Genomic DNA, 49,777 nt, shown 5'->3' on the forward strand with positions numbered 1-49,777 from the left:
CCCAGTAATCTCTTCAGGCTTGAATTTTTAAATTTTATAACCATCAATTCTATTTAAAGACCTGCGGAATGTGGGTTTAATATCCGGGATTTTCAGGTTTTAGCTCAGCGTTATCCCGAACATGGTGGCATCATTTTGGCTGCTCAAAACAGTTGGACATTATCTAGTCTAATTGCTTCGCTCGATCGCCTGCTTTCAGAAACACAAGCTGCTGATTGGAAAGGGCAAGTCCGCTGGCTTAATCAGTGGCGAACCTAATCAGGACTTAAGCAAGCACACTATACATTTATCGACAGCACCCAATGGCGAAATAGTTCGACAATAATGCACCACTTGCCATCAATTTCCAAAACTACATCGTGACGTATCAAAGAGTTAAGTGCGGGCTGTAAATTTGTCTCGTTCATGCCAGTAATTTCAGGTAGCGTGTTGATATCGAGTCCTTCTGGGTGAGGTGCGATCGCTCTTAATATCTCTTGCTGTCCGGGAGCACCCCGCGCCGCCTGACCCCAAACACCATCGAAGTAGTAGCGTCCCCGCTGAAAGAATTCATGGTCATTAATGACTGCCGTCACATCTTCTACTGTAAAGACCGGATCGCGAGAATTTCCCATGTCAAAAACTTGCTCATTGTAGTGGCGAACTAGCTGAAATCCCACTAGCTGAACTAAATAAGGCTGTCCAGCAGTCCAAGCATAGATTACAGATAACGCTTCTGGCGCGTAGTCAAGAAGAAAATCTTCATGGGGATTAGCAAGAATCTGGCGGGTAGCTGCACTTTCCATGAAGCTAACGTTGATATTAATAAAGCTAGCGAAGAAAGGGTGGGAGTAATCCCCAGTCATCTCGTCTAAAGTATGCAAACCAGCCAACGCAAAAGCTATTTTAGGACTCATTTGTACCATCCCGCGCAGAACCTCCATAAAGTCACTGTCAATCTTTCCCTTCTCAATCAGTTTTTCAATCTTCTCAAACTCATCTAAAGCAATAATCAAACCCGTTTCACTCAGATTTGCCTCTACTTGTTTCAAATAGCGCTCAAAAGTACGATAGGGAAGATTCAGCAAATCCGCATCGGCAGGAGGTGGAAGGTTGACAGCATCAGAAATTTCATCGGTAATTGCCATCAGCACGTCTCCAACTCCTTGAGGACTATCTCCCAATCGCAATAGATTGACATAGGCTACTTTTACCTGTGAACCTAGGGAATTAGCCACGTTAAGCAGAATAGAAGTTTTGCCCATGCGTCGATGACCGTAGATAACCACAGACTGAAGTTGGTGACTCAATATCCACACTTCTTTGAGCTGTTTGAGTATATCCTCTCGTCCAACAAACAGGTTGCCCTCAACAGGGTCGCCAACTACGTAGGGATTACGCACTCGCTCAGTAATAGAAACGTTCCCAACCTCACTAGCTACATCTAATATCGCTTGCGACCAATTCCAGGCAATTTTTGTAACTATTGCTCGCTCTGGTTGAGGTACAGCATCAGGTTGATCCCGCAATTTTTTAAGTTCTCCTAAAGCATGGCTAAGAGCGAAGGCTCTGGCAGAACGAGACGAACTCTTTTGAATAACTCGAATATCCCTTATAATCTCATACAAACTAGCGATCGCTCTCCAAGTATCCCCACGCAGCGGTTCTTTAGGAAAAACATATATCGATAGCGCAGCAATATCATTCAACTTTAGAGTCTCCTGATAGATAGACATAATTACACTTATCATCAACATTTCTTCTCCATAAAGTAGAGACCGCACCGCATCAAATACTTCCATTGCAGCGCCTAGCGACTGCTCGTGCAAATGCAAGAAACCACGGGCAACAGCACGAGCATGAGGCTCAAATTTAATAAAGTTTGTATCCATAGAACCTGAAATCAAACGCACCAATTCCCATTTGTAAGGATGATCTGTTAAATGTGCTATACGATAGACAACTTGCTCTGGTTGCTCACCAAGAACTTGGTTTAAAGCTTGAATTACAGGAATGAACTGGAGAGTATAAGTATAAATTTCATAAGCATTATGTATTCCTGTCTCCCAATCTTGTCGCAGCCATTCTTTTAATTGCTCTGTGAGATAGGGATTAGGCAGGACAGTTACACGAGGAAACAGCAAGTCTAGATGATTTTTATAGGACTTACGCATTTCAAAGACATAATCATATGGCGATTCTTGAGACAGGGGAAGATGGGGAGATGAAGAAATCAGAAAATCAGAATATCCAGAATATCGGGAACAAAACTGATTACTCAAAACCCTTGGGCTGCTGTTTTCTTTAACTCTGTGCGTAAGTTTTATTTTAAATAATGTTTGGCTGATTGGTAATGTAAAAAACCAGTTATCTGGGCGCAGCAATCCGATAAATGAACCAATTACACAACTGAGAAAAAAAAGTGCGCGAACTAACAGGCTTTTTAGAAAGACAAAAAAATCTGTAACTTTGAACTCGATTGGCAGATACAAGCAAAGCATTAATGACATTAATAACACTCCACCAATAACTAATATAATAGCTAAGTCATTCACCTCTAAAATGGCTAGTGTCGCAATACCTCCTACACCCAACCACATACCGGCTAATATACCTAAAATCCAGATAACTCCAAGGTTAGTAGAGGCTTCTTTTATAGCACTGACAGTAAAAATTGCCAGATTACAATTCAAGCTTAAAAAAATGATTATTGTTAGATATTTGGCTGTTCTCAATTTAAAATCTGACAAGAATATATCTTTCTCAATTAGTACAGATGCCAACGTTATGAGACACAAAAAAATAGTCACGAAAAAGCTGACTGATATATATTCAGCATCTACTGAACAATTAATCAATGTAATAATTACACTCCAAGTCAATAGTGTAAGGAATATGACTACGATTACTTGTATAAGTAGCCCAGTTATTATGGGATTAAGAAATAATCCTGAATCTTTTTTATAATTTTTGTAGCGTTCTGAAATAGATACTCTACTGTAGACGTACCACCGCAAGGCTTGGGGAAAGAAAAACACCCAGTATAACAATCGCAAGTAATCGAGGGGTTTTGATAATGAAAGAGAACCCTTGATTTTAGGAGCTAAGTCTAAACGGGGAACGTCGGTGTTGCGCTCGCTCATTTTACATCCTCCATATATCGCGCATATTTTTGATAGCACAACTGCATCAGTCGTCGTGGATGACCGCCACTTTCTTGTACTAGCTGGCTGATTTCCTCTTCAGTAAAACGCACCGAAGTCCTAGTAAGACGAGCTTGAATAAAGGCACAGGCAATTGCTTCATCCCAAGGCTTGATATTCTCTTCTTGGCAAATACCCGCAAGGGGAGATGTGTTCCCTTCATCCTGACTGTCATTAAAGAGTTTATCGAGGGGTTTGCTAGCAGCTACAATCAGTTTTAAAGGTGCATTTTGTCCCTCTGCTAAACCCCGCAAGTTATCTCTCACTTCATGGGTAAAACCTTCCCGAGTCATCTTTCCTACATTATCTATAGCCAGCAGCACTCTATGCTTTTTCAAAGCACGATAGAGGCTATGTCCATCGCTTTTAGGGATGCCAACTTCTTCACATAAAGCTGTGTAGAAGTCATCTTCATCTCGGACTCCATTTAGGTCTAAGTAAATTGGCTGGCGTCGCGAGAATAGGAGATTTTCAGCCTGTTGACAAATAGCCGATAACAGAGAAGACTTCCCGATGCCTTCTTCTCCTATTAAAGCTACGCTGTCATTGCTGTTAAGAACCTCGAATACTCGCCTCATTTCCCGTTCTCTGCCGAAAAACAGTTGCGGGTCGTCAACTTTACCAGTCTGAGGAATAAAAGGGTTATCAGAAATAGTAGGGATGCGATCGCCTGTACTGAATGCACTCCCTTGACTTGATCGCCATTTTTCATACTGCGGTTTCAGCCAATCTCGAAATGCAGCATCTTTCACCGGACTACTTCTGTCGTTACAACCCAAAAAACCTTCCCCGTTTTCTTTTGGGCAGAAAAGCTTATATATCGTGCACATTTGCCGCTGAACAGTCTCAGGGTTGCTCGGAATGTTAGAATTTTCTTCTGCGAACGCTTCCTCTGCAACCTCTTTGTTACTCTTTACCGTATTTTCATCGGGAAACCTAGCCAGAAGAATAGCTTTGTGTGTCCGGCTCAAACCATAATCAGTAACTATCTTTAATATTAAAAAGCTTTGCCATAAGTTAACAGTCTCAGTCATGCCAACCCCTCTCAGAACTTGGTCTCCCTCTTGTTGAGTTTACCATCACTAGCGCATAATAGGAATATTTTTCCGGTTGAGCCAAACATCGGAAAAATTTTTCCGATTCTTTTTCATATACCGGAAATAATTTTCTGCGACATTTTTGAAAGTAGCTTATAAGCTGTTATTTAGTGGTAAGCATTCCACCGCAAACTTTGAAAAACTCAGGAGATAAATATGACACAACTAATTGAGTACATCCAGACAGCTAAAGAATTTGCTGATACTTATGGCATAGCACATCTAGAGCGGCTGCTGGCATTAGCTGAAACTGTCCCCAATTCTCCGAAAGCTCTACCATCGACTTTTACAGTTATGTCTAATACAATTTTGGAGGAAGTGGAAATGGCTGGATTTCATCTTAACCCTTGGCTAAAGACTTTGATTCTAAGTAACAATGTTGAAGTAGTTCGAGATGCGATCGCTGTAGTTGAGGAAAATCGCCGCCGGGGAATAGTGCGGAACGGCGAAGGGCTGTTAGTACAAGCTATCCGCAACCAATGGAAACCCCATATTTCAGCTTAAAAAAGTGCAAAAATTTGGGGAAAAACCCGGTTTCTTAGATTGTGCGATCGCCCAGAAACCGGGTTTTTGCCAGCATACTTCCTAACATTGCAAAGATTGAGGAAAAAACCCGGTTTCTTCGATCGTGCGAGTAGCGAGAAACCTCGGTTAGCCCGATAGTCCGCCAGGGGTTGAAACCCCTGTCTCATAGCAAAAGTCCTCTTAAAGAGGACTAAAGAGTTTTTCATTTTTATCTCGGATTTTCAGTCGGTTTCAACCGACTTTCGCTATTAGCCAGGGGTTTAAACCCCTGGCGGATGTGGCGACACCACTTTATTTTATACTTCTCGTAAAATGCGACTATTCAAACGCTCATATTCATCCTCTAGCAGCCACATTTTAGCCGCTTCGTAATTGTCACTAGAAAAAATAACTTTATAATTTTGTGCCGGGTTGTGAATGCAAAATTTTCCTGAAATTTCCTTGACTAACATCAGGATATAAGGAGGAGATATCAGAGTATCCGCCCAGATTTCCGCAAACTCCCACTCAGTCTCTTGCTCGGATTCTTGACTAATTTTAGTAGCTTGTGCGGGGTCTTGTGCGAGGTATGACATGGTATTTACCTGTAGTTTTTTTAATCTTTATTTCACCGTAATTTAGTGGTATCTGAGTCCCGTCTGCTTTTAGTATATAACCAATTGGTTCTGAAAAGTACAATCCATAGCGTTCATAATTGTCCTCTACATCGTCCTCTCCTGTGCGTTCTCCTCTTAGCTTAATTTCTGCGGCCACTCTTTCCATTGTTTCTCTATCATTAAAGAGATGGACGATTCCTTCGCTTTCAAATTCACTTTGGGCTTTTTGGGTTCCGGGGAGATGTTTATCAATGAGACTGGTTCGAGTTTCTAGAGTAATTTCACGGTCAATTCCACTCATAGCTCTGTTCTATCTTAATTATATACCATTCATCCATGAATTTAGTTTAGTCTTGGAACCACGGGTGGCCAGAAACCGGGTTTTTGGGACTGACTTGGTGACAGTGCAAAGATTTGGAAAAAAACCCGGTTTCTTTGATGGTGGGTGGGTGTACAAACCTAATTTTTCGCTAATTCCGGCGGCCGGCCCATTAAACCGGTCATCAAGCGCAAAGCTAAAAACCTCACTGGGGGAATTGTCCGCAAACACCACAATCCAAAGCGGCGAAATGCTACAATTGGCAGCCAAGTATTAGAAAATAATCTGTCTAGAAAATCGGTAAATCCTAACACGATTAAATTCTCTTTTTTGCGCCAGTTGTGATACCGTTTCAATACTCGCAAATCGCCGATGTCTTCGCCTTTTTGGTGCGCTTGCTGCAAGATTTGGGCGATCGCCCCTGCGTCTCGAATGCCCATATTTAATCCCTGGCCGCCCACGGGATGGCAGCAGTGGGCGGCGTCGCCAATTAGTGCTAATCTGGGCAAAACGTAGCGATCGCTCTGCATTAACTGCACTGGAAACAAAAAGCGATCGCTCTCCAATTCCAAACGCCCCAAAAGCCCGCCCGTGCGCTGTTCCAACAAAGTCAAAAACTCTGTTTCATCCATTTGTTGCAAAGCTTTTGCTTCCGCGTGGGGTGCTGTCCAAACTACTTGACAGCGGTTCCCAGGTAATGGTAAGACTCCCATCGGGCCGCTCGGCCAAAAGCGCTCAAAAGCGATATCATTGTGCGGTTTTTCTGCTTTAATGGTGATAGCAACGCAGGATTGCCAGTATTTCCAGCCGCGAGTGCTGATGTTGGCTTCGGTGCGGATGCGCGATCGCGAACCGTCGGCGGCGACTAATAATTTGGTGCGAATAGTCCGAGTTTCGCCGTTTTGTTTGACTTCTATTTCGGCGCAATCGGTTAAATATTTTACCTCGACTACTTCCGCCGGACAAACCCAACTAAAATTCGGGTTTTTTGCCAAACATTCTTGCAAAGCTGACAGCATGACTCGGTGCTCGCCAACGTAACCTAAAGCTGCTTTTGGTACGGGCAATTTGCCAGTATTTCCCAAATCTGGGCGGTGGAATTCCACGACGCCTGGATAGTCGCCGTCGCAGAGGCTAATTTGCTCGAAGGTGGTAATTTGCGGCAAGATTTGCTGCCACACGCCGATACCTTCTAAGATCATTCCTGATAGCAGGGTGATTGCATAGGCTTGTTTTTTGGCTGCGGCGGCGGCGGGAAGTTGGGTTTCAATTATAGCGATTTTTAAGCCGGAATCTTTTAAGGCGCTGGCTAAGGTGGCCCCGACTATGCCGCCTCCGACGATGGCTATGTCAAAGTCGAGTGTCTGTGTTTCGGTGGAGGCTGTGGTGGGAGAAAGTTGGTTTACAGGCATTTTCAAGGGATTTTGTCAAAGTTAATTGGATTGTTACTTTGTTATTGTAAAGAATTATTTCGATTTAGGGCGATCGAGCGACGGAGACGGGAGATGGGGAGACGGCGAGATGGGGAGACGTTGAGAAATTTATGATTAATGACAACCATCAACGATCAACTGCCCACTATCAACTGCCAACAGTCAACAGTCAACAGTCAACAGTCAACAGTCAACAGTCTAATGACTCATGACCATTTCCTTGGTGTTTTCGGTAGCCAGCGCTGATACTTCCTGGCAAAGGGGAATCTCGATGACAAACTCTGCACCTTCCCCAGGGGCAGAAATACACTGCAATTTGCCTCGGTGTTTTTCAACTATAATCTGATAGCTGATTGACAATCCCAAGCCTGTACCTTTCCCGACGGGTTTAGTAGTAAAAAATGGGTCGAATAACTTGCCAATAAATTCTTGATTGATTCCCATCCCGTTGTCGGCAATCCGAATTGTTACTGTTTCTGAGTTCGCACTGGTGCTAATCCGAATTAGGTTGTGGCGAGAAGATATTTCTTGTGAAGAATGAGTGCTGTTGTACTCTTCGAGGGCGTCGATCGCATTTACTAAAAGATTCATAAATACTTGATTGAGCTGACCTACATAGCACTCGACTTTTGGGAAATTGCCGTATTCTTTGATAATCTCAATAGCGGGACGAAGTACATTAGCTTTGATCCGGTGCTGCAAAATTAGCAAAGTGCTTTCGATTCCTTCGTGAATATCTACTCGCTTCATCTGCGATTCGTCCAGTCTGGAAAAGTTGCGTAAGGATACAACTAAGTCGCGGATGCGATCGGCTCCTACTTTCATTGATTCCAAAATCTTCGTAAAGTCTTCCATTAAGTAATCAACTTCAATATCTTCGGCTGCTTCTACAATTTCTGGGACGGGATTTGGGTATTTTTCCTGGTAAAGGTGGAGCAAACCGAGTAAGTCTGTGGCGTATTGGCTGGCGTGGGTGATGTTGCCGTAAATGAAGTTAATGGGATTGTTGATTTCGTGGGCGACGCCGGCGACTAGCTGCCCGAGAGAAGAGATTTTTTCGGTTTGGATGAGTTGAGTTTGAGCTTGGTGCAACTCGTGGACAGCTTTTTCGAGTTCGGCTGCTTGCGATCGATACTGTCCCTCGGACTGCTTGAGTGCTTCCAAAACTTGGACTCGATCGCTAATGTCGGTGTGAGTTCCCACCCACTCGCGAATACTGCCGTCGGCGGCCAAAAGGGGGACGCCCCGCACCCAGAAGTGTCTGTAGCTGCCGTCGGCGGCCCGCAACCGATGCTCGACTTCGTAGAGACTTTTTGTTTCTATGGCCCGCATCCAAGCTTGAATTGTGCGATCGCGGTCTTCTGGGTGCACTGCTTCTATCCAGTTGTCCTTCTCTTTCCAACTCATGCCCGTATAAGCTATCCAATCAGGCTGAGGCTTGTCGAAGATTCCGCTAGCGTTGGTCGTCCAAACCATCTGTGCGGTGGCCATTGCCAGCGATCGATATCTTTCCTCACTCAGACGCACAAATTCTTCGGCTTCTCGGCTGGCTGTCACGTCGCGCAAAATTGCTGTGAATATGATTTCGCCTGCCACTTCGAGTTTGGAAATAGAAGCTTCGGCGGGAAATTCCGTACCATCTCGGCGGCGGGCGAAAATTTCTTTGCGGTTGCCCATTGTTCGGGCTTGTTTAACGCCTCCGAAACTGCTGACGTGGTGACTGTGAGGGGTGGCAAAAGCTTCTGGCAACAGCAGGCTCAGGGATTGCCCGATCGCCTCAGCAGCCGTCCACCCAAAAATCCGTTCTGCACCTTGGTTGAACAGGATAATTTTTTGGTCAGCATCCACAGAAATAATCGCGTCCTCGGCAATTTCTAAAATGCCGGCGAAACGAGCTTGAGACAGTTGCAGCGCCTGTTCAGCTTGTTTGCGATCGCTGATGTCGCGGGCGATCGTCGAAATGTATGCGAGTTGGCCACCCGGTGCGGAGTGGGAGATGATGACTTGGCTGACGGGAAGTTCGAGTCCCGATCCTGACACGAAGGCTGTTTCTCCACTCCAAAAGCCCTCGGAAACAGCGGTGGCGATCGCTTGTTTCAAAGTGCTGCGGGCTGAAGCTGCCGTGAATTCTGCAACTTGTCGGTTGGATATATCTTCATTTTCGCCTATACCCACCATTTTTCTGCCTGCTTTGTTGATGTAAATGGCGCGTCCTTCGAGGTTGTAGATACCTACAAAATCCGGGGTCGCTTCCAGAATTGCTGCCAAACTTCTGTTGGCGATTTCGGCTTGTTTGCTCTCAGTAATATCCCGCGCGATGCTAACTATACCGCTGATCTTTCCTAACCCGTCCCGGTAAGCACTTTTTGTAGAAAGAAATATCCTCAAATTTCCTTTGACTGGCAGCTCTTCTTCGATAGCTTCCGTTGTTCCCGCTGCCATAATTGGGCGATCGGTTTTTATAATATTGCCCGCAATTTCCGGCGGAAATAACTCGCTGTCATCTCTGCCGATAATGTCGTCTACAGACTTGCCAATTATACTGGCTCCTGCAGCATTAAGCATTAGGTAACGTCCCTGAATATCTTTGACAAATAGGGCGGCGGGCGTACTGTTGATGACTGCCATCAACAGGTTATAGTTTTTTTGAAGCGCCTGCTTTGTTGTTTGAGAGTCAAAAATTTGCTCCTGCAATTGCTCATTGGCGAGTTGCAGTTGGAGAGTCCGTTTCTCAACTTGAGTTTCTAAGTCTAATTTAGCTTTCCTCAGTCCCAGTTCCGCTCGATAGCGCTTCCGGTCTGCGCTGCAGAGAGTTTTGGCATTCTGCCAAATCAGAACTGTAAAAATAATCACGTTCAATACGCTTAACAGCGATATCCCTACCTCCGGCGTGTAGGCTTGTAACCGATCTCCCAATAGGATGAAATAACCCACTAAAGGCGGGATAATGATTGCCCGTGGCAACAAGCGCCTCGCCATGATGCCGCCCGCGCGATCGCTCGTCATTACTGCTATCAATCCTCGCTCTGGACTGGCAAATAAAATGCCGAAGCTCAGCAACATAAATGCTGCAGACGTGTGCAAAGCCATCCCTGTATTATTGCCAATTTTGTAAAATAAAGCTTTGTCGTAGAGGTAGCCTATCAATCCCGTAAATGCAATTAAAAATGCACAACAGCTTAAGATTTGAATCCGCAGGTATTTAGGCCGACGTTCTGACAGCCGCAGCAGCGCTGTTCCCAGCAATAAAAAAGCACCAGCAGTATTCGGTGCCATGCGTCCTGGTGTTCCGGTGATTGTCAAGGTGTAACTTTCTTTAAATAGCAGTTGGTCGATGCCTAAGTCTAAATTAAAGCTATATTGAGCTAGGGTTAAGAGGCTAATTAATATAATTAAAAATGAGGATACTAAAATTAATTTTTTGTAATTTTTGTGAGACTTTCTTGCTGTTAATTTGGCGCGCCTGCTCTGTTGGATGAATAGAGCAAACCCGCCCAAAATAAAGCATACCGCAGTATTGGCTTTCATCGTCACGAGTCCGGGCAGAAGGCTTTTTAAGAGTTGCACATCGAATATCCAACCCAAAATGACTGTACAGCCGATCGCCATTACTGCAATACTCGCTTTTTTGGAAAAAGACTGGACTGCAGCCATTCGGGTTGAGGGCCTTTGCAGTTGTTGTGATCGTTCAAAAACTTCCAATTTCTCGATCCCTCTAATTATTTGTTTTCTACGTATTTAAGGTAACAATAAACACTCTAGTGATATTGTTGCCCGCTATACAAAGCTGCTTAAAATTTTCTCAAAGCTGCTAATCATAAAATATGAATTATTTTATCTAACTTTAGAGAGATAGTCAACTGAAGATTGAAGGCTCTTATGTAGAAGGCATTCGGCAGAATTAAATAATTTTTGTTGCTGGCAAAATTTAAAATAATTCCTTGTTCCTTGTTCCTTGTGCCTTCGATTTCGGAAATTGGGGCCCGATTCATCGGCAAGACGAAGTGTTGTTACTCAGTACATCGAGGGATAATGGTAGCGGATGAATCACTATGCAACAAGATCGCTCGCATTGTAAACCGGCTGCTGTGGCTGTGGGAAATGCGATCGGCACAACAGATAAGACTCGGCGGTTGAAACCGCTACTACACAAACTTTCGTCCCAGCAGAGAGGGACTAAAGAGGGGATATTAAAGTCGGATTTGGTAACGGTCAACTGACAACACTCAACTGACAACTGACAACACTCAACTAACTCCCAACTTTTGAAGTGCTTCCAAAGCTTCGGTTGCTGACGGGTAACGCTGGGGGAAAGCGTACAACACCATCTGGTCTAAAACGCGAGCAAACTCCGGGGTGACAGTTGCATTTTTCTGCCAGATGAGATTGCCTAAATTATCAACTCTGAGTTGTTTCGGGCGCATCCCTGTCAAGGCTTGAATCCCGATAATCCCGACAGCATAGATGTCGCTGCAAAATTTCGGTGAGCCGATGGCTTGTTCGGGAGGAATATAATCTTGCTGAGTACCGCCGCGCGATCGCGTTTGGCCAGTGCTATTGTGCGAGGTGTTGATTTCTTTAACTGCGCCAAAGTCAATTAATACAATTTTGCCATCTGATGTCCGCCTGATTAAGTTTTGAGGGTGAACGTCGCGGTGAATTACATCTTGTTTGTGAACGAATACCAGCACTTCCAAGATATCTTTCAACAAAGCAATAACCTGATGTTCTTCCCAGGGTTGACCTTCGATTAGTTCTTGATACAAGGGTTGCCCTTCGATGAATTGATAGACTAAATAAAAATATCCATCTTCTTCAAAGCGAGCTAACAATTCTGGTATCCGATCGTGTTGGCCCAATCGATATAAAACCCGCGTTTCTCGATCGAATAGGTGACCGGTTCTCTCAGACTGGCTTTTCAGGCGCTTGACGAGGCACAAAGGTCGATCGGGCAAATTTTCATCTTCAGCCAGATAGGTATCGCTGTACTCCGTGTTCACCAAATGTTCTCTAATTCGGTAACGCATCCGCAGCAGCTTTTGCAACATCGGATCGACAGAATTAGCTGGTTGTGTGCCTTTTTGTACAGATCTCATGATGCAGTCCCAAAGATTTGCTCCGACTACTCTTTCTTCTTGTCCAATAATTTCTGCTTGCTTGAGTACCTTGGTGAGGTCTTTCCACAAGTTGTAGCCGACGTAGCGCCCTAGGTAGCCCACTGTGTACCCGCGGGCGATCGGATCGTTTTGCTGAATTTCTTGGTACGTTAAACCCCCTACAACGCCTCGAATTATCGACTGCTCTAATCGAGTTAGGTGTTCTCCTGTTTGTTGGTATACGAAATTCTCTAAGAAATTAATGGCTTCTTCTACTGTCATAGCTTCATGGCTTAAGTTACTGGTGCAGCAGCTACACACTGGGTTTTTATATTTATGTTATAGACCGTTTACTTTAAATTTACTAGGTTTTTAAAGAGCTGAAATATATCTTAATAAATCGAAATTTTATGAATCAAAATTGTGATTTTTATGAAATTAATTTACTTGACAAATTGTTAATGTGTTAATTTGAATTTACTAATTTTGATCGGAGAGGAGCTTCGGGATTTAAAAAGATGTTGATCGGAGTAGTGAGAACCTGCATCGTCTAAGTTTTATGAGGAATCTAGTCCTCACTAAAAACCTATAGCAATCCTCGCATCATTTGCATAATTATTGTAGGGGCAATCCCACGCCCGGTTGCCCGATATATAGGGGGTAGGCACTCTTAGCACTACCCCTACAAATTTATCTGAATCATTTAGGATTGCTATATAAGGGTTATTTGAGCCGGATAAGCTGTTCTGCATTGAGATTTTAATTTTCGGGCAGGTTCTCCTGCCCACCCCACAATAGTTTCAAGAAACAAGATTGTAAAAATTCGATTCGCATCAGCAGGGTAAGCGCATCTTGTCAATAACGAGGGGTTTTAGGACAATAACTCGGCTTTATTGTTGTTTATTGAGAACGGCTTTTCCACCTATAGCGCTTTTGTCTCTACTCAAACGCTATATACGGGAATGTAGAAATTAGATGCGCTTACCCTGTTCGCATCAGCTTATTAACTGTTAATTTTTAATCTTATTCACATACCCCCACAAACTGTAATCGCGACTCAGCCAACCCCGGAAAAAAGCCATTTGAGTCGGGTCTTCTTGTACCCGTTTGTAGCGGTAAATAATTCGTTCATTAATCATTTGCAGGGCGGTATTTCTGTTATTTGCCCCTTTCAGCGCTTCCTTGGTGCGGGCATCAAAAACTCCCGTTTGCGGCAATCCTAATGCTTGCTGGAGAAAGGTAATAGAGTTATTAATACCGAAATTAACAGCCGTGTCAAACATGACGATCGCCAAAGCCGGCTGCATCGTGCCCGAAAGGCTCGAATCCCAGTAATATTTATAAATTTCTAGGAGCTCTGCTTCCGACATCTGCGTCACGTCTAGGGGCGGAAGCCCACGACTGTAGCGGTAGGCGTTGTATTCTGTTTGCAAGACGCCCCGATAAGTTCTGCCGCCCTTATCGGCTGGGTGATTGCTGAATCCGCCCTCAAAATATAGGGTGAAATAAAGAGCAGTTTGAAATAATTTCTGCCGAAAGCTGGCTGTCTGCTGCTGCTGTGCGAAAGTCTTTTGGGCAAAGGGTAAGGGGATTGCTAAGGTTAACAAGAGTATCCCCAGCAGGAGGTTTGGTTTCCACTTGATGTTATGTTGGCGCTGTGTCGCTTGCTTGTCGCTCATAAATTCTCTGTGACGATCGCCCGTAGTTCCGCTAAAACTGCTACTCTGCAAAATAATATAGATTCAACCTTTAACTTGATAGCACAGATAGGCCGCAAAATGAATTCCGATTTTCGCAACCAATCCGAAACACCCCAATTTGAAGATGCTGCATCGCTGACAGTGGTTGCAGAAACCTATTACTCTCAAGGCAATTTAGCAGCAGCCGTCGCTGCTTGTCGCCGAGCTCTGGAATTGCAACCGGATTGGGCGGCGGCTTACGTGACAATGGGCAATGTGCAGCAAGCAAGTGGCCAAATTGAGGAAGCGATGCGGTTTTATTCCGAGGCGATCGCTCTGAATCCCGATTTTGCTGAGGCTTATGCTAATTTGGGCAGTATGCTCTACAAACAAGGGCTTTTGGTGGAGGCGGTTGTCAATTACTCCAAGGCGATCGAACTTAAACCAAATTTGGCTGCTGCTTACTGGAATTTGGCAGGGGCACTGAAGCAGCAGGGGCAGCCGGATGCAGCGGTAGCATACGAACAAAAAGCTCTCGAACTTAATCCCCACCTTGCTCAGGTAGATTTTCACTTAAATTTAGGAGATAAATTAGCGCGGCAAGGGAAGTTAGATGAGGCGGTGGCTGCATGGCAACAGGCGATCGCATTCAAACCCGATTTAGCCGAAGCATACTGTCAAATTGGCCAAGTCTTGCGCCACCAGGGTCAATTTAAAGACGCCATACCCAACCTTCAAAAAGCTCTAGAAATTAAACCCGATTTTATTTCTGCCCACCAACATTTGTGCGACATCCTCAGAGATACTAGCGATTTAGCTGCCGCGCGGCAAGCCGTGCACCAATACAGCCAAATGTGTGCCGAAACCGATCCAATTATGACCGCGATTTACTTCATCAGCACCTATCAAGTGTCGGGATTAAATCAAATTGCGGGCGATCGATTTTTAGAGCTAGAGTCATACTTGCAGCAAAACTTAGAAACCGCTAGCCCGGTGGAAATTAAATCGCTTTATGCAAACTTGTTATTCAGCACACCCTATTTGCGAGATGACTTGGCAGCCAACTCAAAACTTTACAGATTAATTGCCCAAAAGTATATCGACCAATGTATTAAACCTAATTTTTCTCAACCTGCAAATTACAGTTTCAAACCAAGTTCCGCATCCAGCAAGTTAAAAATCGGCTTTTTGTCCAATCACTTTAGCCGCCATTCTGTCGGTTGGTGCAGCGCCGACATCATTCGCGAATTGTCCGAAATCACACCCCATGTGTATTTGTACGCTTCCGAAAGAATTGTTCCTGACGATCGCACTCAGCAATTTGAAAGTTTTGCCAAACTAACTTTTCCCACAAGCTACCCCAACGGACTTGCCAATTCTGCCGAAATTATCGACAAAATTAAGCAAGATGAATTGGACGTTTTAGTTGATTTAGATTCTCTCAGCGTACCAGTTAACGCTGACATTCTCTACCAAAAAACCGCACCAGTTTGTGTTTCTTGGCTGGGATTTGACGCCCCTTACATATCGCCGGAAAATTACTTTCTTACAGACTGGCACTCGCACCCAGCAGATCGGGAAAAATATTATGACGAACAGCTAATTAGGATGCCTGATTCCTTTGTAGCGGTGTCCGGTTTTCAGAGATATGGAGTCGATCCAGTTGCATTGAGAAGGTCGCATCGGATCGGATTGGATCAGATAGTTTACCTGTGCGTCGCTTCCGGCAGAAAATTCAATAGCGAGTTGGTAAAAGCACAAATTGCGATTCTCAAAGAAGTGCCGAACAGTATCTTAATTCACAAAGCTTTAGGCGATGCTGCGGTGTTTGAGGCTGCATATCACCAAGCTTGTGAAGCTGAGAAAGTGAGCAAGCACCGAATTAAGTTTTTGCCGAGGTTTGCTACTGAGGAAGAACACAGAATTATCTATTTGCTGGCCGATGTGTTGTTAGATTCTTATCCTTACAACGGAGGAACTCAAACTTTAGAGGCTTTGTGGTCTAATTTGCCGGTGGTGACTCGCACAGGAGGGCAATTTTTGTCGAGAATGGGTTATTCGTTTTTGCAGACTTTGGGAATTGAAACAGGCGTGGCTTTGTCTTGGTCGGAATATGTGGAAGTGGGTGTAAAATTGGGCAAAGAGCGTGAATTGAGAAATGCAATTAAAGCACAGTTGGTGAAATCTAAAGCTCCAGCAAATTTGTCGCCGCTGTGGAATCCGAAAAAGTTTGCTGTTGATATGTATGCGGTGTTGGAAAAATTGTGTAAAATAGGATAAATGCTGACAGATGACTAATGACTGATGACTGCTGACTGATGACTGCTGACTACTGACTACTGACTAATGACTAATGACTACTGATTAATGACTGCTGACTAATGACTAATGACTAATGACTAATGACTAATGACTAATGACTAATGACTTCAACACTGCCAACTATTAAGTTTTTGAAACAGCCGACTTCGGAAGCTTGGGTGGAACAGGCGATCGCCCATTTGGATACAATCTTATTAGACCATTCTCACTGCGAGCGGAAAGCGGCGGGAGTAGCGTTAAATTTAATGTTTCGCTACCCAGCCAGGGAAAAATTGGTGAGGATGCTAACGGCGATCGCCCGTGAAGAATTAGAGCATTTCGAGCAAGTCAACCAGCGGTTAGAAAAGCGCGGCATTGCTTTAGGCCCTTTGGCCGCACCTCCCTACGGTGCCGGTTTGTCCGCCCAAATTCGCAAGCAGGAACCGGAGAGACTTTTGGATTCTTTGTTGGTTTCTGGTTTGATAGAAGCGCGCAGTCACGAACGGTTGGGGCTGCTGGGCGATCGCTGTCCCGACGCGGAATTAGCTAAGTTTTACCACAGTTTGATGGCTTCGGAAGCGCGCCATTACGGTGTATATTGGATTTTGGCAACAACTTATTTCGATCGCACTCTTGTGATTGACAGGTTGGAGGAATTATCATTAGTAGAGAGCGATTTGCTGGCAAGTCTTCATCCCGAACCGAGAATTCACAGTTAAAATCTAGGTGCATTTAAAGACTGTAAGATACAAAAAATTAGTAAGTTTACAGTTGCTAAAGTCAAAAAATAAATATACGTTGCAACCACCAATGAAAACCCAACATCTGGATTTTTTAATTCGTTCCTGGGAAACGCGCGATCGCGCTGAGGCGTTCTATTTAATTAGGGATGTTTTAGCAGAATACGGTTTAAAATGCGAACCTCACGGGGCCGATCGAGATGTCTATGATGTAGAACTTCATTATCAGAATAAAGGCGGCGAATTTTGGGTAGTTGAACGGCAGGATAAAATAGTCGGTACGGCGGCTTACTATCCGATAGAGCGCGGAAATAATGCTGTGGAAATTCGCAAAATGTATATTTTGCCAGCAGCAAGAGGACAAGGTTTGGGTAAATTTTTACTGCAAGAATTGGAAAGTAAAATTATCGCTCGCGGCTTTGAGGAAATTTGGATTGAAACGGCTAGCATTCTCAAAGAAGCTGTGAAAATGTATGAAAATAGCGGATATCTACCGACAACTGGTGTGGAGACGCCAAGGTGCGATCGGGTTTACGTAAAATTTATAGGTACAAAAAAACTATAATTACTAAAAATTACACGCTAATACCAATTCTCCCAACTCTTGCAACAATTATGAGTTTTTGGTTTGTTTCCTGAACAATCAGGTAAGGTGCGTCGCTTGGAGATTGTCGCTCTTTTTTAGGATTTAAGGGTGGCGACGCACCCTACAGCTACTGTTGCATGACTTTTGAGAATTAGTATAAGTTTAATTGATCTTTTGCTGCAGAGGAATCTCGATCGCAAATTCGGAACCTTCTCCCAATACAGAATTGCAAGAAAGCTTGCCACCGTGTTTTTCTACTATAATAGAGTGGGAAATCGCCAATCCTAAGCCAGTTCCTTTGCCAATGGGTTTAGTAGTGAAAAACGGGTCAAACAAGCGCTTTTGCACATCTGCGCTCATCCCAGGGCCGCTGTCAGCTATCCATATGGCAACGCTGTTATTGTCGGTTACTTGGGTGCGAATCGTAATTGCGAGATTTTTGGCGGTGCGATCGGATTTCTTCATCTCCATTTCCAATGCGTCTAGCGCATTGCTCAACAAATTCATAAATACTTGATTTAACTGACCGGGATAACATTCAACTAAAGGCAAATTACCGTATTCTTTAATCACATTAATTGTCGGGTGATCGGCTTTATGTTTCAGGCGGTTTTGCAAAATCAGCAGCGTGCTTTCAATGCCTTCGTGAATGTCAACTTGTTTCTTTTCGGCTTCGTCAAGTCTTGAAAAAGTTCGCAGGCTCAAAACTATGTCGCGGATGCGATCGGCTCCGACTTTCATAGATGCTAAAATTTTAGGTAAATCTTCAATAAGATAATCAATTTCCAAGTCTTCCCTTGCATCTACAATTCTTGCGCTAGGCTGCGGGTATTCCTTCTGGTAAAGTCGCAGCATTTTTAGCAAGTTTTGAGTGTATTCGCTGGTGTAGGTGAGATTGCCATAGATAAAATTAACCGGGTTGTTAATTTCGTGGGCGACACCTGCTACTAATTGTCCCAAACTCGACATTTTTTCACTTTGAATTAATTGAGTTTGGGTGCGTTGGAGTTCGTGTAAAGTTTGTTCTAGCTGTTGAGCTTGAGCTTGAGCTAATCGGGCCGCTGTGCGCGTTTGGGTGTAAAGTTCGGCGTGGTCGATCGCGATCGCAATTTGAGCGACTACCGCTTGCATTAGTTCGACTTCCGAGTCGCTCCAATTTCGCATGGACATAGCCTGATAGCAGGTAATCACCCCAATATCGCCTGCAGCAGTATGAATTGGCAGCGACAGGACTGAATTAAAATTTGAAGCCTGGAAAACTTCGCGCAATTCTACATCTTCAAAAGTGCTGACATCATCAATTCGCAGAATTTCTCGCCGCAAAATCTGTCGCACTGCGAGACTAGATTTGTCGTCTACAGGATAAGTGCCAAGCATACTCGGCAAATCTGCATTCTTCGCTTCGTAAGTTACTTCCCAAACCGGAGGATTGTTGTTGGGGCGATACCAAGTGAAGATGCACCAATCTAGGTGCATCAGATTGCGAATTTCTTGAACGGCGGTTGCTAAAATTGTGTCTAAATCTAAAGAAGTGCGGATTTGGTTGGCAATTTGATTGAGCAGTAATTCTCGCTGAGCTTGTTGTCTGAGCGCTTCTTCCGATCGCACTAAAGTTTCTTCTGCAAGTTTGCGATCCGTTAAATCTTGGATCACTACTTGGATAATTTTTTCATTTCCCACCTCGATGACTGTCAGCACCACTTCGGCGGGAAAATCAGTACCGTCTAAGCGCTGATGAACCCAATCAAAACGGTGCTTTCCCCGCTCAAAGGCGATGGCTATCATGTCGTCAGCCATGCTCAAAGAATCTTTGCCGTTGGGTTGGAAAGGAGGTGAGAGTTTGCCAGGGTTTTGGCAGTACAACTGTTGCGTGGCGGTGCAGCCGAATAGTTGTAGGGTGGCTGTGTTGGCATCGGTTATGGCATTGTCACATAGCATAAAAACAGGCAAACTGGTTAATTCGTAGAGCGATCGAAATTTGGCTTCCGACTGCTGCAATGCGGCTTCTGTTTGCTTGCGATCGGTAATGTCGGCAACCATTGCCAAAGCACCCACATAGCATCCCTGTTTGTCGGCCAAGGAATTAGTAGAAAGCATCGCCCACAAGTCGCTGCCGTCTCGGCGAAGGAACTTAAAATCGTGCTGTTCGCTAATTCCTTGACTGCGGCGGTCGAGATTGACTTGGGCGATCGCCATGCCTTCTGCATCCATGAAAGCAAATAGCGACTGTCCGATCATTTCCTCTGCTGTGCAGCAGAGCATATCGGCCATTTTTTGGTTGACAAAAGTAGTGTTACCCTCCGCATCTATAATCCAAATTCCTTCGTCTGCTGTCTCGACAATGCACCTGTACTTTTCCTCGCTTTCCCTGAGCGCTTCTTCTGCTAATTGGCGAGCAGTAATGTTTTGAGTCATTAGCAATCCGCCGATGATTTCTTGCCGTTCGTTTCTGACTGGCAAAGCATAACCGAGGTAAACGCGATCGCTGTAAAAAAATTCTGTAACAACTGTTTCTCCTGCCAGTGCCGCCCGATAAGTTGGCTCGATATTAGCGCAAACATCTGGCTCGAATACTTCCCAGATTGTCTTGCCTTCCATCAATTCTTTGGAAAGCCCCACTGCTGCTAATTCTGTACCTTCTACAAGGCTGTAGCGCATTTCTACATCGAACAACATCACCGCACCGTTAGGAAAGTTGCTTGCCATAGTGCGGTAAAGTTGTTCGCTTTTTTGCAGCGCTGCTTCTGCTTGTTTGCGATCGCTAATGTCAACTACGACTGCACCGATGCCGAGAGCCTCGCCATCTTTGTCTAGCAAGGGAAAATAAGAGCCTGTCAGGTGTCGGACAAACCCAGGCTTTCTGGGATTGTCACCACTCATCTCGATATTAATTAAGGGTTGTTTACTCCTCAAAATTTGTTCGTACAAAGGCTCTACAATTGGAGCCATATTTGGCAATATTTCGCGTACAGTCTTGCCAATGTGTTCTGCTGGACTCAGGCAATTTATTTCTGCTAGAAATTGATTAATTTGCACGTACCGCAGTTGGGAGTCCAAAATACAAAGTCCCGCCGGCGCCTCCTTCAAAAAGGCATCAAATAGTGATTGTCTTTGTGCTAACTCTTGTTCTAAAGCTTTGCAAACGCTGAGATCTGTTAAAGAACCCATCATCCCCACAACTTCTCCCGTGTTGTCTTTCAATAGCGACAGCATCAGGTGCGAGGAAATTTTTTCTCCAGATTTACGGCGTGTGATAACTTCAATTTCATGATCGCCTTTTTCTTGTACCAGTTTGATGACTTGCTCTAACAAAAATTCGCGATCTTCTGGCGGGTAAACTAGAGAAATGTGCTGTCCGATAGCCTCAGATTCTTCATAGCCATATAACTTTTGGCAGGCTTGATTCCAAATGGTAATCGACCCGTCCATATCTGTAGAAATCACCGCTTCCTGAATTTGGTCAATAATTTGACTTTGGAGACGCAATTTTTCTTGAGCCTGTTCCAGTTCGGCGATTTTTTCTTCGAGTAGTTTCTGAGTTTTTTCCAGTTGGGCAGTCTGCTTTGTCAGCAATTTTTCCAGATGTGAATTGCTGTGCGGCGGTGCTGATTGCAGCGGAGTGCTATTTTTAGGCACAGGATTAAAAATTTCTTCAGCGCTTAGCCAAATCGCGCACTCTCCCCCTGTTTCAATTGCCCGCTCAGAAACTCGCACGGGTACGAGATGGTTGTTTTTATGTTTGTATGCTGCTTCGCACGGGCTCGTGCACTGCGTTTGCTGAATTTCCCAGTAGTTGAGGTGAAGAGTTTCTGCAACTGTGCGGCCGATAATACTTGCAAAAGCTGGATTTACGTCGAGAAAAGTCCCGTCCGTCCGGCACAATGCCAGCCCAATGGGACTGAGTTCTAACAATTGGCGGCGGGAGCGATCGCGCTTAGCTTTTCGTAACTGGCTTTGCATCTGACATAGCTGGGCTTGGGTTATTTTATTATATCTTTTTACCTTGTTTATTGCTGTGAATTTTACCCTTCTTTAAGGAAGAGGGAAGAAGGAAGAAGGAAGTCTTCCTTCTTCCTTTAATTAATCGCGGGCAATACCTTCGGATCGGGCGGCCAACTGCACTGCACCGGCGACAGCAATGGCAACTCTTTCGTCAAAAACCGACGGTATAATGTGCTCTTTGTCAAGCTGGGAAGGACTGACTAAAGAGGCGATCGCATAAGCTGCTTCCAAGTACATAGTGGGCGTAATCGTGGCAGCTTTGCAGTCCAAAGCGCCTCGAAATATCCCCGGAAATGCCAAAACATTGTTAATTTGATTTGGGTAATCGCTGCGTCCGGTTGCTATGATCGCCGCATCTTCCATAATTAATTCTGGCTGAATTTCGGGAATGGGATTGGCCATTGCAAAAACAATGGGATTTTCGGCCATCGAACGCACCATAGATCGGGTGACTACGCCGGGGGCGCTGACGCCTAAAAATACATCGGCACCGGCGATCGCATCTTCCAAAGTACCGCTCGAAGCCACGGCAAATTCTAGTTTTTCTGGGTTCATATCCGTGCGGTCTTCGGAGAGAACGCCTTTGGAGTCGCACATGATGATGTTTTGTGCACCTGCTTTACGCAACAACCGGGCGATCGCGACTCCGGCCGCACCGGCTCCGTTAATCACGATACACACTTCTGCGATGGTTTTTTTGACGATTTTCAAGGCATTAATTAATGCTGCCAAACTAACAATTGCAGTGCCGTGCTGGTCATCATGAAAAATCGGAATATCTAAGGTTTCCCGCAATCTTGCTTCGATTTCAAAGCAGCGAGGAGAAGAAATATCTTCGAGGTTAACGCCACCAAAAACCGGGGCGATATTCTGCACTGTGCGAATAATTTCATCGGTATCTTGGGTATTCAAACAGATAGGAAAGGCGTCAATACCTGCAAATTCTTTAAATAGCATGGCTTTGCCTTCCATGACTGGCAGTGCGGCGGCAGGGCCGAGGTTTCCCAGTCCCAAAACTGCGCTACCGTCGGTAACAATGGCAACAGTATTTTGTTTGATTGTGAGGTTATAAACTTGTTGGGGGTCATTGGCGATCGCAGTGCAGATGCGGCCGACTCCAGGGGTGTATGCCATTGCCAAATCAGATTGGCGTTTGAGGGAAATTTTGCTAACTACGCTGATTTTTCCGCCGCGGTGCAAGTTGAAAGTGCGATCGTACACGTCGATCACTCTGATATCTGGCAGTCCTTTCACTGCTTGCACTATTTCTTCATTGTGCTCGAGGCTGGAGGCATCGACGGTGATATCACGAACGGTAGTGGCACGGGTTTGCTCGATCAAGTCGATTTGGCCGAAGTTGCCGCCGACAGATGCGATCGCACTGGTGACTCTTGCCAGCATTCCCGGCTGGTTCGGCAGAGCAACCCGAATTGTTAAACTAAAGCTGGGATTTGGTGTCAGTTTTACCATGATGCCTTGATTTCCGATTTGAGAATTTCAATCTTAGATTTTATCGCCAATGTTAGGCATAAAATTTAATAATTCCAATTTTCAACTGAAATTTTTAACAAATTCTATGAGCCTGTGGTACGATCGCTCTGCACTGCCAGGGGTGTGGCTGGAAAACTGATCTTTTTTTGAGTAAAGCTTTGCTCTGTTTCTAGCTGGTAACTCTCCCACAAACAGCGTATTTTCTGTCAATTTCCCCGCGAACCGCGAATATGAAGCGCGGGGCTAGAAACCGGGTTTCTGAGGTCAACCTGCGGAACTCTTATCTATTTTTGAGAATATTTCTGCTTATTCTGAACATCAGCAGATATTTCGCAAAAATCTATTTTCTAGCGATACCGCCTAATTCCTGCTGCTGTCTTTTGAAGCGAGACACCCAGAAGAGTTGATGCGGCTTTTTGGTGGCCTTTATTGGGAATGTAAAAAGTAGATGCACGGCTGTTTTAGCCGGCAGGTAAAAATCTGAGCGACTGACAAGCGGGTCTTTGATATATATTTTGTCTGGTTTAACACTTGCCAAGGATGGTGACTGCAACCTTGCAAACGCTCTAAATTACCTGCACGCTTTGCCCGATAATTCCAGGGAGTGTAACTAACAGACAATCTACCCCGCGCCGACACAGGCACAGCTTGGGCCGAACCCTGTTGATTTGCTGGTTGCTAACTGTCAATTTTACCGATCGGCCGCAGCATCGGCCCATATAATTGTAAAGAATTTGCAAGCCAGACAATCCGGGGGAACATTTTCTAAGTTTTGCAGATCAACCGGTTGCTCTGCTTCGCTGCCGGGGGGAACTATGCACAGGGCAACTTGTCCGACTCCAGCCATGAGTTCGGCAACTCGCTCCAAAATACTGTCCATTTTTTCCATTAGTTGCTCTGCTGCATCCAGACTCGGCGCGATGATGAAAAAGGTTTTGACTCCATCGGGACAAGGGGCGAAGCCAAGCGTACACTCTCGTAATAGTGCTTGGGCGGAGAGACTGAAACCGTCGTAGAAGCGAGCGATTACTGCTTGATAAAAGGCGATTGTCAGAGAGCGATCGCCAAAAATTGGTTGAGATAACATAACTACTTCCTTTCGTAGGATTTTTGGGAGCATTGAAAAAATTTTAACATACCTTAATGTAAGCGATTTAACAAAATGATCTAGCGATCGAGATCAGTGGCTAGATGTGATAATTTTAAATTTGTGTAGCGATCGCAACTGTGATAAAATGTACTCTGTGCTATCACGGCCAGTGATTTTGATCGCATCAGCAGCTCAAAGCTAAGTACAAAATTTCCTAGTAGGTGAGGAAAGGGGGAGAGGGCCAGAGGGAGAGAACCAGAGGGAAATTACCTAAGTAATAAGAGTATTATTGGCAAAAAGTGCTTAATCTAGAGTTGAAAATAAACATCCAATCAAAATATTCAAGATGAACTCGATCGCCCAACAGTTAAAAGCAAAATTTGAAAAAGCATTCACCGCTGCATTCGGCGAAAGTTATGCAGGTGCAGATCCGATGCTAGCCGCCGCCAGCAATCCCAACTTTGGGGACTTTCAGTGCAACGCGGCGATGAGTTTGGGGAAAAAGTTAGGAAAGCCCCCACGGGCGATCGCCTTGACAATTATCGAAAACCTAGATATTACTGACATCTGCGAAACCCCAGAAATCGCCGGGCCTGGTTTTATCAATTTGAAGCTGAAACCGGCTTATTTGGAAGCGCAAATTAGTGCGATCGCCGCCGACTCGCGTTTGGGGATTGAACCGGCGAAAACGCCTCAGACAATCGCGATCGACTTTTCCAGTCCGAATATAGCCAAAGAAATGCACGTCGGACACTTGCGATCGACAATCATCGGAGATGCGATCGCCCGTACCCTCGAATTTCAAGGCCACGACGTACTCAGAATCAACCACATCGGCGACTGGGGCACCCAATTCGGGATGCTGATCGCATATTTGCGCGAAGTTCACCCTGAAGCCCTCACAACCGCTGACGCCCTAGACTTAGGCGATTTAGTCGCATTTTACCGCCAAGCAAAACAGCGTTTTGACACAGACGAAACCTTCAAAGAAACCGCCCGCCAAGAAGTAGTAAAACTGCAAGCAGGCGCAGAAGACACCCGCCGCGCCTGGAAATTGCTGTGCGATCAATCTCGCCGCGAATTCCAAGTAATCTACGACTTGCTGGATATCAAATTAACCGAACGCGGCGAATCGTTTTACAATCCATTATTGCCCGCAGTAGTCGAAGATTTAACCAACTTAGGTTTGTTAGTAGAAAGTGACGGCGCGAAATGCGTTTTTGTAGAGGGTTTCACCAACAAAGAAGGCGAACCACTGCCACTAATCGTCCAAAAAACCGACGGCGGCTACAATTACGCCACAACAGATTTAGCAGCAGTGCGCTACCGCATCCAAAAAGACAATGCAAAGCGCTTAATTTACGTCACCGATTCGGGACAAGCAAACCACTTTGCCCAAGTATTTGCAGTAGCCAGAAAAGCCAATTGGATTCCAGATGATGTCGAAATTGTCCACATTCCCTTCGGTTTGGTATTGGGAGAAGACGGCAAAAAATTAAAAACTCGTTCTGGCGAAACAGTGCGGTTGCAGGATTTGTTAGATGAGGCGATCGTCCGCACGCGCCAAGATTTGGAAGAGAGATTAAAAATCGAAGAAAGACAAGAAACTGAGGAATTCATTGCTAACGTATCTCGAACAGTTGGTTTGAGTGCCGTTAAGTATGCCGATTTAAGTCAAAATCGCGCCAGCAACTATATTTTCAGTTACGACAAAATGCTCGCATTGCAAGGAAATACCGCTCCTTATATGCTGTATGCTTACGTGCGCGTGCAGGGAATTCGCCGCAAAGGTGAGATTGATTTCGAGAATTTAGATGCTGGTGCGAAAGTGATTTTGCAATCAGATGCCGAGTTAGTTTTAGCCAAACATTTATTGCAGTTGAGTGAAGTTGTGAATGCTGTTGGCGGCGATTTGTTGCCAAATCGGATTTGTCAGTATTTGTTTGAATTGAGTCAAAAGTTCAATCAATTTTTTGAGCAATGTCCGGTTTTGAAAGCTGAGGAACCGTTGCGGACTTCGCGGTTGATTTTGTGCGATTTGACGGCGAGGACTTTGAAATTGGGTTTGGAGTTATTGGGGATTAAGGTATTGGAAAGAATGTAAGTTTTTAACTCTTGTGAAACAGGCAATATTCCAGGCGATTTAGGGGCTGGTTCGCTAACAATAATTGCCTGAAACCAACCATCTCGAAAACCCGCCCCGGCCTGATTACTAGAAGAAACGTTCATAATCATCGTGGTTTCCAATCCAAAACCATGTCACGGTATCTCCTTGTAAAATCCCCACTGGTCGATAGCCGCGCGTGATTCTCGCAGACCAGATATTTTCCTCTTGGTTGATGCACTTGAAGTGCAAAGATCGATGAAAGGGATTTTCCAGCCAGAAACGATAAGCTTTTCTAGCTTGCTCTTTTACTCTACTGTCAAGAGAATTGTATTTTTCCCAAAAGGAAGGAAGGGTGGCAGATTTCATAACTCATTGAGTCTCATTTCCTGTGCCTTTCCTTCAGCAATTTCTTGTTTTGCGCGTTGAGCAGCAGCCACAAGTTGCGGTTGCGTTTTCTGGAAAGATTCTTCCCATTGAAGCTCATCTTTTAAGTCTGCGATATACTCTTTCAAGTATTCTGCTACTTGCTGCTGTAAAGTTTCTGGGAGAGACTGCATCATCTCGATCGCTGCATCAATGTCTTCCCACAGTTCAGAAAGCGCTACAGTCTCTCCTGTCATTGCTTCGTACCATCCTTGACGAAAACAGTCTTCGGCTGACTTCAGCGGTTCCTCATCCGCAAGAACAATAACGCGAACTCGGCGATCGGCAAATTTGGCTGATTGCGCTAGAATTTCTTCCCACGTTCCCTCTAGTTCTAGTAGTTGTGTTGTCATTTTTTTCATGGAATTGTGACTAAGTTTATTTTAGCGTGTGAAGAAGTGCGATCTAGTACAATAACAGTAGCTTAAGGAATTATGGAGAAGAATTTAGAATTACTTTAATACCTTTTTCCAGTCTCTGAATTTCTGTCCATTGCGAATCAATCCAGGCTCTTTCAGCCTGACGTTGTGCAGGTGTTTCTTGCTGATATCTATCTTGCTTTTCGAGAAATTCATCATAAAATATCATGGCTTTAACCAAAGCTCGACTTCCTAGTTTTAATCTGTCATCAAAGATTGAATTAATGAAATTATCGATCGCGGTTGAAACCTCCTTTTTAAAATTTATAACCTCTTCCCAAAAAAGATCACCTAAACGGTATTTGGATAAATTATCCAGAGCGGGACTAAGTACAGAACTCAGTGATTTGGTATTTTCAGGCAAATAAACTGTCGGCTGCTCAAATTTATTTGCTATTTGACTAAAAGTTAAATTCATGTGATGATTCCACACAGCTTTTGTCTGCTTATCTAAAATTCCGAAACACTGCGTAATCACTTTTAAGTTGATCGTGCTAAGGTCTTGATAAACCAGATCCAGGCTCCGCTTAATAATTTGATCTATTTCCCTGCAAACAAGATTAACAGCCAGGGGAATATCTTTAAGACAATAATCTTTTTCTTTCCAGCCAATTCCTTTTTTTTGTTTATTGGCTGCATCAATAAACCACTTCTGTTTCACGCGGACATCAAATATTTTATCCCAATAATCTTGAGATTGATCAATCGCCGAATTTTGACATCGCTGCCCTAGTTCATTAATTCTGACATGACAGCCGCTCAGTTCCCCAAGCTGTTGCCATATTTCCGGTTTTGAAGCTTGGATAATCCCAAGTTTACAAGTCCAAACGTCTTCAGCGTGATCGATATCGTTTCGGCATTTTTGCACAACTTTCTCAAGTCTGGTGGCTGATTCCCTCAATTCATCAAACCCAGGCTGGACAGACTTAATTACGGTTGTAGCAGATTCCTTAATTTCTAAGGATTTATCATCATCCGCCGCGACGAGATCCGCAGATTGGGCGATGTTCTGAAATGCTTTCAGGAATTCGTTCATTTAAGTAATTCCACTGTAGACTGACAGATTTAACCATAATCATATAATATATTATAATGTGTAACATTAATCGTTATTCAGGTAAAAAAATATGGTTTTTGTATTTCCTCCTCACATACAGGCGGGTATTATCTCCGGCACTTATGAAGTCGTGAAGAATAGTGCAGGAGTATTATTGGGAATTGCTAGAGACAGAGCAACAGGTCACTTTGTAGGTGCGGCAATTGGTATGGTTGCTGAGCCATTGTTAGCTATTCCAGATTTTGTATTAGGTGTAGCGCAAATGGTTCAAACAGATCTAAATTTTAAAGAAACTTGCAAAAGACTAGATGTGATTGAGTATGGCTTAAAATCTCTTTCGGCTAATGTGGGCATTCTGTCAGCATCTACTGCCGTCATTGGTGTCGGCGTGGTGGCCATAGCTGCACTGTCAGCCGTTAACCTTCATCAGACTTTGAAAATGAGGGAAGATATTAAGGAATTGAAGCTAACAGTTACACAAGGATTTATTAGTATAGACGCACTGCTGAAAGACCAGAAAGCAGAAGTTATTGCTGAAATTAAACTGTTAGCTGAAAGCATTAATTTTGAGCAACATCGTTTAATCTTAAGTCGAGCTTATCAGAAATTCGATCAAGCACAGAGACTAATTCAAAATGCTTTATTAATGGAAGATAAACATACCAGAAATTCTACCTTAACAAGTGCACAACACATTTTAGCTAATGCTTTAGCTGACTATAATAATCCTGAATTATTCAAAGCCACTTGTGCAGTGGGCTATCTTCGTAGAGTTGAATGTGCTTGGGCAATTGAGCAAACAATTTCATTAACTTATCAATTGCTGAACGAGCCTGCGTCTGTAAGTAATTCCCTTTCCCACCTCCAAGAAAGAATACGCCAAGACATTCTCACGGTTATTGAGCGCTGCACAAAAGATGAAATTGATTTTATATTTCCAGAAATCACACGAATTTACAATCAGGACCTGGCCGTTTTAAACTCTTGGCAAAACCAGGTAGATTGGATGCTAAGTTTATCGGCTGATGAGCGTAAACAATTGGCTAGTTTAAATATGGAAACGACACCAGTTTCAAATACTAATCAAGAAGTTGCTATAGTGGCAGAACCAGAAGAAATTGCGCTCTACGAAAACTTGCAGCAAAAATCCCACTTTAAATCACTACGCGATCAATTGCGATTTTTGATAAAACCTAGCTTGCGTCAACAACATGAATCTTATATCAGTCAGAAAGCAACTACCTCTGGCTATAAAGCTTTAGCCCCCTCAAGTTGGCAAGAAGTCAATGATTTAACTGTTGCTAATCTTTACTGGTATTTTCAAGGAATGGAGTGAAATTCAAAATATGTAAGTTGGGTTAAGGTTCTTGTTACTCAACTCTTCCTTTCAAATAAGGTGTTTTGTTAACAATCAAGCTCTCCAGAATGCCTTTAAACATTGTTACCACAATTTGGCGATCGTTATCTCTGACAAAAATATCGTAATTAGGACTTGAGTTAATTTCAATCAACCAATATGCTCCTTTTTTATCTAGCGCGATGTCAAGCCCAGCATAATTAATCGCCATTTCCGCAAAAACAGGTTTAACAAAATCTTCCATCTCAGACATGAGAGTGGGGTTAATTATATGTTTGGCTTTTGCACCTTCCCAGTGCAGCGGGCTTAAATTTCCCGCAAATTCAGCCTGAGATTTGTCTTTCTCGTACAGCAAAACTAGCTTCTCTTTGCAGAATACAGCCCGATATTCGTGGGCAATTTCGATGTATTCTTGAGCTAGCGCCACATAGTCATAATCTTTGCTGTTGACGTTAAATATAATTTCTAGAGCTTCTTTAATTTGCTCTCTAGTTTCACACAAAAAAACATTGTTGCCACCAGCACCGCGATTTCTTTTGAGAATCACCGGGAAAGCGAATTTTTTGTTTACTTCTAAAACTATTGATTCAATCTCTGGAAAACTCAAATACTTTTTATACTTTTCCTCGCAGTGAGGCGAGACAAAACCGAGAGTTCGGGGAGTATTTATTTTGCCGTTTAATAGTTGATAAGTATATTCTTTGTCTTTAAAAATCTCTGCTACTGACGCGCTGTTAAATGGCGTCATGTAATTGACAAAATAATATTCTTCGCCGCCCTGTTTGAGTCTAATCAAGTTTTGGGAATGATGCAGTATTTCGTAAGGGATATTTAATTCCTCACAAGCTGCCAGCAGGATTTCAATATTGGTTAGCATAAGATGTAATTTAACTTGTGACTTTTAATTTTTTCTGTACGCTCAGTCAATATCTCGCCAGTGACGAGCATCCACAAATCGCGACAAATGCCCCACATTTGTTGTAGCAATAACAACCCCTTCTCCACTTTCACTAACCAGCAAAGCTTGAGCAGCTAAAATCACATCTCCATCAAGTTCTTTGGGATCTGCTGTTGGCATTCCTGCCTGACGCGATGTTGCCCACAACTCAGCCCCCTTGAGAATTACTGGCGTTGTTATTGGCAAGTATTCAAGCCTTTCTTTCCAGTCATCAAGCCGTCTAACTCCTTCCAGTTTATTTGCACGCAGCAACTCTCGCCGCACTTCGTAATCTGCTATTTCAGGTAAAATAACCCTGTAACCTTTCAACAACAAAGAGCGCACCCACATCCGGCATTCCACTGTCACATCCGACCCTTTAGGATTTGTCAATGTTCCTAAAGGGCCAGAATCTAATAATACAATCATTGTTTTTGAAATAAAAGTCGCTGCGATGATAGGCGGTCTTCATCTAAGGCTTTTTGCAGATATTCAAAAGTTTCTCGCTGTTCTTCTTCATCTCCTTCTTCTGCCCATTTATCTAACCACTCAATTGTGGCTAAATTTCTCTGCATTTGTTCTTCCTTCGTTCTGGCAGGAAGCACGGCAGATGATTTTATCTGCATTTGTTCTTCCTCCGTTCTGGGAGGAAGCAAGGCAGATGATTTTATAGGAGCATTATATAATGCTTTAAGAACTTCACTTGTAATTGTCTTTATTCGTTCCTCGCCATTTCCTTTTTTTCGCCGCTTTGGCAACGGCTCTCTTTCTCCTAAATTTCCCTGCGTTTGTTCTTCCTTCGTTCTAGCAGTAAACCTGGTATATGATTTTTGATTAGCGGTGTTTAGCCAATTAATCAGCCGTCTATCTACTACTTCCGCAATAATCGCTTTCAATTCTTCAACTGTTAAATCTGCTACTCGTTTGGCTTTCATTTTGTTGCCTCCTGGCGTACAAATAATGTTAACAATTTGAGATTCGAGAGCTCGCAATTCTCAAATCTCAAATTCGAGTTCCCTCTCAACCGAACAACCGGTGCTGTCCGTTTGCCGCATCTTTCCCGGCATAAATCTCGCGCGTTCCCTTGGGAATGTAAATCCAATCGAATTCTTGCAAGCGGTTTGTCAAATTGGAAATGCTCACTCCCAACTCATCTCTCATTTTGTATAAATGCGACCACTTAGTTAAATCGCGTCCCCGTCTTTTTTCCTCCAAAATACACCGAGGCATCAACAAACAGCTTGCAAAATATTGGGCTTGCCATTCGATCGACAAAACCTTATTATCAGCACTCGCACCCCGACAAACAAACGGTTCCTCGACATCTTGGGCGCTTTTTCCTTCATTGCCCAAGTTTAATTCCAACTGTTCCACAGTGCCGTCTGCTTCGTCTTGATTGACGTGTAGCACCCAGTGTCCGATTTCGTGGGCGATCGTCGATTCGATGAAGCCTGGGGGTTTTTCGAGAATCTGTTCGTTGATTTCGATTAACCGCTGCTGCGGCAAAATCCTCGCCGCGATCGCACCTTCTTCATCCGGCTCAATGCACTCCCAAACTACGCCCAAATCCAGAAAATCAGCAACCGTTGTCGCATCAAAAGGCCATCTCGGAGCAAAATTTTGCGTTTTCTGCATCTGCATCAAGATGTCATTTGCCAAACGCTCGATCGTTTCTTTGGGATAGAAGCAATACGGTTTAAAAATACTCACTATGAGGGGCCTCTCTTACGCTTCAAAAGACTGTTTGAGCCAATCTGGATTTTCTTGCATCCGGCGGAAAAGAGCCTGCATTTCCTTCGGATTCTGCTTCAGCAGCGCTTCGTACTGCTGCGGCAGCCTCCCCGCCAAGAAAATCAATTCCTCTTCGTTTATGTCGAGATTCCGCGCTAGCGATCGGATTACGTCCTCTTTTGGCGCATAATCCGCTCGATCGTTCTCCAACTTCGACAAATAAGTAAAATCCACACTTAGCATACCTGCTAGCTCACGTTGTGAGTAAGCTTTGTCCTTGCGAGCTTGACGGATCAGTCTTCCAAATGTTTGTTCCACGGTTTTTTGCCTCCTGACAAGCATTCTAGCCTGTTTTGATGAAAAGTTCAACAAAATACTTGACGGGAAAATCAACCCGCGCTACCATGAGGGTAGTTGACGGTTTAATCAACCCGTAGAGCCTGACTGGTAGGGTTAAAGGTGCAAATTATCCCAGCCACCACGCTACATATAGCGTCGTAAACTTCAGAGGAGTGAGAAGCGCTGGGCGTTAAAACGCTTGTACGCAGCAAATAAGGAGGAGCAGATCGCAAATGCTGAGAACCTGGACAGACACGCATTACAAGCTCGAAGACGATGACTGGCTATACATCGCCACCCACGAAGAACAAAGCTCAGCCTCACTGGTTTGTCCCGGCTACGCGCGGGATGGCGAAGGCTTCAGCATCCACTTCACCCCAGCGCACCTAGAAACATTAGAGCATTTGCTCGCCGCGCTGCGGATTATTAAAGCTCAACAAGAGGCGATGCTTGAGTATACCTATCCAGAACCAAAAGCGACAACACATCTGATTAGGTAATCGAAGGAAGAAGGAAGAAGGAAGAAGGAAGAAGGAAGAAGGAAGAGGGAAGAAAAATAATTCGATTGTTGTGAGTTCTCAATTCCCAATTACCGATTCCTAATTGTCAGAACATAAATCAATAACTAAGGAAAAAGGAACAATGACTAAAACACAAGAAAGACCGACATTTTCAGTATTTGGTGCCAAACCGAGCAATGCTTTGCTAGTACCAGAAATCCCGATCGCAGTACGTAACAATTGCCAAAGTGGCCAATGGGCGATCGGCGATACAGACTACGGTTCCAAGTGTTCCATGACAATCCTCAAATTCTCCAAATTCTTCGGTTCCCTCGGTCAAACTTCGCACACATTGTGGGGTCAACTGTGGTTCGTCGCAGAAAGTGGCGAATTGCCGCAAGGAGTTGTTATGGTGACATACATCAAGAACCGCAGCTTGAACGATTTTAACCGCTTGGTAGCATCAGTTCAATCTCGCGGCGTAGAGCCGGCAACCGGAATTTTTGTTCCCGAATTTGTCAAGCATTCCGGTCAAAAACCAGACGACAGCGGAGTAGTCAAACCGATCAACTACTACAGCTTAAAATGGTCTTGGAACGAGCGAGGAGATTGGGCAGTTATCGACCAAGCCGCAGCAGTTTTGTCAGATTCGAGCAATCAATCGCGGATGATTGACTTAGAAGGAACAAGGGCTATGGTGTGTTTAGATAATCTGCCGGCGCAGCAAGTTGCCTGCTTGATGGCTGCTCACGCTGGCGGTGAAAGCGATGCTATAGCTTTGAATTCCAACGGCGGTATGTCGCTACCGCCAGCCGAAGACAAATCAACTGCTGACTTGTTCTAATTTTGTTGTAAAGGCGCGATTTAATCGCGCCTTTGCCATAACTGTTACAACAGACTGAAATGAAGAAATTAATCAAGCTAAAAACCAAACCAAACCTGCAAGAAAGCCGTTTGAGAGAGAATCTTGAGCTGCTAGACCAAATTCGGACAGATGCAGTTAACGACATCGAAACTCTCACCGAAGACTTCCAGCACATGACTTTAGTTGCCGAATCTGTTCAGCGGAATTACCGAGCTTTGTTAGCCGAAAATCAATTGCTAAAAGGCACACTTTTGAGTATAATTGATGAGTGCGGCTGCTGGGAAGGCAATCGGTGCGATCGCTGCTGCAAACTTCTCAAAACTCTAGCCAACGACAATCCCGAAGAAAAACCCGACGCAGCCAGAAAATACCAAGCCATTCTCAGCCAACTTCGCAACTTAGAATAACTAAAAACGTCTCACTCAAAAATCTCGAAAAGTTATAATCAGGAGAAGCAAACATTATGACAATAGCAACTGCCAAGGATAGCAAAGCCCAAATTTTGCAAAACTTTCAGCAGATTTTAGCCGACAAGAAAAAGATCGAATCCAAAGTCGAAACCAAAGAACAGTCAGCCGAAAAAACCAAAAACAAACAACTCCTCGAAGTCGCTTCCACCTACACAATTGACAGCATAGTCAAAGGCTTGGCTGACTTGCAATTAGATTTCGGCAGCATCATCAGCGGACTTTCCGAAAAACTGAAGGCGGAATCTTCAAAATTAGACGAATTAAAACGCGCGATCGAAATCGAAGCCCAACAATTGCAAGAGTTGCAGCAAATCAGAGTTGTAGCAGACGCCCTCCACATTTTAACTCAAGAGCACCAAGAAAAGTTGACCCTGCTGGAACAAAACGCTGCTAACCAACGCGAAATTATCGAAAAAGACACGACCCAAAAACGCAAGGTTTGGGAAAAAGAACAGCAAGAATTTGATGCAGCAGTTCAAGAAGAAACTGCACTCCTAACTAAAAAGCGCCAAGAAGAAACAGCAGATTATCAATACGAATTACAGCGCACTCGCAAAATCGAAACCGACGAATACGAAGAAACGAAGCGCAAACTAGAACGGGACTTGCAAGAATCTACTCGCGAAAAAGAGAAAAATTGGGTAGAACGGGAAAAAGTCCTCAGCGACAATCAAGCGGAGTTTGAAGAGAATCAAACAAAAGTCGCCGGATTTGAAGAAGAACTCAAACAGGCTTATGTCAAAGCCAAAGAAGAAGCAATTCAAGAAGTTTCCCGCGAAGCTAAAGTCAAGGCAGATTTAGTGGAGAAAGAATGGGAAGGCACTAAGCAAGGATATGAATTGAAAGCGCAATCTTTGCAGCAGACAATTGATCGACAAACCGAACAAATCGCCGAAATTTCCGCGCAACTGCAATCCACGATGAAGCAAGCGCAAGATTTGGCAATGAAAGCTTTTGCCAGCAAAGCTTAAAACCCAGTAAGGTGTGCAATGCCCACCTTACGGAGAAATAAGATAAATTGCCAATTATCAACAAATGAAAAGCCATGAACAAAAGAGTTAGCGACAAAAGCACCAAGGCTGAAATTTTAGAAGCGTACAAGGAAGCAGCGCAAGAAAAAGCGCAGTTAGAATCCCAAATCCAACAGCTAAACGCTTCCCCAAAGCAAACAGCAGTCCCCGAAAAACCTATTGTGGAGGCACAGAAACCAATGGCTTTAACTCAAAATCCACAAAAAATGCAGTCCACAATTGATAATTTGATTTTGCTGCAATTTGGCTTTGGTGGTGCTGTCAGCGAGTTGTCTGAAAAATTAACTTCGGAAGCTGCTAAAGTCGAAGAATTGCGGCGCACTGTGGACGAGGAAATTCAACAACTGCAAGAGTTGCACAGTTTAGAAGATGTTGCAGAAGATACGCTGGACAATTTAATTCAACAGTACGAAGAAAGCGCGAAAACATTTACGAACGAACTCAGCGAACAGCGCGAAACTGTTGAACAGGAATTGTTGGAACGCCGGCAAGCTTGGGAAAAAGAGCAGGAATTGCAAAAGTTGGCAGTTAAAGAACGTAATGAGAACGAGCAAAAAAATCGCGATCGGGATGAAGAGTTGTATGATTATGATTTGAATCTTCAGCGCAATCTGGACATCGAAGAATACCAACAGCGTCAGAAAAGGCTGTATCAAGAAATCGAAGAGTTTCGCCAAGAACAAGAGAAACAGTGGGCGGAACGCGAAAACTCTATTTCGGAACGGGAAAAACTGTCTGCGGAAGTTAAAGCTAAGGTTGAAGCTTTCCCGAAAGAATTGGAAGCTAATATCAAGAATGGGAAAGATAACGGCCGCAATATTGGCAATTATCAAGCTAAAGTTAAGGCGGATTTGTCTGCTAAAGATATCGAAGGGCAAAAGCAAAATTATGAACTGCAAATTCAAGGGATGTTGCAGACGATTCAAAATCAAGATGCGCGCCTTGCTAGTTTGTCGAAACAACTTGATTCTGCTTTGAAACAGGTGCAAGATTTGGCGGTGAAGGCGATTGAGGGATCGTCGAATTTGAGTTCTTTCCAAGCTGTGAGGGAAATTGCGATCGAACAAGCGAAGACTCAGCAAAAAAATAAGTAGTCCGCAGTTGTTCGAGTTGTTGTAAGGTGCGCCCCGGCGTACCTTACAAAGTCAACCTACCCGATGGATTAACCCGCCGAATGGAATTTGGGGAGTTTACTGTCACACAAACGAAAATTAACCCGCCGAATGGAATTCCGATGCTCCACAAACAAAGTTCGCCTCCGCGGACTGGGAGAAGATTAACCTACCCGATGGATTAACTTACGTACTTCTCACGTCAACCGCCAGGACGGCAGCGTTACAAATCTTAGCTAATAATTTGCACAAAACTCAGAACTCGATCCGGAGTAACAGCAAGTCTTCGGTATTAATAGCCATAAAATGAGGAATGATTTATGGCAATAGTTAGAAATATTACTGGTTGCGGAACCTCTCAAGTCCGAGAACTCGATCGGCAGATCCTCAAAAGCATGGGTTCCAATGCCTGGTGCGATCGCTCTCCAACTTGATTGATTGTCAACACTAATTTTCTTGTTTGAAGAGGTATTCACCGTGAACTGGTCTGCACTTTTCGATGTAGCGATCGCTCCCCTGTCACCAACTCAAGTCAGCACAGCCTTTGATTAGCTGTTAAATAGCGATCGTACAGCGATCGCTTCTACTTCACTCAATCGGCGGTTTAACCGACTCTGGCGTTTGAATTTGCATATTAGCCTTGCCAACCTTCTATGACTGAGGCTATAATTTTAGCGGGTGCTGATAGATCTAAGAGTTGGTAGAAATCGGTACTGCTAAAGGTAGGTTCAGAACTTATAGCAGTTTTTTTGAATTGGAAGTTACAATTTTTTTGAATTGGAGACTATATGCAGGCTGTTCGGCAAAACAGCATAGGGCTAGGGATTATCACAATGTTCTAGTGTATAACAATTTTCACTCAAACCTTTACATAAAGTTAGGTAGGTACTATGTCATCGAATACAGGTGGAGTGAGTCAAAGCATTAAAGGTGGCAGCAATACAGGGGCGATGCAAGCAGGAGTGGCAGGAGGCAATGCGAATGTGCTTGCGGGTGATGGTAACGAAATTCAGCAAACAAATCAAGTTGATCCAGCAGAGAAAGAGATTACTCAAGATGAGGCGATCGCACTACTAGAACAAATTGAAGCATTGCTGCAAACAGCGGATTTGCCAGACGAGAAGAAGAAGAAAGCCAACAATCTCCTTGCTGTTGTCAAAGATGAGGCTAAGGAAGCAAACCCTGATAAAGACTCTATCAAGGCAAATCTCAAGAAAGTAGCGGAGAGTATCAAAACTACCAGTGAAACGGTTGAAGCAACTCAGGGACTTTGGAAGACTTTCACACCTATTTTTGTTAAGTTAGCACCTTGGATAGGGGTAGCAGCTAGCTTTTTCCTGGGAAGTGTCTAAATTTACTAATAATTTCAGGGTGCTTGCATTTTGTTTTTGCTGATTCATAAGTCATTAACACTATTTTTAGGGATCTGTCAATCTCATGGTTCAGCCATCGCCCTCGAATTTAGACGATCAGCAGTTGCCACAGGAAATAGGTGTATGTCAAGAGCTAAACACTGGTTCCTCCAATGAAGGTACAATGCAAGGAGCCAGTGCTGGGCGCGACTCCAATCAAATTCACGGGGATAATAACACTATTATTCAAAATGTTTTCACTCTGAACGAGGAATTGACAAAACCTTGGGGAGTCTTCAAGAAATCGAGCGCTGTATCAGTTGAATCTACGAAAGAAAAAGTTTCTGGAATCTGGCAACATCTAAAAGTGATGACTAGCTTGGGATTTATTTTTTTGCTAGGTACAACCACCTTTTTCGGATCGCAAATCCGCGACAGCATAGGGCTAGGACAGTCAAGCTGCTTTAACCTTGCTCGCAAAGAGGGAAAACTAGCGATCGCCGTTGCTAATTTTTCTAGCCTAGGACAAAATAAAACTAACAACTTGTTTACGGAAACGCGGCTTAAAGAGCGACTAGAGGCTCAAATGATCCCTAATGTTACCGTCTGTCCAATAAAGCAAAGTGTATCAAGTCGCGATCGTGCCAAAATACTTGGCAATAATTTGGGAGCAGCAATCATCATTTGGGGACGTTTAGATACATCTGCATTAGAAGTCTATGTGACAACTGTAAAAATAGATGTGAGGTCTCTCAGGTATCTACCAATACCTACAGCTAATGCTTCAGACTCTGAGCTGCAAACAAAGAATTTGCCTGGATTGGTCAATGTAATGACTGCCTTTGCTATCAGTCAGATTTATAAAAGTGATGGGCGTATTTTGGACGGACGTAACACTCTTGAAACTGCTCTAATGAAAGTAGAGCAGATGCCAATTAATTTAGATAATCAAACTACTGTTGATTTCTTAGCGGGTGCTTACTATTTTTTAGGACAGATGTATAATCCCACTAAAGATTGGCAATGCTATGAGAGAAAAAAAGACTGCTATCAAGCGTTGAGGGCGTACAATAAAGCAGCAGAAATTGACCATAATAATTATGAATATCTTGTAAGTCAGGGCTTGCTTTATGAGCGATTAAAAAATTTGGATGAAGCGGTAAAAATCTATACGCAAATTATAGAAGTTGCCCCTGAATCTCCATCAGGTTTGGAAGTTCGTCCATACAGAGCTGATATATATCTGAAACAAAGCAGGGCTAGAGAAGCTGTTGAGGACTTGAAATTTCTCTGCCAGCGACGTATGGGCGATCCTGAATGTTTTCACAATCTTGGTTTAGCTCAGTTGCAGGCTAATCAAATTATAGCGGCTCAAAAGACTTATCAAGATATCAAGAGCTTTCTGAGTAATAATGCTGAAAAGGCTGAAATTATAAATGATTTAGAGTCTCTAGCTCAACGCAGATCAGATTTACTTCCAGCCATCAACAGCATCATTGCTACTTTTAATCTTTAGCTGGTTCGGAACCTGGATTTGGACAAGCTCGAGAATCTCTGCAGCAGCCTATGTACTGCCCGTTCTTTTTTTTAGTTTTATATTGTTCGCCCTCTATTAAGCAGCGTGCATCTCCGTCACACTCACATCTATAACCAATGGATGAATAGGAATTAAATTCACTCCTTAGAGAGCTGCTGGATGTGTGTCCCTCGATTGCTGTCACCGCCTCCTCCACTCGGCTATGTAGCCGATCAATATATTTAACTAGATCGTGTTCTTCAGAAAATTTTTCTGTAGGTTCAGCTACATTTTTGTTTTGAGAGTATGCTTTCCATTCTACTGAAACTAAGTAGATTTCACGAAGTTTTTGAGTAGCCTCTTTTGAAACTTGGTACTCCAGCCGTAAGCCAATCAGTTCGTTTTCAGAACACTGGCAAGAAACTAGCTGATTTCTTATAGCTGATTTGGCAACCTCTAATAAATCACTAGCTTTAACTTTAGAAAGAGGAGCCTCGGACGACAAGTTTAGCATTTCTTTTACTGCTGCTTGTGTCAACAACGGTTCGTCTAAGGAGATAGATATTGATTTGCTTTCCATGATATGACTTTTTTCGTGTCGATTAATGTGGAACAAATATAAGCGCTACTCCATTATACATCTTGTCATACTTGAAATCAGGCAAGTATGCAAATTTATTGACCTCTTCCAATGGTTAGCTGATGACCACTTGGACTGCAAATCTCAGCTCCTTTGAATACTTCTTTGCCTCCTGAAACAACTTGCGGGGTTTGCGATCGCGCCCTCTACTGACGAAAAGCGATCGCCCCTCTCCATTTCCTCACCCACCCTCAAAAGCTACACTAAAACCATCACCCCCAAACACCAAAGCCGATGGTACAACAACTCACCCCTGAAACCAAACCAGAAATCATCTACCCCGATCGCGACGGAGAGCCAATGTCAGACAATACCAAACAATTTCGATGGATTGTCACCATTAAAGAAAATCTAGAAATTTTCTTTGCCAACAACCCCGAAGTCTTCGTCGCAGGTGATTTGCTTTGGTATCCCGTTCAAGGAAATAACAAAATTCGCCAAGCACCCGATGCAATGGTAGTCTTTGGCAGACCAAAAGGTGACAGAGGTTCTTACAGACAGTGGAAAGAAGATAACATCCCTCCCCAAGTCGTCTTTGAAATTTTATCCCCCGGCAACCGTGCTGGAAAAATGGGACAAAAACTCCTGTTTTATCAGCGCTATGGAGCTCAAGAATATTACATTTACGATCCAGACGACATCGAATTGAGCGGCTTTGTTCGCAATGAAGATTGGTTTGAACCGATTGCAGAGATGAATGGCTGGGTTAGTCCGCTGTTGGAAATACGCTTTGAATTGACAGAAAATACCCTAGAAATTTATCGACCTGATGGCCGGAGGTTTCTCACTCCTGTGGAAATGGATCAACTCAGAGAACAGGAACGGCAAGAAAAAGAACTTGCTCAATCTCAAGCTGCACAGGAACGTCAAGAGAAAGAACTTGCTCAAGCTCAAGCTAAGCTGTACAGGAACGGCAGCGTGCAGAGGAAGCGATCGCCCAACTTGAACAAGAACGACAGCGTTATCAAGCTTTGCTACTACAAATACAGCAGCAAACCATAGACGCCGACCCTAGTAATTAACAAAACAAATCCAACTCCATCAATCTCCCTTAGTCCAGTTTTTCAACTGTCCACTCGCTGCGAGTCTTCCTTGCGGCTCAAACCTATCTACAGCGTTTCATTTTTTAGTAAAAAGCCCGATCGCACTGTTCACTTATCGAAACTGTCCCCTGCTCTCCTGACCGCTTCAGTCGCACTCTCTATGCTTTAAGTTAATCCACCAAAAGATATATTTGACCTAGAGGCACTATGCAGAAACAAATCATACGTCAAAAAGATACTAATGCTTGGATACTTCAGTGCTGGGTTTCTTTTATTGTTGCCATTTCCGCAACTACTGTAGGTGTCATTTATTTACAAGTAGATCCCTGGCAAAAAGCTTTTATGGGTATGGGTTTAACTTTTTCAGTCGGCTCGTCTTTTACTTTAGCAAAAACCATTCGCGATAACAACGAGGCAACAACATTAACTGCCAGAATCGACGAAGCTAGAGTTGAGAAAATTCTCGCTGAGCACCATCCTCTCAAATAAATTTGACTATACAATGTATACAAACAACAGCCCGCGCGGGCTGTTTTTGTTGTTTGAGCCACAGGTTTCAAGCTGCGGATGGGAATTGGGGATTTCAATGGCTACCTTTGAACTTACGATCGCCCAACTTATTCTTTTGTCGCTGGCGAATACCGGCCTTAACTGTCGCCATATCCACCGGAAAACCAACGACAGGAATCACCTGATCCTTGCGTTCCTCTTCCAGATTCTTGAGTTCGGTGTAATCAACCCAGTGAATGCAATTCACCGGACAAGTGTCGATCGCCTCAGCAATCAACTCTTCAGAATCCCCGTCTTGTCGAACCACGCGCGATCGACCGTAATCCGGTTCAATATAAAAAGTATTGCGAGCAACGTGAGCACAGTGCTTGCAGCCAATGCAGGTAATCTCATCAACATAGACACCTTTTTGGCGCAACACCCCGCCCAACTCCGGTTCCAAACCAGAGCGATCGGGCGCATCCCGCAAAAAACCTCCCAACTCCGGCTCTAAACCAGAGCGATCGCTTGCTGTATCTATTCCGAGTCCAGAAAGCTCAGACATTTAGACCCCCACAATAGTAAATAAGTCCGCGCAGGCGGACTTTGATGAAACAAGATTGCAAAAATCTCGAAAAATTATTAAGCGCACCAACGCTGCACCACCAAACGGATCGAACCGTCTTGATTTTGCTTTTGCTCAGAAACTTGGAAACCCTGCTTAGCGCTTTCATTCACCACAGTATGGTAAGCGTAGCGCTGAGTCACCTTATTCAGAAAACGGTCTACAGACCAAGCTTGCTGCCAAAATTGCAAGTCAGCCACCAATTCATACTCAGTCCCGTTCCAGCTAAAACCTACGTCGTAGCCGTTTTTTTGCTCAATCACCACCTCAGCAGTGCTGGTTAGGCCGCGATAGCCACGCACCTCAGTTGGGCCCGACTTCCAGTCGATACCCAAGTCAGTTAAAGCAGCTTCCAAAGAATTCAAATTGCGGATCTGGGTCTTAATTTGGCTAAAGTGTGACATGGTGATTCCAAAAAAATTTAAGTGAACTCAACAAAAAAAATTACCAATCGCTAAAAGCCACTTGGGCCGTCGCTTCGGCTGACTGATGCAGCGCTTGTGTGAAATATTCCGATGTTGACTCTTGGTGAAGCACCACGCCGAGCTGAGCTTCAATTGCAGCCGTTACCTCAGCACAGGAAGCACCGACAATGCCGGTGACTGTTTCCTGTACGCGGCCATCTGGATAGATCACAAACTCTAGTGTTTCCATAATGCGGGCTGACTGAATAGGAATATTGAGAACAGACACCGACACCAGCAAGCCAGGGACGATGCCTCCTGAAGTAGCTTCTTGAGAGTTGGCTGACTGACAAAGCGCTATATCAATTTTGACGAATTGATAGGTTTTGAGTCACAACTTAACATAAGTTATTAATAAGTAGAAGCAATACATCAGTTGTATGTAAAGTTTCGCGTACATTGTGACATCAGTCAAGTCATACATGAGTCGCGAATATTAGCAACGGCTATTTGGGATTGATCCTGGGGGAGTGAGGATGGAGCCCGAGATACTAGGCCGAGGGTAAAGTGCCGTGTGCTTCGCCCTACAGTAAGCTGTTGGGCATCTAAATTTTATTTTTCGGGCGGGCGGGATACCCCACAAGAATTCTATCGGAAGTGACGGTAAAACTTAGATGCGTCTGGGCTTATCTGTTAGTAAAAAATAGTTGAATGCGTTACTGGTAGGGGTTAAGGTGCGTAATACACACCCTACAGTATTAGTTTGTGAGTAAGTCCTGTTACCATAAAATCCTAATTACTATTCTCTAAGATAAAGAGTATTCAAATAGATTGATAATTGTTGCGGCAACCGTAACCGTTCTTTTAAGCAACCTGTGCCATGACCTGTCGCAGCGGAATCTTTACTACAAACTCAGTACCCTTCTCCAGAGTGGAATCACACTCAATCTTGCCACCGTGTTTTTCAGTGACGATTTGATGACTGATCGACAGTCCCAAACCAGTGCCTTTGCCCACGGGTTTGGTGGTGAAGAACGGATCGAATAGTTTAGAGCGAATGAGTTCCGGGATACCGACTCCATTATCGGCAATGCTAATTGCGATCGAGTTAGCACTACTGATCGAGGTGCTGATGGTAATAGTAGGTTGTTGGTTATCCCTGACACCTGATGTCTGCAAGGCGTCGATCGCATTACTGAGGATATTCATAAATACCTGGTTAAGTTGACTGGGGTGGCATTCGACCTCCGGTAATTGCCCGTAGTTTTTGATGACTTGGATGGCAGGAAAATCGGGTCTGGCTTTCAGACGGTGTTGCAAAATCAACAGAGTGCTATCGATACCTGCATGGATATCAACGGGTTTGCAGTCCGCTTCATCAAGGCGGGAGAAGTTGCACAGCGAGAGCACCAGTTGGCGAATCCGATCGCTCCCCATTTTCATCGAACCCAGCATCTTCCACAAATCCTCTTGCAAAAATTCCAGCTCCAGGTATTCTGCCCGCTCTCGGATTTCTGGTACCGGGTTGGGATAGTGCTTCTGGTAAAGTTGCACCAAGTTCAGCAGATCCTGAGTGTATTCTTTGACATAGTTCAGGTTGCCTTGAATGAAATTCACCGGGTTGTTGATTTCGTGTGCCACTCCCGCCACCAATTGGGCTAGGGCAGACATTTTTTCACCTTGCACTAGATGCACTTGGGCTTGCTTGAAACTTTCTAATGCCTGGTTGAGTTCGTTGGTGCGCTGTTCCATGATCCGGGTGGCATTCCGCAGTTGGAGATGCACCCGAATCCGTGCCAAGACTTCTTCATGCTGAACCGGCTTGGTGATGTAGTCTACAGCACCCAGGCTCAGCCCTTTGACCTGATCCGCCGAGTCGGAGAGGGCGGTCATAAAAATAACTGGAATATCGCGAGTGGCCGGATTAGCTTTGAGCCGCTGACAGGTTTCAAAACCATCGATCCCCGGCATCATCACATCCAGCAAAATCAAATTTGGCTCAGACGATTGCACTCGTTGCAGGGCAGTTTCACCATTTTTGGCGATCGCCACCCGGTAGCCCTGTTCGCTCAACACATCAAACAATACTTGCAGATTGGTTGGGGTATCATCTACGACTAAGATCGTGTTTTCTTGAGAGATAGAATAGACTGACATTAGCAAACTCCTAAATATATTGAAGCGATCAATGGTTGATGGTGGATCGAGATTAAGTGGCTAAACCCGTGGCTCGATTAGACGCAGAATGGCTTCCTCATCAAACTGTTGACTCAGTTCTAGAACTCGGTTCGCAAAGGTAATATATTCCGGCGTTAATTGCTTCAAGCGATGGGCTTCCTGCTGGATATCGGTCATAAAACCACCCTGAGCGGCAGCATAGAGGGTTGCCAGTTCAGCAGTAGGGGGTATTATCATGCTAACCTCATCGGCGTTGCTGACAGCGGGTTGAGTCGCCTCTGTTTCGGTTTCGTAAATCCACTGCAATTGTAGATATCGCTGCAATTCGGCAAGCAACCCAGTAAACTCGATCGGTTTGGGGAAAAAGCTATTGCACCCTGCATCCAGACTTTCCTGTATATCCACCTGAGAGAGAGTAGCAGGGGAGGCAATGATCGGAGTTTTGGCAAAATCTGGCAATTGTCGCAGGCGGCGGGTCATTTCTAAGCCATCCATAATCGCCATATGTACATCGGTAATAATCAAGTCGGGTCGCGTCTGGATAGTGGTATCCAAACCTGCCTGCCCATTATCAGCTTCTGTCAGCTTGAAGCCCAGCGGTTCCAACATATTCACTGCCACCAGACGGTTTTCTTCGCGATCGTCAATGACCAGAATTTTGCGTCGTTCGCCCTGATAGCCAATAACCTTGTGGTTGGCGATCGCATTTTGTGTTGTCCAATCCGATGCTGGAAGCAAGTCGATCTCAAACCAAAAACTGCTGCCCTGGCCCATTACACTCTCGACGTGAATTTCGCTGTCCATCTTCTGGATGATTTGTTGACCGATGGCAAGTCCTAGTCCAGTGCCTTCGATGTTGCGATCGCGTTTCCCGGCCTGCTCAAAGGGTAAGAAAATCGTGGATAGTTTTTCTGTGGCAATGCCAATGCCAGTGTCTTTAATTTGGAAGCGAATTCTTGAAAGTTTCGAGTTTTGAGTTTTGAGTTCTGAATTTGAGTCTTCTGACTCCACCGCTTCTACCCGAAACGTGACGGTGCCAAAATCGGTAAATTTGACCGCATTGCTGAGCAGGTTGAGCAACACTTGCCGCAGGCGTTTGTCGTCAGCATGGACGGCAGTGGGCAGGTTGCTCGCGGGCTGGTAATGAAACTCCACGCCTTTTTGCACTGCCTTGACGCGGCAAATATCCACAGTAGAAGAGAGGAAGTTAGCCAGATGGAAATCCTGGGGATAGAGTTCCATCTTTTGCACTTCCAGCTTGGACAGATCCAGAATGTCGTTGATCAGGGTGAGTAAATGGGAACCGCATTGATAAATCACCCCCAATCCTTTCATCTGTTTGGCGGTGGTTGCGGGGTCGCGCTGGAGGATTTGGGTATAGCCGAGGATGCCGTTGAGGGGGGTGCGGAGTTCGTGGTTCATGTTGGCAAGAAACTCGCTCTTGGTGCGGTTGGCGGCTTCGGCTGCTTCTTTTGCCCGCAATATTTGTAGTTCTGTGGACTTGCGATCGCTAATATCGCGGCACACAACAACTCCCCCTTTCAATGCACCACTGGCATCTTTGAGCGGTCTGCTACTAACTGTCATCCAGATGCCTTGTTGGGCTTTGCTATGACGGCTAAAAAGTTCCATATTGTCTACTTCCTCACCCCGAACAGCCCGTACTAAGGGAATTTGCTCCGCTAGGAGCGGAGTTGCCCCATCGGCATAAAACAGTCCATATTGCTCCGACCCTTCTTCCGGCTGGCTTTCGGTTATTTTGCCAAACATCTGCTCTGCAGCGGGGTTAAACAGCAGCAATCGACCATTTTCATCGGCAACGGTCACGCCATCGCTCATGCTGTTGAGGATTAGTTGCAACAGGCTAGTCTGGTTTTGAAACGTCTGGTTACTTTGCTGAAGGTCGGTTTCGGCTTGATTCCGCTTCAGGATTTCACTGCAAATCAGGCGGTAAGTCAACAGAATAATTCCTAGGTTGAGGGTGATGCCCACCAGAAATGCCATCATTGCTAGAAGGGTTGTGTGGGTGGCCGCTTGCTGTTTCTGCCGCCACCCTACAGTTTCGATCGCTTCGATCTTCTGGGTCAGCAGCGTAATCTCGTCGAGCAGTCGCGGGGGGGTGCGATCGATCGCCGCCGCCAGCCCTTTGGTGTCCCGGAGTTCTAAGCCCTGCCGGAGTTCCCCCATGCGACGCAGGATAAATTCTTCCAGGCTCTTGGTAGCTGCCTGTTGGCGGGGATCGTTCTCTAGCAAGCTTTGCAATTGTCGCAATTCTTGATCGACATCGATCATCCTAAGCCCAAATTTCCTGAAGTCATTTTTGTTTGGCGCGAGCAGGTATTGCCGCTGGATCTTTTCAGCATCCTGAAATGCACTGGTCAACGCTTCCAAACTATTGAGCGCTTTTAGATGTTGGGCGATCTGGCGGTTAGTTTCTAAGGTGCGGTTAGCGCTCCAAAATGCGATTCCACTCACTGCTAATGCCAGGAAAGTGGCTGCTCCCAGGCTCCCGGCAACGGTTTTGAGAAAGTTAGAGTGTTGTTTCATCATGTCTGTCTCGTGCTTAGTTTCGTCGATCTAAGACCGCAGAGGGCGGAGTCCAAATTTTTGAAAGACTGTCATTGCCCGATCCGTGCTTAAAAAGTCCAGATACGCCTGCATTTCCTGGAGATGGGGAGAGGTTTTAACCACAGCGGCACCGGAGCGAATTGGCTCATAGAGGTCGGGCGATACGGTGGCTAATACCTTGACCTTGGAAAAAGCTTTGGCTTCTGGCAGAAAGGTAATGCCCACCTCTGCCTCTCCCTGCTCGACGGCTCGCAAGACTTCCCGCACATCCACCTTTGCCCAGACTGCCTTGGATTCCACTGCCTGAAGGATGCCTAACCGACTCAAAATGGGGTGGGTATATTTGCCAACCGTCAGGTCTTTGTTGCCCATTGCCACCGTTTTGAAGCGATCGCTCGCTAACTCCTGCACATCATTCAGTTGCACCGCAGAATCAGCCGCAGCAATCACCACAATATCGGTGGTCACTAACTCCCGACGGCTTTCCGGCAGAATCAGCCCTTGGGCTTGCAACGCATCCAGGGGTGAAATATCGGATAACAAAATCCCATCAAAAGGTTCCCCCTGCTCAATGGCTGCCCGAATTACGACTGTTCCGGCAAATGTCGGATTCAACCAGATATGGGGGTGTTCCTGCTCATAGAGTCGATCGATTTCCTCCATGGCAGTGCGAACCATGGCTGACGCACCCAAATTGAGCGTCACCGCCTGGATTTGGGGTGGGGAGGAGCAACAGCCCAGCCAGAGGGTGAGCGTCAAGGAGAGGAAGCACAATGTCAGCCATCGGAGGAGTTTCATATCAGGTTTCCTGAGATTTCAGTTTCTAAGCCTTGGATGGGGCTGTAAATTTCGGAACAGTCACTACAGCGACTCTCGGTTATCTCTAATATAAAGTCTCTAATATAATTTCTTGGCAATGATACAAACCATTCCATTAATCATCTCGTTCTGAAGTACCTGTAAACCTATTTCAGATAGCCGATCGCACAACCAATTTTTATTGAGCCGCAGTTTTTGGTAAGAACTGGCACTGAATGACCACCGATCGCCCTGTTTTTGATATAGTAAGTCATGGACTGCTACGCTGTTTTCCTGATACTCCAAGAAACAAGTGAGGATTGTAAATTCATCACTTTGTACAGGAATAAAACGCTGAGAGCCATGAAGCTCTGCTGAAACATAATCGCGGAAAGTTAAAATCAACATCCCATTTTCAATCAGCCAGCGCTCAATGTCCAAAAGTAATGAATCGACAGCACTCAATGATTCTAGGTGTGTAAGTGTGTCGCCCATGCAAATAATGAGCTGCGCCTGTTCCTGAATGTGTTGCGAGAAATTAAGCAGATCGTCGTGAATGGTACGGATGGAAAGATGTTTAGCGCGATCGCGTAACTCTGAAAGTAGGGCTTCACAGAAATCTATAGCTACTACCGAAAAGCCTAATTGCGCTAAAGGAATAGATTGAAATCCTGAGCCTGCACCTAAATCAATGGCTAATCCTCGCGGTGCGGAGTCGAGCGCCAATTGACAAAAAAGAGCGTGATTTCGTTCGATCGCTGCTTCAGGATTTCCTGACATCCAACTGTAAACGGCAGCAAGTTGCTGGTTATAGTGGTCTTGTGCTGTGTTCATTATTATGCTAAGTTCGATGACTCGTTGAAAAGGAGCAAAATCATTCAACCCGATGGAAACTAAACCACCACTGCCGCCTTTTACGCGGGAAATTGCTAAAACTAAAGTTCAAATCGCAGAAGATGACTGGAATAGTCGCGATCCAAAACGAGTAGCTTTAGCTTACACCGAAGATTCACCGTGGCGTAACCCTGCCTAATTTTTCAGTGGAAAGTAACAAATCAAGGCTTTATTAAAACGAAAGTGGGCAAAAGAACTAGACTACTGTTTGAAAAATGAACTGTGGAGTTTTACAAAGAAGCGGATTTCTGTGCGCTTTGAATAGCAGTGGCACGATGGTCTGAGTGCGGATTTTTTCCTTGAAATAATCCCAGAATATCGAAGGAAGAGGGAAAGGGGAAGAGGGCAGAAGAGAAATCCTCCCACTTTCCCACTCTCCCGCCTTGCTTTCGACAGCGATCGGGAGGCTCGCACTTGTATATCATTCCGATACTAACCGGATTTGATATAATTCATGCTTGGCGATCGCTTTTAATAACTTTTGTAAGTCGCTATTAAAGCTTGCTTATTTGTTGATAGTAGCAAATGCAACAATTTCTGGTTAAAATTTGTCGTAAACTGATGCGTAGCTGAAAAGTTACTATTGATTGTTATGCAAAGGTATTGTAAAACTTCGTTGAGTTTATAAGCAATTATAAACAATAATGGTATCATATCGCTATAAGTGTTAAACAAGAAATACGCACAGCCCAAAGAACGGAAGTCTCAAATAGACCTCTTGCAAAAAAAATCTATGCTATAATAGAAAGTTTTCAATTTAATCCCCCTAGAGCTAACTCATAATT

44 protein-coding genes and 2 pseudogenes are annotated in these 49,777 nt (G+C 44.4%); 19 read left to right on the top strand and 27 right to left on the bottom strand.

Translation table 11 applies throughout. The features are described from left to right. Positions 1–135: 135 nt before the first annotated feature. Positions 136–258 (top strand): hypothetical protein, encoded by a 123-nt coding sequence (locus QUB08_RS22215; protein WP_333227174.1) that lies wholly within the window; start codon positions 136–138, stop codon positions 256–258. A 20-nt stretch (positions 259–278) separates the two neighbouring features. On the opposite strand, the gene QUB08_RS22220 is transcribed toward QUB08_RS22215, so the two are convergent. After that, positions 279–2,153 carry an ATP-binding protein gene (locus QUB08_RS22220; protein ID WP_333227176.1) on the bottom strand — a complete coding sequence of 625 codons (1,875 nt, stop codon included), beginning with the start codon at positions 2,151–2,153 and terminating at the stop codon, positions 279–281. 388 nt (positions 2,154–2,541) lie between these two features. On the opposite strand from QUB08_RS22220, the gene QUB08_RS22225 reads away from it, so the two are divergent. After that, positions 2,542–2,946, top strand: a complete 405-nt coding sequence (locus QUB08_RS22225) for a hypothetical protein (protein ID WP_333227178.1) — start codon at positions 2,542–2,544, stop codon at positions 2,944–2,946. 172 nt (positions 2,947–3,118) lie between these two features. Here QUB08_RS22225 and QUB08_RS22230 read toward each other — a convergent pair whose 3' ends face one another. Beyond that, a complete protein-coding gene (locus QUB08_RS22230) occupies positions 3,119–4,216 on the bottom strand; it encodes an ATP-binding protein (RefSeq protein WP_333227180.1) in 1,098 nt (365 codons plus the stop codon). A 219-nt stretch (positions 4,217–4,435) separates the two neighbouring features. Here QUB08_RS22230 and QUB08_RS22235 point away from each other — a divergent pair, with 219 nt between their 5' ends. Further along, on the top strand, positions 4,436–4,783 hold the full coding sequence (locus QUB08_RS22235; protein ID WP_333227182.1) for a hypothetical protein: 348 nt from the start codon (positions 4,436–4,438) through the stop codon (positions 4,781–4,783). 317 nt (positions 4,784–5,100) lie between these two features. Here QUB08_RS22235 and QUB08_RS22240 read toward each other — a convergent pair whose 3' ends face one another. From QUB08_RS22240 to QUB08_RS22255, 4 genes are all read right to left on the bottom strand, one after another. After that, complete coding sequence (locus tag QUB08_RS22240) at positions 5,101–5,379, bottom strand: hypothetical protein (RefSeq protein ID WP_333227184.1); 279 nt, start codon at positions 5,377–5,379, stop codon at positions 5,101–5,103. Next, positions 5,342–5,701: a DUF6972 family protein gene (locus tag QUB08_RS22245; RefSeq protein ID WP_190735918.1), complete on the bottom strand. Its 360-nt coding sequence runs from the start codon at positions 5,699–5,701 to the stop codon at positions 5,342–5,344. Before QUB08_RS22245 ends, QUB08_RS22240 begins: the two co-directional genes overlap by 38 nt. Positions 5,702–5,859: 158 nt before the next feature. Further along, positions 5,860–7,131 (bottom strand): FAD-dependent hydroxylase, encoded by a 1,272-nt coding sequence (locus QUB08_RS22250; RefSeq protein WP_333227186.1) that lies wholly within the window; start codon positions 7,129–7,131, stop codon positions 5,860–5,862. A gap of 219 nt (positions 7,132–7,350) precedes the next feature. Next, positions 7,351–10,806 carry a PAS domain S-box protein gene (locus tag QUB08_RS22255; RefSeq protein ID WP_333227188.1) on the bottom strand — a complete coding sequence of 1,152 codons (3,456 nt, stop codon included), beginning with the start codon at positions 10,804–10,806 and terminating at the stop codon, positions 7,351–7,353. A 398-nt stretch (positions 10,807–11,204) separates the two neighbouring features. On the opposite strand from QUB08_RS22255, the gene QUB08_RS22260 reads away from it, so the two are divergent. Beyond that, a complete protein-coding gene (locus QUB08_RS22260) occupies positions 11,205–11,372 on the top strand; it encodes a hypothetical protein (protein WP_333227191.1) in 168 nt (55 codons plus the stop codon). Between the two features lie 27 nt (positions 11,373–11,399). On the opposite strand, the gene QUB08_RS22265 is transcribed toward QUB08_RS22260, so the two are convergent. Both QUB08_RS22265 and QUB08_RS22270 read right to left on the bottom strand, forming a co-directional pair. Then, a complete protein-coding gene (locus QUB08_RS22265) occupies positions 11,400–12,530 on the bottom strand; it encodes a serine/threonine-protein kinase (protein ID WP_333227192.1) in 1,131 nt (376 codons plus the stop codon). Positions 12,531–13,258: 728 nt separating this feature from the next. Beyond that, positions 13,259–13,927, bottom strand: coding sequence for a glycoside hydrolase family 108 protein (locus QUB08_RS22270; protein WP_006634869.1), 669 nt, complete (start codon positions 13,925–13,927; stop codon positions 13,259–13,261). 99 nt (positions 13,928–14,026) lie between these two features. Between QUB08_RS22270 and QUB08_RS22275 the strand changes: the two genes are divergently transcribed. The 3 genes from QUB08_RS22275 to QUB08_RS22285 all read left to right on the top strand — a co-directional run bounded on the left by QUB08_RS22275 (position 14,027) and on the right by QUB08_RS22285 (position 17,533). Continuing rightward, positions 14,027–16,207, top strand: a complete 2,181-nt coding sequence (locus QUB08_RS22275) for a tetratricopeptide repeat protein (protein ID WP_333227194.1) — start codon at positions 14,027–14,029, stop codon at positions 16,205–16,207. A 143-nt stretch (positions 16,208–16,350) separates the two neighbouring features. Next, positions 16,351–16,947, top strand: coding sequence for a tRNA isopentenyl-2-thiomethyl-A-37 hydroxylase MiaE (locus QUB08_RS22280; protein WP_333227196.1), 597 nt, complete (start codon positions 16,351–16,353; stop codon positions 16,945–16,947). 91 nt (positions 16,948–17,038) lie between these two features. Continuing rightward, a complete protein-coding gene (locus tag QUB08_RS22285) occupies positions 17,039–17,533 on the top strand; it encodes a GNAT family N-acetyltransferase (protein WP_333227198.1) in 495 nt (164 codons plus the stop codon). Positions 17,534–17,716: 183 nt separating this feature from the next. Here the strand turns inward: QUB08_RS22285 and QUB08_RS22290 are convergent, their stop codons facing one another. The 3 genes from QUB08_RS22290 to QUB08_RS22300 all read right to left on the bottom strand — a co-directional run bounded on the left by QUB08_RS22290 (position 17,717) and on the right by QUB08_RS22300 (position 24,134). Beyond that, entirely contained in the window at positions 17,717–21,514 is a 3,798-nt protein-coding gene (locus QUB08_RS22290) for a PAS domain S-box protein (protein ID WP_333227200.1), read from the bottom strand. 120 nt (positions 21,515–21,634) lie between these two features. After that, the gene (locus QUB08_RS22295; protein ID WP_333227202.1) at positions 21,635–23,026 is read right to left on the bottom strand and encodes a malic enzyme-like NAD(P)-binding protein; all 1,392 of its coding nucleotides are present in this window, start codon (positions 23,024–23,026) and stop codon (positions 21,635–21,637) included. A 712-nt stretch (positions 23,027–23,738) separates the two neighbouring features. Next, a complete protein-coding gene (locus QUB08_RS22300; protein WP_333227204.1) occupies positions 23,739–24,134 on the bottom strand; it encodes a hypothetical protein in 396 nt (131 codons plus the stop codon). Between the two features lie 349 nt (positions 24,135–24,483). On the opposite strand from QUB08_RS22300, the gene argS reads away from it, so the two are divergent. After that, the gene (argS, locus tag QUB08_RS22305) at positions 24,484–26,241 is read left to right on the top strand and encodes an arginine--tRNA ligase (RefSeq protein WP_333227206.1); all 1,758 of its coding nucleotides are present in this window, start codon (positions 24,484–24,486) and stop codon (positions 26,239–26,241) included. A gap of 108 nt (positions 26,242–26,349) precedes the next feature. On the opposite strand, the gene QUB08_RS22310 is transcribed toward argS, so the two are convergent. The 3 genes from QUB08_RS22310 to QUB08_RS22320 form a co-directional block, all read right to left on the bottom strand. Then, positions 26,350–26,610: a ParE family toxin-like protein gene (locus QUB08_RS22310; protein WP_333227208.1), complete on the bottom strand. Its 261-nt coding sequence runs from the start codon at positions 26,608–26,610 to the stop codon at positions 26,350–26,352. Beyond that, the gene (locus QUB08_RS22315) at positions 26,607–27,020 is read right to left on the bottom strand and encodes a hypothetical protein (protein ID WP_333227210.1); all 414 of its coding nucleotides are present in this window, start codon (positions 27,018–27,020) and stop codon (positions 26,607–26,609) included. The genes QUB08_RS22310 and QUB08_RS22315 overlap by 4 nt, the downstream gene beginning before the upstream one ends. A 79-nt stretch (positions 27,021–27,099) precedes the next feature. Next, positions 27,100–28,122 carry a hypothetical protein gene (locus QUB08_RS22320; RefSeq protein WP_333227212.1) on the bottom strand — a complete coding sequence of 341 codons (1,023 nt, stop codon included), beginning with the start codon at positions 28,120–28,122 and terminating at the stop codon, positions 27,100–27,102. A gap of 91 nt (positions 28,123–28,213) precedes the next feature. Between QUB08_RS22320 and QUB08_RS22325 the strand changes: the two genes are divergently transcribed. Continuing rightward, positions 28,214–29,479, top strand: coding sequence for a hypothetical protein (locus QUB08_RS22325; protein WP_333227214.1), 1,266 nt, complete (start codon positions 28,214–28,216; stop codon positions 29,477–29,479). A gap of 34 nt (positions 29,480–29,513) precedes the next feature. Here the strand turns inward: QUB08_RS22325 and QUB08_RS22330 are convergent, their stop codons facing one another. The 5 genes from QUB08_RS22330 to QUB08_RS22350 all read right to left on the bottom strand — a co-directional run bounded on the left by QUB08_RS22330 (position 29,514) and on the right by QUB08_RS22350 (position 32,486). Next, on the bottom strand, positions 29,514–30,377 hold the full coding sequence (locus QUB08_RS22330; protein WP_333227216.1) for a YheC/YheD family protein: 864 nt from the start codon (positions 30,375–30,377) through the stop codon (positions 29,514–29,516). Between the two features lie 42 nt (positions 30,378–30,419). Then, complete coding sequence (locus QUB08_RS22335; RefSeq protein ID WP_333227218.1) at positions 30,420–30,866, bottom strand: nucleic acid-binding protein; 447 nt, start codon at positions 30,864–30,866, stop codon at positions 30,420–30,422. Beyond that, positions 30,863–31,372, bottom strand: a complete 510-nt coding sequence (locus QUB08_RS22340; protein WP_333227220.1) for a hypothetical protein — start codon at positions 31,370–31,372, stop codon at positions 30,863–30,865. The genes QUB08_RS22335 and QUB08_RS22340 overlap by 4 nt, the downstream gene beginning before the upstream one ends. A gap of 85 nt (positions 31,373–31,457) precedes the next feature. Beyond that, positions 31,458–32,147 carry an ImmA/IrrE family metallo-endopeptidase gene (locus tag QUB08_RS22345; RefSeq protein ID WP_333227222.1) on the bottom strand — a complete coding sequence of 230 codons (690 nt, stop codon included), beginning with the start codon at positions 32,145–32,147 and terminating at the stop codon, positions 31,458–31,460. Positions 32,148–32,162: 15 nt separating this feature from the next. After that, positions 32,163–32,486, bottom strand: coding sequence for a helix-turn-helix transcriptional regulator (locus tag QUB08_RS22350; protein ID WP_333227224.1), 324 nt, complete (start codon positions 32,484–32,486; stop codon positions 32,163–32,165). A gap of 254 nt (positions 32,487–32,740) precedes the next feature. Here QUB08_RS22350 and QUB08_RS22355 point away from each other — a divergent pair, with 254 nt between their 5' ends. From QUB08_RS22355 to QUB08_RS22385, 7 genes are all read left to right on the top strand, one after another. After that, positions 32,741–33,007: a hypothetical protein gene (locus tag QUB08_RS22355; RefSeq protein WP_006634886.1), complete on the top strand. Its 267-nt coding sequence runs from the start codon at positions 32,741–32,743 to the stop codon at positions 33,005–33,007. 142 nt (positions 33,008–33,149) lie between these two features. Then, the gene (locus QUB08_RS22360; protein ID WP_333227225.1) at positions 33,150–33,851 is read left to right on the top strand and encodes a hypothetical protein; all 702 of its coding nucleotides are present in this window, start codon (positions 33,150–33,152) and stop codon (positions 33,849–33,851) included. Between the two features lie 59 nt (positions 33,852–33,910). After that, positions 33,911–34,279 (top strand): hypothetical protein, encoded by a 369-nt coding sequence (locus tag QUB08_RS22365; protein WP_333227227.1) that lies wholly within the window; start codon positions 33,911–33,913, stop codon positions 34,277–34,279. Positions 34,280–34,335: 56 nt separating this feature from the next. Next, positions 34,336–35,313 (top strand): hypothetical protein, encoded by a 978-nt coding sequence (locus QUB08_RS22370; RefSeq protein ID WP_333227229.1) that lies wholly within the window; start codon positions 34,336–34,338, stop codon positions 35,311–35,313. A 74-nt stretch (positions 35,314–35,387) separates the two neighbouring features. After that, on the top strand, positions 35,388–36,467 hold the full coding sequence (locus QUB08_RS22375; RefSeq protein WP_333227231.1) for a hypothetical protein: 1,080 nt from the start codon (positions 35,388–35,390) through the stop codon (positions 36,465–36,467). A gap of 908 nt (positions 36,468–37,375) precedes the next feature. Further along, a complete protein-coding gene (locus QUB08_RS22380; RefSeq protein WP_333227233.1) occupies positions 37,376–37,837 on the top strand; it encodes a hypothetical protein in 462 nt (153 codons plus the stop codon). A gap of 85 nt (positions 37,838–37,922) precedes the next feature. Next, complete coding sequence (locus tag QUB08_RS22385; protein ID WP_333227235.1) at positions 37,923–39,353, top strand: tetratricopeptide repeat protein; 1,431 nt, start codon at positions 37,923–37,925, stop codon at positions 39,351–39,353. On the opposite strand, the gene QUB08_RS22390 is transcribed toward QUB08_RS22385, so the two are convergent. Beyond that, the gene (locus QUB08_RS22390) at positions 39,343–39,933 is read right to left on the bottom strand and encodes a hypothetical protein (protein ID WP_333227237.1); all 591 of its coding nucleotides are present in this window, start codon (positions 39,931–39,933) and stop codon (positions 39,343–39,345) included. The genes QUB08_RS22385 and QUB08_RS22390 overlap by 11 nt on opposite strands. Positions 39,934–40,227: 294 nt before the next feature. Between QUB08_RS22390 and QUB08_RS22395 the strand changes: the two are divergent. Both QUB08_RS22395 and QUB08_RS22400 read left to right on the top strand, forming a co-directional pair. Next, positions 40,228–41,015 (top strand): annotated as a pseudogene (locus QUB08_RS22395) (Uma2 family endonuclease). A gap of 228 nt (positions 41,016–41,243) precedes the next feature. Beyond that, a complete protein-coding gene (locus QUB08_RS22400) occupies positions 41,244–41,525 on the top strand; it encodes a YiaA/YiaB family inner membrane protein (protein ID WP_332949608.1) in 282 nt (93 codons plus the stop codon). A gap of 94 nt (positions 41,526–41,619) precedes the next feature. On the opposite strand, the gene QUB08_RS22405 is transcribed toward QUB08_RS22400, so the two are convergent. From QUB08_RS22405 to QUB08_RS22435, 7 genes are all read right to left on the bottom strand, one after another. Further along, a complete protein-coding gene (locus tag QUB08_RS22405) occupies positions 41,620–42,090 on the bottom strand; it encodes a ferredoxin (protein ID WP_333227239.1) in 471 nt (156 codons plus the stop codon). A 77-nt stretch (positions 42,091–42,167) separates the two neighbouring features. Further along, a complete protein-coding gene (locus tag QUB08_RS22410; RefSeq protein ID WP_333044208.1) occupies positions 42,168–42,554 on the bottom strand; it encodes a DUF1257 domain-containing protein in 387 nt (128 codons plus the stop codon). 40 nt (positions 42,555–42,594) lie between these two features. Continuing rightward, on the bottom strand, positions 42,595–42,804 hold the full coding sequence (locus QUB08_RS22415) for a DUF2997 domain-containing protein (protein WP_015176940.1): 210 nt from the start codon (positions 42,802–42,804) through the stop codon (positions 42,595–42,597). Positions 42,805–43,418: 614 nt separating this feature from the next. After that, positions 43,419–44,711, bottom strand: a complete 1,293-nt coding sequence (locus QUB08_RS22420) for a response regulator (protein WP_333227241.1) — start codon at positions 44,709–44,711, stop codon at positions 43,419–43,421. A gap of 60 nt (positions 44,712–44,771) precedes the next feature. Further along, positions 44,772–47,282, bottom strand: coding sequence for an ATP-binding protein (locus tag QUB08_RS22425; RefSeq protein ID WP_333227243.1), 2,511 nt, complete (start codon positions 47,280–47,282; stop codon positions 44,772–44,774). A 27-nt stretch (positions 47,283–47,309) separates the two neighbouring features. Then, complete coding sequence (modA, locus tag QUB08_RS22430) at positions 47,310–48,098, bottom strand: molybdate ABC transporter substrate-binding protein (RefSeq protein ID WP_333227245.1); 789 nt, start codon at positions 48,096–48,098, stop codon at positions 47,310–47,312. A gap of 99 nt (positions 48,099–48,197) precedes the next feature. Further along, complete coding sequence (locus QUB08_RS22435; protein ID WP_333227247.1) at positions 48,198–48,932, bottom strand: class I SAM-dependent methyltransferase; 735 nt, start codon at positions 48,930–48,932, stop codon at positions 48,198–48,200. A gap of 52 nt (positions 48,933–48,984) precedes the next feature. Between QUB08_RS22435 and QUB08_RS22440 the strand changes: the two are divergent. After that, positions 48,985–49,257, top strand: a pseudogene (locus QUB08_RS22440) (DUF1348 family protein). Positions 49,258–49,777 lie beyond the last annotated feature (520 nt).

It is taken from the genome of Microcoleus sp. BR0-C5 (genome assembly GCF_036705045.1).
GTDB lineage: Bacteria > Cyanobacteriota > Cyanobacteriia > Cyanobacteriales > Microcoleaceae > Microcoleus.

What these genes read in the sequence shown, in the direction of transcription:
- QUB08_RS22405 (WP_333227239.1), bottom strand. Translation starts at nt 42,090, where the DNA reads ATGTCTGAGCTTTCTGGACTCGGAATAGATACAGCAAGCGATCGCTCT.
- QUB08_RS22370 (WP_333227229.1), top strand. Translation starts at nt 34,336, where the DNA reads ATGACAATAGCAACTGCCAAGGATAGCAAAGCCCAAATTTTGCAAAAC.
- QUB08_RS22250 (WP_333227186.1), bottom strand. Translation starts at nt 7,131, where the DNA reads ATGCCTGTAAACCAACTTTCTCCCACCACAGCCTCCACCGAAACACAG.
- QUB08_RS22380 (WP_333227233.1), top strand. Translation starts at nt 37,376, where the DNA reads ATGTCATCGAATACAGGTGGAGTGAGTCAAAGCATTAAAGGTGGCAGC.
- QUB08_RS22340 (WP_333227220.1), bottom strand. Translation starts at nt 31,372, where the DNA reads ATGAAAGCCAAACGAGTAGCAGATTTAACAGTTGAAGAATTGAAAGCG.
- QUB08_RS22240 (WP_333227184.1), bottom strand. Translation starts at nt 5,379, where the DNA reads ATGTCATACCTCGCACAAGACCCCGCACAAGCTACTAAAATTAGTCAA.
- QUB08_RS22325 (WP_333227214.1), top strand. Translation starts at nt 28,214, where the DNA reads ATGGTTTTTGTATTTCCTCCTCACATACAGGCGGGTATTATCTCCGGC.
- QUB08_RS22435 (WP_333227247.1), bottom strand. Translation starts at nt 48,932, where the DNA reads ATGAACACAGCACAAGACCACTATAACCAGCAACTTGCTGCCGTTTAC.
- QUB08_RS22260 (WP_333227191.1), top strand. Translation starts at nt 11,205, where the DNA reads ATGCAACAAGATCGCTCGCATTGTAAACCGGCTGCTGTGGCTGTGGGA.
- QUB08_RS22225 (WP_333227178.1), top strand. Translation starts at nt 2,542, where the DNA reads ATGGCTAGTGTCGCAATACCTCCTACACCCAACCACATACCGGCTAAT.
- QUB08_RS22375 (WP_333227231.1), top strand. Translation starts at nt 35,388, where the DNA reads ATGAACAAAAGAGTTAGCGACAAAAGCACCAAGGCTGAAATTTTAGAA.
- QUB08_RS22295 (WP_333227202.1), bottom strand. Translation starts at nt 23,026, where the DNA reads ATGGTAAAACTGACACCAAATCCCAGCTTTAGTTTAACAATTCGGGTT.
- QUB08_RS22385 (WP_333227235.1), top strand. Translation starts at nt 37,923, where the DNA reads ATGGTTCAGCCATCGCCCTCGAATTTAGACGATCAGCAGTTGCCACAG.
- QUB08_RS22285 (WP_333227198.1), top strand. Translation starts at nt 17,039, where the DNA reads ATGAAAACCCAACATCTGGATTTTTTAATTCGTTCCTGGGAAACGCGC.
- QUB08_RS22400 (WP_332949608.1), top strand. Translation starts at nt 41,244, where the DNA reads ATGCAGAAACAAATCATACGTCAAAAAGATACTAATGCTTGGATACTT.
- QUB08_RS22230 (WP_333227180.1), bottom strand. Translation starts at nt 4,216, where the DNA reads ATGACTGAGACTGTTAACTTATGGCAAAGCTTTTTAATATTAAAGATA.
- QUB08_RS22290 (WP_333227200.1), bottom strand. Translation starts at nt 21,514, where the DNA reads ATGCAAAGCCAGTTACGAAAAGCTAAGCGCGATCGCTCCCGCCGCCAA.
- QUB08_RS22275 (WP_333227194.1), top strand. Translation starts at nt 14,027, where the DNA reads ATGAATTCCGATTTTCGCAACCAATCCGAAACACCCCAATTTGAAGAT.
- QUB08_RS22235 (WP_333227182.1), top strand. Translation starts at nt 4,436, where the DNA reads ATGACACAACTAATTGAGTACATCCAGACAGCTAAAGAATTTGCTGAT.
- QUB08_RS22420 (WP_333227241.1), bottom strand. Translation starts at nt 44,711, where the DNA reads ATGTCAGTCTATTCTATCTCTCAAGAAAACACGATCTTAGTCGTAGAT.
- QUB08_RS22265 (WP_333227192.1), bottom strand. Translation starts at nt 12,530, where the DNA reads ATGACAGTAGAAGAAGCCATTAATTTCTTAGAGAATTTCGTATACCAA.
- QUB08_RS22410 (WP_333044208.1), bottom strand. Translation starts at nt 42,554, where the DNA reads ATGTCACACTTTAGCCAAATTAAGACCCAGATCCGCAATTTGAATTCT.
- QUB08_RS22360 (WP_333227225.1), top strand. Translation starts at nt 33,150, where the DNA reads ATGACTAAAACACAAGAAAGACCGACATTTTCAGTATTTGGTGCCAAA.
- QUB08_RS22415 (WP_015176940.1), bottom strand. Translation starts at nt 42,804, where the DNA reads ATGGAAACACTAGAGTTTGTGATCTATCCAGATGGCCGCGTACAGGAA.
- QUB08_RS22255 (WP_333227188.1), bottom strand. Translation starts at nt 10,806, where the DNA reads ATGGCTGCAGTCCAGTCTTTTTCCAAAAAAGCGAGTATTGCAGTAATG.
- QUB08_RS22300 (WP_333227204.1), bottom strand. Translation starts at nt 24,134, where the DNA reads ATGTTATCTCAACCAATTTTTGGCGATCGCTCTCTGACAATCGCCTTT.
- QUB08_RS22220 (WP_333227176.1), bottom strand. Translation starts at nt 2,153, where the DNA reads ATGCGTAAGTCCTATAAAAATCATCTAGACTTGCTGTTTCCTCGTGTA.
- QUB08_RS22315 (WP_333227210.1), bottom strand. Translation starts at nt 27,020, where the DNA reads ATGACAACACAACTACTAGAACTAGAGGGAACGTGGGAAGAAATTCTA.
- QUB08_RS22270 (WP_006634869.1), bottom strand. Translation starts at nt 13,927, where the DNA reads ATGAGCGACAAGCAAGCGACACAGCGCCAACATAACATCAAGTGGAAA.
- argS (WP_333227206.1), top strand. Translation starts at nt 24,484, where the DNA reads ATGAACTCGATCGCCCAACAGTTAAAAGCAAAATTTGAAAAAGCATTC.
- QUB08_RS22245 (WP_190735918.1), bottom strand. Translation starts at nt 5,701, where the DNA reads ATGAGTGGAATTGACCGTGAAATTACTCTAGAAACTCGAACCAGTCTC.
- QUB08_RS22390 (WP_333227237.1), bottom strand. Translation starts at nt 39,933, where the DNA reads ATGGAAAGCAAATCAATATCTATCTCCTTAGACGAACCGTTGTTGACA.
- QUB08_RS22280 (WP_333227196.1), top strand. Translation starts at nt 16,351, where the DNA reads ATGACTTCAACACTGCCAACTATTAAGTTTTTGAAACAGCCGACTTCG.
- QUB08_RS22310 (WP_333227208.1), bottom strand. Translation starts at nt 26,610, where the DNA reads ATGAAATCTGCCACCCTTCCTTCCTTTTGGGAAAAATACAATTCTCTT.
- QUB08_RS22330 (WP_333227216.1), bottom strand. Translation starts at nt 30,377, where the DNA reads ATGCTAACCAATATTGAAATCCTGCTGGCAGCTTGTGAGGAATTAAAT.
- QUB08_RS22320 (WP_333227212.1), bottom strand. Translation starts at nt 28,122, where the DNA reads ATGAACGAATTCCTGAAAGCATTTCAGAACATCGCCCAATCTGCGGAT.
- QUB08_RS22425 (WP_333227243.1), bottom strand. Translation starts at nt 47,282, where the DNA reads ATGATGAAACAACACTCTAACTTTCTCAAAACCGTTGCCGGGAGCCTG.
- QUB08_RS22365 (WP_333227227.1), top strand. Translation starts at nt 33,911, where the DNA reads ATGAAGAAATTAATCAAGCTAAAAACCAAACCAAACCTGCAAGAAAGC.
- QUB08_RS22355 (WP_006634886.1), top strand. Translation starts at nt 32,741, where the DNA reads ATGCTGAGAACCTGGACAGACACGCATTACAAGCTCGAAGACGATGAC.
- modA (WP_333227245.1), bottom strand. Translation starts at nt 48,098, where the DNA reads ATGAAACTCCTCCGATGGCTGACATTGTGCTTCCTCTCCTTGACGCTC.
- QUB08_RS22335 (WP_333227218.1), bottom strand. Translation starts at nt 30,866, where the DNA reads ATGATTGTATTATTAGATTCTGGCCCTTTAGGAACATTGACAAATCCT.